Raw genomic sequence first — 57,671 nt, 5'->3', positions numbered from 1 at the left:
TCGTGCATCCGGCCCCAGCGGGAACGCTCGGCGGGCTGCGGGTGGCAGTGAAAGACAACTTCGACATTGCGGGCCATATCACCGGCGCCGGCAACCCCGAATACGCCCAAGACCAGACACCCGCGCTGGCCCACGCTGACGCGGTGGTTCGTCTACTGGAGGCGGGCGCCTCCATCGTGGGCAAAACCCACATGGACGAAATGGCCTACAGCTTGATGGGCGTCAACAGTCGGTATGGCACCCCGATCAACCCGGCGGCAGTCGACCGGGTGCCCGGGGGGTCGTCCTCGGGATCGGCGGCAGCCGTGGCGGCTGGCCGGGCCGATATCGGCCTGGGCAGCGACACCGGCGGTTCGGTGCGCCTGCCTGCATCCTTTTGCGGGCTGGTGGGCTGGCGGCCGAGCCATGGGCTGTTTTCGCCGCAAGGCATGCTGGGTCTGGCGCCCAGTTACGACGTCCCGGGTTTTTTCACCCGCGATTTGGCCACGTTGACGCGGCTGGCTAACGCGCTGTGCGAGCCAGTCGCTTCGGGGGCACCGGCTCGCTGGGTGGCGCCGACCGATTTATGGGCGCTGTGCAGTGCCCCGGTGCAGGCAGCCTTGCGGCCTTACCTGCCGCAAGGGTGTGAACAACGGGTGCTGTTCGACCCTGAAACACGCGACAGCTTGCTACCGACTTTTCGCACTCATCAAGGGTATGAAATCTGGCACTTGCTGGGTGAGTGGATTACTCGGCGAAAGCCTGCCTTTGGCCCGGGGATTAACGAGCGGTTCCAGGCGGCGAGCCAACTGAGCGAAGCGGCCTTCAATGGTGCGCGCAACCAGCGCACCGCCATCCGTGAAGGGCTGCAGCGAGTACTGGCAGACGGCACGGTACTGGTTTACCCCACCGCGCCGGGGCCCGCGCCGCTGCGCACCGCAGCACAATCGGGGCTTGAACAGTATCGCAACGCGGCGCTGACCTTGCTGTCGGTGGCGGGCCATGCCGGGTTGGTGCAAATCACCTTGCCATTGGGCAGCCTGGAAGGTGCGCCATTGGGGTTGTCGTTTGTCGCGCGAGCGGGCTCGGATCTCGAGCTGATTCGACGGCTAGCCAGTTCCTATCAAACATAAAATAAGTGATTGATTCTAAAGACCTTGTAGGAGCGAGCTTGCCTCGCGATCTTTTGATCTTGATCTAAGAGCCCCCTTACCCTAGCCCTCTCCCGAAGGAGAGGGAACCGATTGGGGGATGCTGAAAATATTCGGTGGCCTGTTAGCTGCGCGACAGCGCGACGTCGAAGACGGGACGGCCACTCTTATCAAACACAGAATAAGTTATTGATTCTAAAAACTTTGTAGGAGCGAGCTTGCTCGCGATCTGTTGATCTTGATCCGGCTTTTGATCTTGATCTAAGAGGCCCCGTTAAACCACGCTGGCCGAACGCAGGCTTTGCGCAGAGGGGTTGGGGCAAAAAGCGTTTGGTTACTTTGCGCTTTTTCAAAGTAACGCGGCGTAAGGCCGGAACCCTAAGTGGCCGTTGCCGCAACAATGGATATGTACCCAAGAATACCGAGGTGGATGGTTTTACGGCTGCACGCAGCCGATCGCAGCCGATCGCAGCCTTCGTACCTCGTCAGCGACTACAGTGGCCTGTTAGCTGCGCGACAGCGCGGCGTCGTAGACGGGGCGGCAACTCCTATCAAACAGAAAATAAGTGATTGATTCTAAAGACCCTGTAGGAGCGAGCTTGTCTCGCGATCTTTTGATCTTTGCGTGTATCCGCAGCATCGTGACGGATGGTTTTACGACTGCTGCGCAGCCGGACGTAGCCTCGCAAGGCTCGTCAACGGCTACAGGGTTGGCATGCACCGACCGTTCTGTAGGCGCTGGCGCCCCGGCGTCGAAAACCGGGCTCCTTTCACCCCGTTTCGGTGGTGCGCAAGAGCGCCACTTTGAGGCTTTCGGCAAACACGCTGGCCATGGCGGACATGCCTTTTTCTTTGCCCACCAGCATGAGGCTCTGGGGCTTTTGGGTGAACTCCTGCACGGGGATATACACCAGGCGCTTTTGCTGGCGCTCGGAGTCGATGTCGAACAGGGTCAGAAAGGTGATGAAGTGACCGGACATGGCCAGGCTGCGCATGGTTTCAATGGCGTTGGTTTCTACGCAGGTGGTCAACGATGGCGGCGCCTTGGACAACACGCGGTCCAGATAGGGCCGAATGGCGGTGGTGCCATCCGCCAGGATCAGCGGGTAGTCCATGCACTCGGCAATGCGCAGGGTCGAGCGCTCGGCCAGGGGGTGGTCCGGCGCCATCACCGCGCCCAGGCGGGCAATGGAGTGGCTCAAGTGGATCAACCCCGGCTGGTTGGCAAAGTCAAAACCCACGCCCAGGTCAGCCGCGCCGGAGGCGACCGCTTCGAGGATTTCCTCGCCGGTGGTCATCAATTGCAACTTGATGGTCACGCGCGGGTTTTTCTTCAAAAACAGCGATACGGCGCCGGGGATCAGGCTGGCCGCCAAACCGCTCATGAAACACAGGGTGACTTCCCCGCGCCGCAGGCCCTTCAGACTATCGATCAGGGCCTGGGTGCGCGCCATGTCTTTCAAGGTGTCGCGGATGTGCCGGATCAGCACTTCCCCGGCAGCGGTCAACACCAGGGTGCGGGCGGTACGGTTGAAGATCGGGGTGCCGAGGTCTTCTTCCAGGGCAATGATCTGGCGGCTGATGGCCGAGGCAGAGACGTGCAACCGCTCGGCAGCCTGACGGATGGAACCGGTGCGTACGACCTCGTCGAGGTAGTTGAGGATGCGGCTGTGCATGAGCATTTCCATGTGAACTTAAAGGCAACACCCTATCAAGAATTTGATGCTTTTAATGCAGCTTTCTCACGTTCATTATCGGCTTGACATCGACAGCAGCTACCCGCGAGTCCGGGCTGCCATCAGCAGAGGGAACCCTCATGAAAAGCTTTTCGTTTCAGCAGGCACAGGCCGCTGAAGTTTTCCGGATCAGTCCAACGGATACCAACTACTTTGCGGTGCTGTTCGACCCGGCGAAGGATCAGGTGGAGTCGATTTTCGTGATCGAGATTTTTAACCTCGGCGGCGCCACGCCGCCGAACTCCCACACCCTCGCCCACGAATTCTTCTTTGTGTTGTCGGGTGAAGGCGTGGCCGTGTCGGACGGTGAGCAACTGTCTATCCGCAAAGGCGACAGTTTGTTACTGCGCCCTGGCAGCGAACACGTGATTCGCAACACCGGCCCGAACAAGCTCTACACCCTCACCGTTATGACCCCCAACGAAGGGTTTGCCGAGCTGATTCGCTCCGGCACACGCGTTGAGCTGGACGCCGAAGACCTGCGGGTACTGCGTGGTGACCAGGCATGACGCAACGAGTTCGCGCTGCATCGCTGGTGCAACTGGGGGCCAGCCCGGCTGGCGCCTGGCAGGTGAGCGCTCAGAGGGTCGACATGGTGCGCAAGGGTGCAGAGCCCAGGCCGGTCAGTGTGACCGACAACCAGCGCGAGATCCGCTTTGACCTGACGAAAACCGCGCTGCTGGTCATCGACATGCAGAACGACTTTTGCCACCCCGAGGGCTGGCTGAGCTCCATCGGTGTCGACATTTCGCCAGCACGGCGCCCGATTCAGCCGCTACAGGCATTGCTGCCGGTGCTGCGGGCCCATCAGGTGCCGGTGGTGTGGGTCAATTGGGGCAATCGGCCCGACCGGCTCAACCTGCCGCCTGCGGTCTTGCATGTATACAACCCCGATGGTCGCGGTGTGGGCCTGGGTGATCCGCTGCCCGGCAACGGAGCGGCGGTCTTGCAGGCGGGCAGTTGGTCGGCACAGATTGTGGATGAGCTGACCGTCGAAGCAAGCGATGTTCAGGTCAACAAGTTCAGGATGTCAGGGTTCAAGGACACCGATCTGGACAGCATCCTGCGCAATCTGCAGGTCAACACTCTGCTGTTTGCCGGGGTCAATGCCGATCAGTGCGTGCTCTACACCCTGCAAGATGCCAACTCGGCGGGTTATGACTGCATCCTGCTCGAAGACTGCTGCGCTACCACCTCACCTGCGTATTGCATGGCGGCGGCGGTGTACAACACGCGCCAGTGCTTCGGGTTCGTGGCCCAGTCCACAGAGCTGATCAAAGGTCTTTCTGATACGAGGTGTGAGTGATGCAACAACTGACTATCGGCCCCTTCGCTGTCGATTCGGCGCAGGTGCTCAGCGAGGTAACGGCCCAGTGTGATCGTTATGAAACGGCCCTGATGGACAACGACCTGGAAACCCTAGACGGCTTGTTTTGCGATTCGCCGGTCACCCTGCGTTATGGCGTGGGCGAGAACTTGTACGGCATCGACGCCATTCGCGACTTTCGTAAAGGCCGCACGGGCGGCTCGCCCAAACGCGTGGTGACACGGCGTGAAATCACCTGCTTCGGCGACGCCGTGGCCATTTGCAACCTGGAATTCAAACGAGAAAACACCGCCGTGGTGGGTCGACAAAGCCAGACCTGGCTGCGCACTGACGCCGGTTGGCGAATTGTGTCTGCCCACGTGTCGCTGATGGCGGCAACGTCATAGCCCTTGAAGGAGTGAAACGCATGAAATTGAAATCGCATTGGTGGTGGGATCTGACGGCACTGGATTTCGCCCGCCTGGACATGCACAACATCGTGGCCGTGCTGCCGGTGGGCGCGGTGGAACAACATGGCCCGCACTTGCCGGTCAAAGTGGACAGCGCGATCAGCAACGGCATTATCGAAGAAGCCGTTCGCAACATGGCCGAGGACTTCCCGGTGCTGGTGCTGCCCACCTTGTCGATCGGCAAGTCCGATGAACACATCGACTACCCCGGCACTTTGACGATCTCTGCCGATACCCTGGCCCAGCTGTGGTTTGAAGTCGCGCAAAGCGCGTACCGGGCGGGTGTGCGCAAGATTGTCTTCGTCAACGCCCACGGCGGTCAGCCGCAGATCATGGAGGTCGTGTGCCGCCGTTTACGCATCGAGCTGGGGATGATGGCGGTCGGTTGCGCCTGGTACTCCGTGACCGAGATGGGCGACTTGTTCAACAAGCATGAACTCAAGCACGGCATCCATGCCGGGGAAGTCGAAACCAGCATGATGCTGTACCTGCACGGCGACCTGGTGGACATGGACCACGCCAAGCATTGGGAATCGCTATCGGTGGGGCTTGAGAAGAAAGGCGGCATGCTGTCCCCCGAAGGCGCCGTAGGCTTCGGCTGGCAAGCCCAGGACCTCCACCCCAGCGGCGCGTGTGGCAATGCGGCGGCGGCAGATACCGAACGCGGCGAAATACTGGTTAAACGTGCAGCCACTCGAATAGTGACGTTGCTGGAAGAAGTATCAGCGTTTTCCATGGAGCATTTTGCCAATAAGCCGGACTCCACGGCGCACTGATCCCTGTTGCATTTACATAATAAAAACGTCGCAGTCTGTAATGTCAGGTCGATGATCACGGTCATCGGCTGCATGACTGAATGAACGTAAAAGCTATTTATAACTTTGAGTGTTAAACGCAAAAACTGCCATTAAGACGCTGACTGGAACAGGCAGCGCGAACCTATTTAATTATTTGGAGCACTCTAATGGCGCCTCGCAGTTTTTCGGCTATCACTCACGTTATTGGTCTAGGCGGCTTTCTCATGTTGAGCGCAATAAGTAACGCGGCAATGGCTGATGCACCGGGCACATCCGCCGAGGCTGACGACCTGGCAGACATGTTGACCCAAGGCACAGTTTCTGGCGCGCTGCGCCTGCGTTACTACACGGACACCAACGCCTACTTCGTCAAACACTTGAATCAGGACACTGTGGGTTATGGCGGTTTTATCAAGTATGAAACAGCGGCACTGAACGGTTTCCGATTGGGCGCAAGTTTGATTGGTCAAACCACAATCAATCGCCCCGATGATAAAGCCAGTACCTTTCCCGATATTGGTACCGATGTGGCGAACGTGGGCGAGGCGTATATAAGTTGGGAACATGATGACTTTAAAATCACCGCCGGTAACCAGCGCGTCGATCTGCCCTTTATCAGTGATTACGACTGGCGAAATGTACCAATCCTGTTTCAAGGCCTGAACGTGCATTACGGTGACAAAGACAACTTCTTGTCGCTGGCCCGTTTTTATCGCTGGAAAGGCTGGGGCGACGACCGTTTCTCCAAGACCAACACCTATTCCACCACCGAAGAAACTGCAGGCGTGGCGGTGATCGGCGGCGGTCGTGCAGTGACCATCGGCGACCTGAAGTACAGCGGCCAGTTATGGCACGAGCATTACTATGACTACACCAACCTGAACTACGGCGAGGCTCACGTGGCCAAGGTGACGGGCGATTGGCGGCCTAATGCCGGGATTCAATACATGCGCGGAACAGGTGATGGGCGTGAACTGGCCGGCAAGGTCGACAGCACCACTCTCGGCGCGCAACTGGGCGTGGACTACAAGGCTTACAAAGTTGCCCTGGGCTATGACCATATCCAGGCAGCGCCCAACGCTTATAACAATGGCAGCCTGGTCACCCCGTATGCCCACAACACCGCCGGCGGCCCTTACTTTGCAGCGCCGTTTTTCACCAGCCCGCAGGATCTGGGCTCTGGTAACGCCTACTCGCTGGATGTGAGCACCAGCGCCACGCAAAACCTCTATGTGGGCACGCGCTACTCGTACATGGACCTGACGCCGACCGCCGGCACCAGCAGCATTAACCAGTCCGAATACCTGCTGTATGGCATTTATTCGTTTGACGGCGCCCTCAAGGGCTTGAGCGTGACTGATTGGGTGGGGGTACAAACCTCGCCGAAAAAGAGCGACTTCTTCCAGAACCGTCTGGAGCTTAACTACGCCTTCTAGGGCCGCCTGACGCCGCGCCCGGCAGTAGCGGCCGGGCGCGGTTTGCACGGGTTTTGTACTGGAGAAACACGATGTTTAATTCCGTCCGTGGTCGGCGCGGTATCGCGGTGGCGCCCCACGCCCTGGCTTCACAATCGGCCCTGGCGATTTTGCGCGAAGGCGGCAATGCCGTCGAAGCCATGGTCGCTGCGGCGGCCACCATTGCCGTGGCTTACCCGCATATGAACGGGATCGGTGGCGACAGCTTCTGGCTGATGTCTCTGGCCACGCCGACCGGCCCCACCCTCATCGGCGTGGAAGGCTGTGGCAAGGCCGCGGCAGGGATCAGCGCCAACCATTATCAGGGCCGCTCGGCCATCCCGTTTCGCGGGCCGGATGCGGCGCTGACCATGGCTGGCACGGTCAGCGCGTGGGAACGCAGCCTGGAGGTGGCCGCACGCGAGGTGGGCGCACACATCCCCCTGCCGCGCCTGCTGGAAGATGCGATTTTCTACGCCCGCCACGGCGTCCCGGTGACCGCCAGTCAGCACCGCAGCACCCTCGCCAAGGCGGGCGAGTTGCGGGATGTATCGGGGTTTGCCGAGACTTTTCTACACGCAGGTCAAGTGCCCGAGGTCGGCAGCCTGTTCCGGCAACCGCGCCTGGCGGCGACCTTCGATCAACTGGCACACGCCGGGCTGGCCGACTTTTACCGTGGCGACCTGGCGCAGCAGATGTCGGCAGCGCTTCAGACCGCAGGCAGTCCGCTGCGCCTGGCCGATTTCCAGCAACATCAAGCCATCGAGTGCCGTCCGCTGATGCTGGAGCACAGCCTGGGGCGGGTCTACAACATGCCGCCGCCCACCCAGGGGCTAGTGTCTCTATTGATTCTCGGGCTGATGGACCGCGTCACCGGTAGCACGTCCGACCCGTTCGGGCCTGATTACGTGCATGCCGCTGTCGAGGCGACCAAACAGGCGTTCAAGGTACGTGACGCGCACATCACCGACCCTTTGCACATGCAGGTCGACCCGGCGAGCTTTTTACAGCGCCCTGTTTTGGATGATCTGGCCCGGCGCATCAACCCGCATCAGGCGGCGGCATGGGGCGCTGGCAAGGGCCCCGCTGACACCGTGTGGATGGGCGTGATTGATCAGCACGGCAACGCCGTCTCCATGATCCAGAGCATTTATCACGAGTTCGGTTCGGGGATTGTCTTGGCGGACAGCGGCGTCAATTGGCAAAACCGTGGGGCGTCGTTCTCCCTTGATCCGGCTCACATCAATTGCCTGAAACCGGGCAAGAAGCCCTTTCATACCCTCAACCCGGCCTTGGCTCACCTAAACGATGGCCGCGTGATGGTGTACGGCAGCATGGGCGGTGACGGCCAACCGCAAAATCAGTGCGCCGTGTTTACCCGCGCCGTGGTGCATGGGCTCAACCCCCAGGCGGCAGTCAGTGCGCCGCGCTGGTTGCTGGGGCGAACTTGGGGGCAGTCATCCGACACGTTAAAGCTGGAAAACCGTTTCGCTGCGGACACGGTGCAACGCTTGCGCGAAATGGGCCACGAGATCGAACTGCTCGAAGACTTCGACGAAACCTGCGGGCATGCCGGGTGCGCGTTTAGATCCACCGATGGCAGTGTGGAAGGCGGAGCAGACCCAAGGTCTGACGGCGCAGTAGCGGCTTTTTAGCACGCCACCACGCAAAAGGGGCAGCCACAACGGCTGCCCCTGCTTATAGGTTAGAAGGTCGGCGGCGATACCGCGCTGACGACGATGCACACTTCATCAAACGGGTTGCGCATGCGATGCGGCAGACGGCTGTCAAAGTAGTAAGCATCCCCCGGCGACAACACGCGGATCTCATCACCTACGGTCATTTCCAAACGCCCTTCAATGACGATGCCGCCCTCTTCGGCGTCGTGGGAATACAGCTCTTCGCCTTCTTCACCGGTGTCTGCACCCGGTTCGTAACGTTCATGGAGGATCATCATCGAACTATTTTCGAGATTCGCTCCCACTTGCCTGTATGATAGCTTCTTGCCATCAGCGAGTTCGACCAGCTCATTGGCTTTGTAAAACACGGCGCGGTCAACCACCGCCGAGTCGGAAAAAAACACGCTGAGGGTGACGTTCAAGGGCCTGAGCAAACGCTTGAGGATGCTCACAGACGGGCTGGATTTATCCCGCTCGATAATCGAAAGCGTGGCATGCGGCACACCGGCCAGCTCTGCCAGGCCCCTGATCGAGAGACCTCGACTTTGTCGTAACGCCTTGAGCCTTGCGCCTACGGTGGCGGTCTCCAAAACCTCTGGTGGGCTTTCAGGGAGCTCTTCCCGGATATGCGGGCTTCGCCCTGTCGCCGATGTTTCTGTCACGGTGAATTCCTTAGCTAAACGGCACCCGAGCGGGCCAAAGTTTAATGTGGACCTTGAACTGCCGAATTTTCTTACACGGTAAAGGCAACTTAAACGCACCAGGCCGGGTAATCCCGTATCCTGTTGCACACTCCAGGCGCAGCAAAGTAGCACGGTTTCAAACAGGCTCATCCCTGAAGAAAACGTTTATTACTCTAGCTAAAAAAAACACCGACAGTTGGGTTTGTCAGTCTTTATTAAATTTTAGACGTGAGAAAACAAACGCTTACCGTTTATCGGGCGATTCAGGGTTTAAACCGTCAGCGAAAATAAAGCTTGCCTGGAGACACTACCAGTGGTAAAAATTTTTACCACTGAATCACAACATCTGCGTAGAGGCTAATAATGCATAAATCACGCCACGCTGTTGCAGCATATGGACTTGCCCTCATTGGTTTAGCAGCTTCCCAAGTTGCCACTGCCCGTGATCTAACGATTGTCTCCTGGGGAGGCAACTTTCAGGACGCACAGCGCGAGCTGTTTTTTGCACCTTTTGCCAAACAAACCGGCAAAAAAGTACTCGACCAGAGCTGGGATGGCGGAGTGGGCGTGCTCGACGCCAAAGTCAAAGCCGGCAACCCTAACTGGGACGTAGTCGAAGTAGAAGGCGAAGACCTTGTGCTGGGCTGCGAGTCCGGCCTCTATGAAAAAATTGACTGGGCCAAAATTGGCAACAAAGCTGATTTTATTCCCGAAGCCGTGAGCGAATGCGGTGTCGGCAACATCGTCTGGAACACCGGCCTGTCGTGGGACGGTGACAAGCTCAAGACCGAGCCAACCTCATGGGCCGACTTCTTTGACCTTGAAAAAATCCCCGGCAAACGCGGCCTGCGCAAAGGTCCTAAATACGCACTTGAGTTCGCGCTGATTGCTGACGGGGTCAAACCTGCCGACGTGTACACAGTGTTGCGCACCCCGGAAGGCGTCGATCGTGCTTTCAACAAACTGGGCACCATCAAGTCGGACATCGTGTGGTGGGAAGCCGCAGCACAACCGCTGCAAATGCTGTCTGCCGGTGACATCGTGATGAGCTCGTCGTACAACGGCCGCATCACCGGTTTTAACACCAACGAAGGCAAAAACTTCAAGTTCCTGTGGAACGGCAGCGTATCGGCCATCGACTCCTGGGCTGTGCTCAAAGGCAGCGAGAACAAAGCCGAAGCCATGGACTTCATCGCCTTCGCGAGCAAGCCAGAAGCACAGGCCAAGCTGCCCAAGTACATTGCTTACGGCCTGACCAACAAGAACGCCAACGAGTTCGTACCGGCAGACTTGAAGCACACCCTGCCAACCACCCCGGAAAACCTTGCGCAATCGATCCCTATCGATGTCGAGTTCTGGGTTGAGAACATCGAACCGCTGACCGAGCGTTTCAACGCTTGGGTCGCCCAGAAGTAAACCCCCGCCTCTTGGTCACCCTGCCACCGGTTCCCCGGTGGCAGGTCCACGACGTTATCTGCGCGCCGGTGCCTCTCATCATGATGAGCGTGCATGCCCTGGCGAAGATGCTGTGCGCCTGCTCTCAAGTGAGGATGGTTACGTGAAACACTTGGTCAGTTTTAAAAATATTCAGAAGACCTACGACGGCATACGCCCCGTGGTCAAGGATTTGAACCTCGATATTAAAGAAGGCGAATTTGTCACCCTGCTGGGCCCGTCCGGGTCGGGCAAAACCACCAGCCTGATGATGCTGGCCGGCTTCGAAACGCCGACCCATGGCGAGATTTACCTGAACGACAAGCCGCTGCATAACCTTGCGCCACACAAGCGCAACATCGGCATGGTGTTCCAGAACTACGCGCTCTTCCCGCACATGACCATTGAGCAAAACCTGGCTTTTCCGCTTTCTGTCCGCAAAATGAACAGCGTCGACAAAAAGCACAAAGTCAGCCGCGCCCTGGACATGGTGAAACTCACCGATTTCGCAAAACGCTACCCCGCGCAACTGTCGGGTGGCCAGCAGCAACGTGTCGCCCTGGCCCGTGCGCTCGTATTTGACCCCAAACTGGTGCTGATGGACGAACCGCTGGGCGCGCTCGACAAGCAATTGCGCGAGCACATGCAACTGGAAATCAAGCACCTGCACCAGCAGTTGGGCCTGACCGTGGTGTACGTGACCCACGACCAGAGCGAAGCCTTGACCATGTCGGACCGCGTGGCGGTGTTCAACGACGGCGTGATCCAGCAGATCGACACCCCGACCGCCATTTACGAGGCCCCGAACAAAAGCTTCGTGGCGCAATTTATCGGCGAGAACAACACCTTGCTCGGCACCTTTATGTATTGCGACGAGCAGTATGCCGTGGCGCGCCTGGATGACGGCAGCCTGATCCGCGCCGTGCCGGTGGCCGAGTGCCAGCCGGGCGACCAGGTGGCCCTGTGCATCCGCCCCGAGCGGGTGGTGGTCGGCCCGGCGGGCAGCACACCGCTGACCGCGCGCATTCAGGAATACATCTACCTGGGCGACCACGTGCGCATGATCACCGAAATTGCCGGGCAGCCGAACTTCATGGTCAAACTGCCGGCCTCGCACATGAACAACAGTTGGACGGTAGGCAGTTCGATTTCACTTTCCTGGTCACCAGAGCACATCCGCGCTCTGGACGTGACCAAGCACTGAGATGTCGATCATGAGTCAGTCCGCCGCCAGTCAATCCGGCCAGCCCCAGGAGCAAACGCCCACTCTCAGGGCCAAGCTCAGAAAGTCCGAACGTTCTTACACGTTCAAATCCCTGCTGCTGATCGCACCGCTGTTTCTGTTTGTGCTGGTGTGCTTTGCCTTCCCCATCGGCACCCTGCTCTCGCGCAGCGTCGACAACCCCGATGTGAACACCGCGTTGCCGACCACCGTTGAAGCGCTGGCTTTATGGAAAGGCAAATCGTTGCCCAACGAACACACCTTCGAAGCGCTGGTCATCGACTTGGCCAACGCCAAAGAGAACGGCCAGATCGGCGCTTTGGCCAAGCGTTTGAGCTATGAAATTCCGGCTTACCGGACCCTTATCACTAAAACCCTACGCAACCTGCCGGCCAGCGACGTGGCTTCCAAACGTGACGCGCTGATTGCCATCGACAGTTCGTGGGGCGAGCTTAATTACTGGAAGGCCTTGAAGCAGGCATCGGCGCCGCTGACACCTTACTTCTTGCTGGCCGCCCTTGACCAACGGATCGACTCTGCCACCGGCAACATCGTCAAGGCCGACCCGAACCAGTCGATCTACGTGGACATTTTTGCCCGCACCTTCGCCATCGGCGCCGTGGTCACCCTGCTCTGCCTGGTGCTGGGGTTCCCGGTGGCGTACTGGTTGGCCACCCTGCCCGAGGGCAAAAGCAACCTGCTGATGATCTGCGTGCTGCTGCCGTTCTGGACCTCGCTGATCGTGCGCACCGCCGCCTGGGTGGTGCTGTTGCAGTCCGATGGCTTGATCAACCGTTCGTTGATGTTTCTGGGCCTGATCGACGCGCCGGTGCAACTGGTGTTCAACCGCACCGGGGTGATCATCGCGATGACCCATGTACTGCTGCCGTTCATGATCTTGCCGCTGTACAGCGTGATGAAAAACATCCCCGGCAACTACGTGCGGGCCGCTATTTCGCTGGGCGCGCACCCGTTCGTGGCGTTCTGGCGGGTGTACGTGCCGCAGACCTTCGCGGGCTTGGCGGCCGGTGCACTGCTGACCTTCATCCTTGCCATTGGTTACTACGTAACCCCAGCCCTGGTAGGCGGTGCTGCGGACCAGATGGTCAGCTACTTCGTCGCGTTCTACACCAACAAAACCGTTAACTGGGGCATGGCGTCTGCACTCGGCAGCCTGCTGCTGATTGCCACCCTGTTGCTGTATGGGGTGTACGGCAAACTTACCCACCCTAACCAGGCGAGGTCATAACCATGCTGCCGCCTTATGCCTCCAAAGCCGAAAAACTGGCCCGCTTCGGTCTGGTGACGGTCTGCCTGTTGGTGCTGCTGTTTTTGATCATCCCGGTGCTGGTGATTATTCCGCTGTCGTTCAACTCGTCATCGTTCCTGACCTACCCGATGGACGGGTTTTCGTTGCGTTGGTACGAAGAACTGATGTCGTCCCAGGAGTGGCGTCAGGCCTTTAAAAACAGCTTTATCATCGCCCCCGCCGCCACGGCACTGGCCATGATCTTCGGCACCCTGGCGTCGGTGGGGCTGTGCCGGGGCAACTTCCGCTTTAAGGGCGTGATCATGGCGTTTCTAATTTCGCCCATGATCGTGCCGCTGGTGATCGTTGCGGTCGGTCTGTACTTCTTCTTTGCCAAGTTGCAATTGCTTAACAGCTACACCGGTCTGGTGCTGGCCCATGCCATGCTCGGCGTGCCGTTTGTGGTCATTACCGTTAATGCGACGTTGCAGGGTTTTGACAACAACCTCAGCCGGGCCGCCGCCAGCCTCGGTGCCCCGCCACTGACGGTGTTTTTCAAAGTGATCCTGCCGCTGATTGCCCCCGGCGTTATCTCGGGCGGGCTGTTTGCGTTTGCCACCTCGTTTGATGAAGTCGTGGTCACGCTGTTTCTGTCCAGCCCGTCACAGCGCACCTTGCCCTTGCAGATGTTCTCGGGCATTCGAGAAAACATCAGCCCCAACATTGCCGCGGTCGCCACCATCATGGTCATCCTGTCGGTATTAATGCTGCTGACCCTCGAAGTCCTGCGACGACGCAACGAAAAACTGAAAATCAAACAACAATAACCCATGCCGTACACCTGCCCGGGCCCAACAGCCCGGGGCGGGTAACTCTTGTCCAAATTCAGAGGTTTTTATGCCGAATCTAGTGGGTGATGTTTCCAGCGCAGCCCGCATCCTGCCTGATCTCAAGGGTGAAAAACTGTTTATCCGCAACGGCAAAGGCGCCTACCTGTGGGATGACCAGGGCCGCCAATACATCGACACCGCGCTGGGCTTTGGCGCGGTGTTGCTGGGCCATTCCAATGACGCCGTCAATGCGGCGGTCGTGCAGGCACTGAGCGACAGCGCGGCGCCGTCCTGGGCCCATGTGCGTGAGCATGGCGCGGCGACGGCACTGGCCAGCCACACCGGCGAACTGAGCAAAGTCATCTTCACCAACTCGGGCAGCGAAGCCGTGCACCTGGCCTGCCGCGCAGCGCGGGCCTACACCGGTCGCGGCAGAATCGCCAAAATGGCGGCGGGTTTTGATGGCTGGTTCGATGACATCAGCTACGGCAACGTCACTTCCAAAGAAGCGAGCTTTAGCGACGGCAAGCGCCCGTCTACAGAGCGCACCACCTTGCTGCGCTTTAACGACTTTGACGATGTTGAGCGCCTGTTTACCGAAGACAGCAATATTGCTGCGGTGATTCTGGAGCCGATGCTGGCCAATGCGGGCTGCATCATGGCCTTGCCGGGCTACCTCAAACACGTACAAGACGTGGCCCACCGCCACGGCGCACTGGTGATCAGCGACGAAGTGCTGATGGGCTTTCGCCTGTACCCGGGCCTCGCGGCCCTGCAAGAAGGCCTGGACCCGGACATCGCCAGCGTTGGCAAAGCCATTGGCAATGGCGTACCGGTGTCGGCGGTCGTCGCCAAACCGCACATTTTCGCGGGGTTTGAAGAAGGCCGGGTCATACGCGGCGGCACCTTCAGCGGCAACCCCATGGCCTGCGCGGCCGTGACCACCACCCTGGCGCAACTGGACAGCGTTGACTACCCGCAACTCATCGCCCGTGGCGACGCCTTGCGAGGCGCCATTGAAAGCATCTTTAAAAGTCACGGCATCACCGTGAGCACCAGCGGCTACGGCAACGTATTTGGCATCTGGTTAGGCGAAGTGGTCCCGAGCACCTACGAACAGGCTGCGCAAATCGCCAACCCGTCGTTCACCAAAGCCCTGCACCTGGCATTGCGCGAAGCGGGCGTACTGATCATGCCGTCGCCGTACGGCCGGTTGTACATCTCCTTCGACCACACGGACGAAGTGATCGAAGAAATCAAAACCGCGTTCGAACACGCGGCGATTGAATTGAGTGCTGTGTATAGCGGTTGATCTTTTGATCTTGGCTATTTTTACGGCCGCTGCGCGCCCGATCGCAGCCTCGTACCTCGTCAGCGGCTACAGGTGCGCAATTCAACTGTAGGAGCGAGCTTGCCTCGCGATCTTTTGATCTTTCGCAGCCTTCGTGCCTCGTCAGCGGCTACAGGCGTACGCGGTCAAAGCGTAGGAGCCGCCGAAGGCTGCGATCTTTTGATCTCGGTCTTTTTGCGGCCGCTGCGCGCCCGATCGCAGCCTCGTACCTCGTCAGCGGCTACAGGTGCGCGATACACCTGTAGGAGCGAGCTTGCTCGCGATCTTTTGATCTTGGCCTTTTTGCGGCCGCTGCGCGCCCGGACGTAGCCTCGCAAAGCTCGTCAACTGCTACAGGGGGGTGCGCGATACACCTGTAGGAGCGAGCTTGCTCGCGATCTTTTGATCTTGGCCTTTTTACGGCCGCTGCGCGCCCGGACGTAGCCTCGCAAGGCTCGTCAACTGCTACAGGGGTGCCACGTCTCACGTAAAACATCTCTGCTCGCGCAATAACGTCTCTAGCTCTTTTGTCGGCAATGGCCGGCTCAACAGGTAACCCTGGACTTGATCACAGCCGTTCTCGGTCAAAAACGCCAACTGCTCACAGTTTTCAACACCTTCTGCAATCACTTGCAAGTTGAGGCTGTGGGCCAGTTCGATGATGGTGCGGGTAATGGCCGCGTCTTGGGCGTTGTGCGGGACTTCGCGGATAAAAGCGATGTCGATTTTCAATTTATCAATCGGGAAACGACTCAGGTAAGCAAGGCTCGAATACCCCGTGCCAAAGTCGTCTATGGAGATCTTCAGCCCTAAATCTCGCAACGCCAGCAAACTGGCGATGGTCTCCGGGGTGTTGAACATCAAGGAGCTTTCAGTCAGTTCCAGCTCCAACCATTTAGCCTCGATTTGATGTTCATCCAGCGAACGCTGGATGTCTTGCACAAAATCCCCCTCGGCTATTTGCTGCGCCGAGACGTTGACCGCTACTTGCGACACGCCCAAACCGGAACGCTGCCAACAGGCAATTTGCCTGCAGACACTGGCAATCACCCACTGCCCCACCATGGAGATAAGCCCCATGTCTTCCAGAATCGGCACAAACACCGACGGCGCCACGCTCGGCAAACCCGGGCGATGCCAGCGCAACAGCGCTTCAACCCCGCACAGGGTGCCGTCGCGCAGGCTTATTTTCGGCTGGTAATACAGCTCAAACGCCTGCTTGCGTACCGCATCACGCAACGCCGTTTCGAGTTCTTGGCGGGCCTGCACTTCGACGTTCATTTGCGCGGTGTAAAACCGGTAGGTGTCCCTGCCCGCCTGTTTGGCGCGATTCATCGCGGTGCTGGCCTGTTTGATCAGCCGCTCGGCGTCGGCGCCATCATCGGGGTACAGGGCAATCCCGATGCTGGCCGTCAGGGTCACGTCTTGCTCCTGAACCCTGAACGGCTCACGCAGCACTTCTCGAATACGGTCCACGATCTGTTTGGGCCCCGTCTGGCCTTTACGGATCATCAAGATCAAGGCCAATTCGTGACCGTCCATACGGCCCAAGGTATCGGAGACGTTAAGGCAGTTGGACAACCGACGACAGAACTCAGCCAGCACCTGATCACCAATCAAATGCCCCCACACGTCGTTGAAGCTTTTAAAGTCATTCAGATCGACCGTGCACACCGCCAGTTGCCAGCCTCTAAGCTCGGCCTGGGTCAGGCCCATTTGCAAGGTGGTGTAGAAAAGGTTGCGGTTGGGCAAGCCAGTCAGCGGGTCGTAGTTGGCCATTTTCAACAGGCGCTCGTCGCTGCCCATGGCGGAACGAAACCGCTCAACGTCGATGGTGCGCTTTTGCAATTGCTGCTCGAGCATCAAGGTGTGTACCACCTGATGATCGCCAAAGGCCTTGAGCCTGAGCAGGTTGCGCACCTTGAGCCACAGCTCATCATTGACCACCGGCTTGCTGAGCACCTCTTCGGCGCCCGCCTCCAGCCCTGAAAGCCGCGCGCTTTGCTCGCTGAGGCCCGACAGCATGATGATCGGGATATTCGCGGTCGCCACGTTCGCCTTGATGTGGCGGGCCACCTGGTAGCCGTCCATGCCCGGCATCATGGCATCGAGCAAGATCAAGTCAGGCGGTTGCCTGGCCACCATGGCCAGGGCCATTTCACCCGAAGGGGCACTGAGCGTTTGATAGCCCTGATCCTCCAGCATGATCGCCAGCAGCTTACGAATGACTTCGTCATCATCAACAATTAAAAGTGTGGCCGGCGTTGTAGGCATGAAGAGTCCTTAATTCAGTGGGCCTGGGTTCCCAGCCTTGATCGGTCTTCGGTCGGTTTATCCACCGTGTTAAACCCCTTACCACCGGGGCTCTCGCTTTTAGTGGGTTGGAGTAAAGCACCGTTCTCAGGGTTTCTCCACGCGGGCGCTTTACAAAATCTGTGCCAGCCGCCACCGGGCCAAGGCTTGTTTCAAATAAAGCCAATATTCAATCGAAACCGTTACCGATTTAAGCAATGGCAAACAGCCACAAACTGCGATAACAAACGTCAGCAGCACTTAAAAATCAGCCGTTTCGTACGACAGTTCGCTTTCAATTGAGCGAAACTTCCGAGAAAATCCCGTTCGCTTGCGCCTGTCCAGTTCGAGGCATAGTCTCGGCCCATCGCTGTCCATCAGCGGTTGGGTTTAGTCGCCCGGCAAGTGATCAGGCGCAAGGCGCCACCTCCGTGAGGCGTTTTTTTTCGGCCCGCGTTTTATGGTGGCCGTGCGCAGGGCGCCTTCGGGCGCGCCGGGTTTCCTGATCACCGGTCGACTAACCTGCGTACGGCTGCCACCCACTCGTTTAGTCGCGACAGGTGACAGCTCCTTTAAGTGATTAGGAGATGCACCCATGAAAAAGATTGTCCCCGATCCACCCACCCTTCCCTTGCTCGATGCTGCCCAGTGCAACGATGTGCTGTTAGACCGTGCGGCCGCCGAACGCGCGCTGGACTTTTACCTGCTTGAACCCAAACCTCCACGACACGTGGATCTGGCCACGTACGTCATCCCGGACAGCGTCAATTTAGAAGCGGCTTTGGCCCAAGCGTCAGACTTGTTGCGCTGCGCGGGTGCCTCCGCGAGTGAGGCAGGAAATGGCATGAGCGGGCACGCGCGCAGTTTGGTGTTATCGACCGTGCACCTGGTGGAGCTGGCCAGGGCGTACGTCGATAAGTCGCTGGATGGCTTAACCACGCACTAAAGCAGCACGCGCCTGCTTGGCGACAGGCGCGACAGCCCAACATGTATTAATGCAAAACACTCAGCCCACCCGCCACAGTTGATCCAGCCGCGTGGTATAGCCCTGGCTCATCAAGTCACGGCGCATGGCCCACTCCGGATGGCTCGGCACACTGGCCGTACGCAACGTGCCACGCCCCCAGCGCCCGTTGATCTCGTCCAATACCGCCATCACCCGCGACGCCTCCGCAGGCTGGTTAATCGCAAACAGATCATCGGTAAACTCGCCCGGCTGGCGCAGGTCCAGCAACAACACCTCGGCCTTGCTGTATTTAAACCCCGGCCGAAACACCAGCTCCACCGCATCAACCGCGGCCTTGGTGAGCAAGCGTACGTCGTCGGTCGGGTACGGCAACGTCACCACCACACCGTTGGCGTATTTGGCCTCATCGGGGTTGAACATCCCCGTACGAATACTCACCCGCACCTTGCGGCAATAAGAACGCTGGGCCCGAAGCTTCTCGGACGCGCGCATCATATAAGTCGCGACCGCTTCTTTAATGGGCGCCATGGCGGTCAGGCGCTTGCCGAACATGCGGCTACAGCAGATCTCTTGCTTGGGCGGGTCTGGCTCGTCCAGCTCCAGGCACGACGTACCGGCCAACTCGCGGGCGGTTTTCTCCATCACCACGCTAAACTTTTTACGCAGCATCCATGGCTCAGCACTGGCCAGATCCATGGCCGTCATAATGCCCATGCCTTGCAAATGCAGCGTCATGCGCCGGCCCACACCCCACACTTCAGCCACCGGCGTATTACGCAGCACCCAACTGCGCTCACGCTCGCCACACAAATTAACCACCCCGCCAGTGCGCGCCTGCAGCCGCTTGGCCGTGTAGTTGGCCAACTTGGCCAGGGTTTTGGTCGGGGCAATGCCCACCCCTACCGGGATCCCTGTGCACTGCACAATTTTGCTGCGCAACTGGCGCCCCACCTCGCTGGGGTCGGTGATCCCGGTCAAGTCAGCAAAACACTCATCAATGCTGTACACCTCGACGGCGGGCAACTGAGACTCGATCAGGCTCATCACCCGCTCACTCATATCGCCGTACAGCGCATAGTTGGACGAGAATGCAACAATCCCCAACGCCTCCAGCCGATCCTTGATCTGAAAATACGGCTCACCCATTTTTATGTGCGGCTTGGCGTCATAACTGCGCGCAATCACGCAGCCATCATTGTTGCTCAGCACCACAATCGGCACCTTGGCTAGGTCCGGGCGAAACACCCGCTCACAACTGGCATAAAAACTATTGCAGTCAATCAGCGCAAACACCGCAGGCAACTTAGTGGCCATGGCTGCGCACGCTATACGTAATCACACCCCAAATAGACAAATCATCGCCCTCCAGCACATGGTGGTCGGGGTACTTGGGGTTTTCGGAGCACAGCACCACCCGCTTGCCCCGAATACACAGCCGCTTACAGATCGGCTCGTTATTAAGCAGAGCCACCACCACATCCCCGTCTGCCGCCTCAATAGAACGATCAACCACCGCCAGGTCACCCGAAAAAATCCCCACCCCCTGCATGCTGTCGCCATCAATCGTCACCAGATACACATGCGGGGCACGCAGGCTTAACACCTCATCCAGCGAGATGGGCTGCTCCATATGGTCCGTCGCCGGCGACGGAAACCCCGCCGGGATCTTGAACGTACACAGCGGCAAGCGAACGCTGCCTTCAACAAGAGGACCCAAGAGAGAGAAACCCATGACACGCGCCTTTCCATAAACTGTACATGCATACAGTAGACTGCGACGTAAGAGCCCGGTCAATTTTTATGTCAGAAATTTCGACAGGTGGAGCCAGCCGCATCCTAAATTGGCAAAACGCATACCCGACCTAAATACTCTGCTTTATCGCTGTGCGATATCTGGAGCAATTGCACTAACTTGAAGCGAACATCAGATTCGCCTTAACACATTTAGCGCGCATTAGTAGTGTCAAACTCTGCAATAAGGCGTAATGCAACGCTATTTACCGCCTATCGCTTAATTTGATGTTTTGATATCAACATCAATATCACAGTGCCACCAACACTAAATTTAGGTGAATAGTCATGCAACTTCTGAAGAGCCAAGCCGCAGTTAGCGCCGGATATAAGTAAACAGTTCTACCGCGAGATCGCCCGTGGCCCCTGCACCGGCACCCGTACAGTCAGGGCGATGAGCGGGCAGCACCCCGCACCAGAACAGTGCGCACGTTGCCATTTAAAAGGATGGACATCCGCCGATGCACACCCAAGTGGGTGAGCACAAACCCAGGCCCGCATAACGTGCCCTGCAAGCCGCATAAATGCTCATCTGCACCGTAGAAAACAGCGCACCAGGCTTACCTGCCAAAGCAGCGTAACAGCACCTAAGGGGTTGATTTGAGCGAGAAAAAAGCCCGTAAAATGTTATTTTTTGTCAAGCTAAAATCGTTGAAAAAGGCTATATATAGCCCCCTGTGTTACATCTTGTACATAAAGGTTGCTCTTAGAGACCCTTCGCCGTTAAAATTTTCGGCACCTCCAACTTCACACCGGCCTTATCTGTAATTAAAACAGAGGGAACTGTTGCCTTGTGAAGGCCATGTCCACATAGCAATTGCTGCACATAGGCTTTTATAGACAGGTACAACCATTGCCCAAACGCGGGCATGGTGGTCGTGACGATTAGTTGAATGCTCTCGCCGGCTGAGCATATTTGGCACAAAGGAAGCTGCCTTGTTTAAACGAATCTTGATTGTCTGCGTCGGCAACATCTGCCGCAGTCCTACCGCAGAACATATGCTGCGGGTCGCCCTCGCCCCCTCCGGCATCGCCGTGAGCTCTGCGGGCTTGGGCGCCTTGGAAAACCACGCCATCGAAAAAAACGCTCGTGCTGTCCTTGAGAGCAAAGGTCATGTCCTGGGCGACCACAGCGGTACCCAATTGAACTCTTCTCTGATAAATGACTCGGATCTCATCCTTGTCATGGAGAAGAAACACATAGACGGTGTACTGAAAATCGCACCGGAAGCACGCGGCAAAGTCTTGTTGTTAGGCAAATGGCAAAACAACCGTGAAATCGACGACCCCTATCGCCAGGGGAAAGCCGCCTTCGACCATGCGTACGCGCTGATTGAAGAAGCTGTAAACGCATGGGCACAGCGCCTCAAGCGCTGAGCTAATTCTTGAATACTGTGAAGAAAAAGAATCGAATTATGCAGCAAGCTCCCGTGACAAAGTCCCATGAACACGAAGATGACAACGACGAAATCGACCTTATGGGGTTGCTGGGCACGCTGATCGACCACAAATGGCTGATCGCAGGCGTGACCGGCGTATTTATGGCTGCGGGCGTGGCGTATGCGCTCTTGGCGACACCGGTGTACCAAGCGAATGCGCTAGTTCAGGTTGAGCCGAAGAAGGGCGATCCTTTGGGGTTTTCTGATATAGGCAGCATGCTGGGTAAGGAATCACCATCAACAACAGAAATTGAGTTGATAAAATCGCGCAAAAATATCGGAGCAACGGTTGATAATCTGAAGCTGGATATCACTGTTGAACCCAACCGATTCCCACTGATTGGGGAATTTGTTGCGCGTCGCTTTAAGCCAGAAGCCGATGGCGATGTTGCCAGCCCAGTACTAGGAATGAACAGTTATGCCTGGGGTGGTGAACAGCTCAAACTTGCCAAATTGGAATTACCCCAAGAACTACTCGGAAAGAAACTGAGTCTGGTGAGTGGAGTTTCAGGAACGTTCACTCTTCTTGATGATGACGACAACCTTTTAACTAAGGGTAAAGTCGGCCAATATATCAGTGAACATGGCATAAACCTACAAGTAGAAACTCTCAACGCTAATGCTGGAACTATATTTACTGTTGTCCGAAATTCTCGTTTCAACACCATCATGGACCTCCAAAAATCACTGGACGTGGCTGAGCGCGGAAAAGACTCTGGCATGTTGGGTTTGGCCCTTGAAGATAAAAATCCAGCAGTCGCAATCCAGACATTGAATGAAATTGCGCGATTATATGTGCAGCAGAACGTTGACCGTACTTCTGCTGAGACCGCCCAAAGTCTTGGTTTTCTGAAAGATCAACTGCCGCAAGTACGCAAAGATCTTGAAAAGTCTGAAAACGCCCTTAATGCGTTTCAGATCCGTAGTAAATCAATTGATATAAGTCTCGAAGCAAAAGCCATTCTTGATCAGATCGTAGCGCTAGATACCAGTATCTCTGCTTTAAAATTGCAACAGGCAGAGATGGATCGCAAATTCACCCCACAACACCCTGCTTATCGGGCGCTGATGGGACAACTTGCTGAACTGATCGCAAAACAGAATCGCTTGGCAAAGCAAGTTGCTGGCCTGCCAACCACTCAACAAGAGCTATTGAGCCTGACTCGCGACGTGAAAGTCAGCACCGAAATTTACACCCAGTTGCTTAACAAATCTCAAGAACTTGATGTCATGCGTGCCGGCGCTGTTGGCAACGTGCGCTTGATCGACACTGCAGATGTAGACCTGCTTAGTCCGGTTAAACCTAAGAAGTCGTTGATCGTAGTTATCGCCACCTTGCTAGGTGCATTTTTGGGTATAGGCTATGTATTGTTCCGCAAGGCGCTTAACCGTGGTGTAGAAAACCCAGACGATATCGAGAAACTCGGTTTACCTGTTTATGCTTCGATTCCTTTTAGCTCGTTGCAAAAGGTAGAGGACGATAAAAGCACTAAAGGGCGTGGCACTCGCGTAACTCCGCTTCTGGCCAGCAGTCACCCTACGGACTTGGCAGTTGAGGGTTTACGCAGCCTGCGCACAAGCCTGCACTTTGCAATGCTGGAAGCCGACAATAACCGCCTAATGATTTCCGGCCCAAGCCCTAAGGTCGGTAAATCCTTTGTTTCCTCTAACTTAGCAGCCGTTATTGCACAATCAGGTCAACGTGTGTTGCTGGTCGACGTAGATATGCGCAAAGGCTATATCCATAAAATGTTCGGCTTCGAAGTCGAAAATGGTTTATCAGATCTTCTTGCCAAACGTTGCGACTTAAATACAGCTACTCACCAAACGGACGTGGAAAATCTTTATGTAATTACCCGCGGTCAAGTGCCTCCAAATCCGTCGGAGCTGCTGATGCACAAGAACTTCACCGAGTTCCTTGAACAAGTCAGTGCTAATTATGATCTTGTCATTCTCGACACACCACCATTCTTGGCCGTTACTGATGCTGCTATTGTTGGACGCCAATCCGGCACCAACATGATTGTCACCCGCTTTGAGCTCAATCCAGCCCGCGAGGTTGAACTTACCATGCGGCGCTTTGCACAAAATGGTATTGATCTAAAAGGTGCCATCTTCAACGGTGTCGAAAAACGCGCATCAGCCAAATACGGCTATGGTGCTTATGGTTACTACAACTACGAATACAAGTCTGACAGCGTCTAATACCGTAAATTTACACCCGTTAACGAGCGTCTTTGACATTCAAAGACGCTCTTTCAGCACATTAGCAACAAGCAATATCGTTATTACAAAATGATTTAATCGCTTTCAGGGACTGGCGAATAATCCTGGGGCGGTAGCGTGCCTAAACCTATATAACTCGCCTTGCTTATCACTAATAAAATCTTTACACCAAGACAATTAGTCTAAATTTTATATATTTTCACCACCCGCTTTACGTTTAAAGGGAATCGACATGAAAGTCACAGTATTTGGCATTGGATACGTCGGTCTGGTTCAAGGCGCAGTACTGGCCGAAGTAGGCCACGACGTTGTATGTATTGATATCGATGCCAACAAGGTCGAACGCCTTAAGCAAGGTCATATCCCTATCTACGAACCAGGCCTCGAAGCCTTGGTTAAAGAAAACTACGCTACCGGTCGGCTGAACTTCACCACCGATGCTGCTGCCGGGGTCAAGCATGGCGAAGTGCAATTTATCGCCGTAGGCACCCCGCCCGACGAAGATGGCTCAGCCGACCTTAAATATGTTCTGGCTGTGGCGGAAACCATTGCTCAGCATATGGAACGCCCGCAAATCGTCATCGATAAATCGACTGTCCCCGTCGGCACCGCTGACAAAGTTCGTGCGCGCATCTCTCAGGTGCTGGCTCAGCGTCAACGTGAAGAATTGGCCTTTGACGTCGTATCCAACCCCGAATTTTTAAAAGAAGGCTCTGCTGTAACAGACTGCATGCGCCCCGATCGCATCGTAATCGGCACCAGCTGCACAGCCACCGAAGATGTGATTCGCGAGCTATACGCGCCATTCAATCGCAACCACGAAAAAATCATCGTCATGGATGTACGAAGCGCCGAACTGACCAAGTACGCCGCTAACTGCATGCTCGCTACAAAAATCAGTTTTATGAACGAAATGGCTAATTTGGCAGAAATGCTGGGTGCAGACATTGAGATGGTGCGCCAGGGGATTGGTTCTGATCCACGCATCGGCTATCAGTTTTTGTATGCCGGAGTGGGTTACGGCGGCTCCTGCTTCCCCAAAGATGTGCAGGCATTAATACGTACAGCCGATAGCATCGACTTCGACGCTAAAGTGCTCAAAGCTGTAGAAAGCCGTAATGATGAACAGAAGTCTGTTCTGTACACAAAGATATCTAAACACTTCAATGGCGACCTGAACGGCAAGACCTTCGCGCTCTGGGGCCTTAGCTTTAAGCCCAACACCGATGATATGCGCGAAGCACCTAGCCGAGTATTGATGGAAGCTCTGTGGAAAGCTGGTGCAAAAGTCCAGGCTTTTGACCCAGAAGCTATGGAAGAAACCCAGCGTATCTATGGCAGCCGAGATGATCTGAATTTATGCGGCACCAAAGAAGCGGCCCTCAAAGGAGCTGATGCGCTTGTAATTGTTACAGAATGGCAAGCGTTTAAAGCGCCAGATTTCGATTTTATCAAACATCAACTGAAGCATTCATTGATATTTGATGGCCGGAACCTATTTGAACCTAAACGCATGACGTCCAAAGGTTTTATTTATAAATCCATTGGTCGATAAATAATATTTATTTTTAGCGACTCTGGAAGCATTATTCGTAAAAACAAAATATCTTACTAAAATCCGTGAAACGCCTTTCGCGCCGAGCAATGGTTTGAATGGAATCCAAATGAAAAACCTACTACCTGACTGGATCTACTTTCAGTTGGTTTACGTTAAAAACTACAAGCGACTTGGAAATTTCTCTCAACCCCAAAAATTTTCGGAAAAACTATTCGCAAGAATCCAGAACCCTTTGCCTGCCTTCAGTATGCTAGCTGATAAAGTGAAAGTTCGCGAATACGTGTCAAAAACTGTAGGTGATCAGTATTTAATACCTTGCTATGGTACTTATGAGAGGTTAACTCCAGAAGACTTTAAAAACCTACCAGAAAGTTTTGTCCTCAAAGCTAATCATGGTGCGGGGCAAGTGCTCGTTGTAAAAGACAAATCCACACTATCACCTGAATCAGTATGCAATCAGGCAAACAAGTGGCTGAAAGACAACTATGGTGACGAATCAAGAGAAAAACACTACTTAAATATTCCCCGGCGATTACTGGCTGAGAAAGCATTATTGCAAGAAGGTAATTCTCCAGACGACTACAAAGTCCATGTATTTAACCCTCGGGACGGTCGAGCACCACACTGTTTCATTCAGTTAATGAAAGGTCGCAACGCTATATTAAGTCAAGCAATATATCTAAGCGACTGGACTAAAGCTCCATTTTGGCGTGCTGGTTATAGTGCAGTACAACAGAAAGACAACTCCCTGCGTCCAATATGCCTTGAAGAAATGCTAGAGGTTGCTATTAAGTTGACTGGCACCCTTGGATATGCCCGAGTAGATTTCTACGTTCATGATGATCGTTTATATTTTGGCGAGGTGACACTAACACCTGCTGGGGGACGCGTACGATTCGAACCCGCCGGATTAGATGCTCATTTAGGGAAGCTTTTTTCTTGGCCGGATAGAATGTCGGACTAAGCGGAGAACATTGATGAGTTCTTTACGCAAAAAAATATTCCGTAATCTGTCAGGATACGGTTATTCACAAGGGGCGACAATTGTTGCCCAAATCGTTGTCGTTCCTTTTTTTCTGGCCGCCTGGGGAGTCAGACAATATGGTGAATGGCTGGTGCTCACCAGTATCCCCATGTTTCTCTCACTCATGGAGCTGGGCGTCGCACAAGCCTCGGCTACTAGAGCCTCCTTGGCTTCGGGCTCTCAAGATCTACCAGCTATCAGGCGTATATTAGATACAGCCATGGCATTCAGCTTAGGAACAGCCGGTAGTGTTGCGTTGTTGGGAACGTTTTTAGCGATAACTGTTCCTTGGAGCAGTACACTAAAGTTATTAGAAATAGACTCCGAAACTGCGCGCTCTATTTTTATTTATATGTCCCTTTATCTTGCAGGAAATTTTTTAGCAGGTCCTATAAGTGCTTGGATGAAAGCAATGGATCGTACAGCTCTTTCAGCTGTATGGATGGCTAATCGTCGAGTCGCCGAAGTAATTGTTACAACTGTGGCGCTCTTGCTAGGCGCTAAACCGATAGATCTTGCAGCATCTCTCATGATTACATCATATGTAACAGTACTCATTTGCTACATAGTTGCACTGAGTCAATCTTCATTTGGAGCGATGACTATAAAACATGCTAGCAAGATGGAACTTCGTATTGTTTTATGGCCGGCAATATCATTTATGGCCATGCCCTTGGCACAAGTTGTTACGTTGCAAGGGGGGCTGCAATTGCTGAATGCTCTTTCTGGCGGCACTACGGTAGCAGCGTTCTCGATGGCAAGGACATTGGTACGCCTACTAATGCAAGTCGGGATCGTACTAAATAATGCTCTACGCCCAGAAGTCTCAAGACTGCTAGGTCAGAAGCAAAAGAAAAAAGCAATAAGCGTAGTAAGAAATGGCTCGTACGCAGCTGCTGTTCTCATGCTTTTCGGGATTGGAGGAGTTGCTTTAATCGGCTCACAAATACTAGATATTTGGTCTGGCGGAAAAGTTCAGCTACCTGAAACATTCTTAGTTCTACTATCTCTTCACGCAGCAATTAATGTACTCTGGTACGTACCATCAACTTATCTTTTTGCTCAAAACAAACACGGCAACATATCATGGCTTTATATGGGCTTCTCAATAATATCGCTATTTTTATGGTGGATTTTTTCTTCAAAAATTACTGCATTAACTGGAGTAGCATTAATGATGATGCTTCCCGAGCTACTAATGACTGGAATAGTATTAGTATCGATTTTTCAGTTAAAAAACCTAAGCCTTAGAAAGGCACAACAAAATAGTTAGATGAATAATTACTTTATAATCCAAAACCACAGCAATATTGACGAAAAACTTGAAAGTACGACTCCACTCAAAATAATCGAAGTGTTTTTTTGTTGCGTTACCGAAACGTAGATGCAGTTCTAGTTCTTGCTGCATTGTGTAAACAAGTATGTGTTTGGCGAAGAAGGTTAGGCCGTGCGAACCAACTTCCCAAGCCTCCTCACAGAAAAATTACCTAATCGAATGCCGTTTGGCCAAGTAGCGCCAAAAAGCACGAAAAAAGTTTATTGAGTCGACTGTACCACAAGATCAAATATGTGGGAGCAAAGATTACCGACAGGTTTGAGCATAATTTCCATTTGGCAACACCTTATCGCAATCTGCAAATGCGTTTTTTTATAAATCGCGAAGAAATTATTTTGTCTAGTTGAAACTACGAATAAATCTACAAATCTTGAAAAACATTCTAGTAGGCGCGCATGCAATATATATTTCTCAACCGCGCGAAGCGCTACAATTGAAAATTGTCAAAAATTAACCGTGCAAATTCTTAGATTACTAGACCACACACAATACTTATAACTCTAGGCCGCAATTACATTGATCATCGAGCTATTCATAGCATACCTAAGCAATAAGCCTGGAAACTTTAACCATAACATTCAGATTCTATAAAATTATGCCCTCCTCTAATTTAAAAGCAATAACACCTAATTTTCCACACGCAAAAATAGCTTTTTGCTATCATTTTTTTCCTCACTACAGAAAAGGAATAATCGAGGAAATATTAAAAGAGTTACCAGCGGATTTCGTAGGAGATGATAGAGGTGTAGAAGGCATAAAAACATTTGATTTCCCTGATAGTAAATCTTTCTCCGTAGCAAAATGCACTTACTTCGGAAAAATAATGTTCCAGCCTAAAATCTTATGGATTGCATTAACTGGAAACTATTCAACGTATATATTCTTGGCAAACCCTAACCACATAACAACATGGATAGGAGCTGCAATTTGTCGCATCAGGAACAAGCGAGTTATATTTTGGGGACATGGTTTCAAATCGCAAAACCAAACAAAAAGTAACAAAATCAGGAAGGCATTTTTCTCCCTTGCGAATGCGTTTTATACGTACGGGTATAATGCAAAAAAAAATGCTTTGAGCATGGGCTTCAATGAGAAAGAGATACACGTTGGTTTCAACTCATTAGACTATTCCTCTCAAATCTCAGTTAGAAATTACCTACAATCCAAGCCTTTAAAAAGCACCTCATTACCTGACACCTTAAATATTTCATGTATTTCTCGCTTAACATATACGTGCCGATATGACTTACTATTTGATGCAATCGCACTTGCCCAAAAAAACTCTTCTGTAAATTACAAAGTAACCATAATAGGTGATGGACCAGAGCGTTTAGCATTAGAAAACAAGGCCAAGAAGTTGGGAATAAATAGCGTTTTCCTTGGACCTATTTATGAAGAACAAAAAATAGCTGAAACTCTTTATAACTCGGATGTAACTATATCACCAGGAAAGATCGGACTTACAGCCATGCATAGCCTTATGTATGGAACGCCAGTAATAAGCCATGACGACATTATTAGTCAAATGCCAGAAGTAGAAGCCATTGTCCCAGGTCGCACTGGAGAACTTTTCCGCCACAACGATTTAGATAGTTTAACTGAAACTCTTATATCTTTTCCCACGCGCTTTCGGGACAGAAGTAAAACTCGTAACGACTGCTTCGCAATGATGGATCGTATATACAATCCAAAAAAACAGCTTAATGTTTTAAAAATGGCAATAGATAACATCCCAGCGACAAAAGGTGATGATGCATTTAGTCTTTTCAATGATGAGATCCATAAATGACTTTACGCGAGATAATTCGTTCGCTTCGACGCGTATACTGCCATCGCCGATTACGCTTACGCTCTGTACATTCTACATTCCTTGCTTGTACAAACTCATCTATATCAAAGGACCTTAAAGCTGGAGCATATAGTTACATCGGCCCTAACTGCGAAATCAGCCCCGGTGTTTCGATAGGAGCTTATACAATGCTTGGCCCATCTGTGAAAATTATTGGAAACGATCACATTTTTGACATCCCAGGAACCCCTATAATTTTTAGCGGCCGCCCAGACTTTAAACCCACTAACATAGGTCGAGATGTTTGGATTGGCGCTAATGCCGTCATAATATCTGGAACTACAATTGGGGATGGCGCGGTGGTAGCAGCCGGAGCCGTTGTGACAAAGGATATAGAACCATTTAGTGTAGTGGCAGGGATACCAGCTCGTGTTATCAAAAAAAGGTTCCAAACGTCAGAAGAAGAGTCTATTCATTTGAGTGCCTTAAACAGCGATATACAGCATGGCAATTACGGCAATAAAATCGGAAAATAAAACCATCAAGAATTAGATCCTACTCCATGATTATCAAAGATAACGACCCATATACATCAGCATCTTTTTCTTTTGCTCACCGCTTGAAACGCCAGTTATGGAATACTACTTATCTGTTGCTTTTTAAATTTAGTCCTCGACCTCTTCATATCTGGCGATCGATGCTATTGCGTTTATTTGGTGCAAAACTAGGTAAAGGCGTACATATTTATCCCGGCGCTAAAATTTGGGCCCCATGGAATTTAAATGTCGGAAATTATGTTGGCATCGCAGACGGTGCAAACATATATAATATGGATCTTATTAAGATTGGTAGCTATAGTGTCATTTCTCAAGGAGCGCATCTCTGCGGAGGATCTCATGACTACAATAGCTCAAATTTCCAGCTTTTTGCCAAGCCTATAATACTTGGCGAGCATGTTTGGGTCTGTGCTGAAGCATTCGTATCTCTCGGGGTGACAGTGCCAGATGGCGTGGTTATCGGAGCTAGATCGTTAGTAACAAAAACCATAACAGAACCATGGAGCGTATATGCAGGACATCCTGCAAAACGAATAGGCGCGCGCACAAGGAATTAGTTGTGAAGATAAATTCTGGCAAAAAAAATAATATCGGTCTGTCCGCTATCATTCTTACGTACAATGAAGAGCTCCATCTAGAACGCGCCCTAGCATCGATCAGTGAATTCGTCAGTGAGATTTTCATTATTGACTCTTACTCAACTGATCGCACATTAGAAATTGCACACGCATTCGGGGCTACTGTATTACAAAATAAATTCATCAACCAAGCGAAGCAGTTCCAGTGGGCGATGGATAATACGCAAATTATAGGGGATTGGATTTTAAGGCTGGATGCCGACGAGATAATTGAACCCGACCTCGCTAATGAAATAGTTCACAAACTCCCAACACTTTCATCCGAAATTGTCGGCATAAACCTCAAACGTAAACACATTTTCATGAACCGCTGGGTGAAGCACGGTGGTCGCTATCCATTAATAATGCTTAGGATCTGGCGCAAGGGGTATGGTCATATTGAGAATCGCTGGATGGATGAACACATTGTAATTTCAGGAGGAAAAACCGTAACTTTCAACGGCGGCTTCTCCGACCACAACCTTAAAGATTTAACTTTTTTTAATGACAAGCACAACAAGTATGCGACCCGTGAAGCAATAGAGATTCTTAATCAGCGCCTGAATCTATTTCCACGTGACCACTCTGTCACAACAGGCACTACTTCACTACAAACCGCTGCTAAATTTTTTATAAAAGAACATATATATAACCATATCCCTTTTACAGTAAGCTCAACACTTTACTTTATATGGCGCTACTTCTTTCAACTAGGCTTTCTTGACGGCCGCTCCGGCTTGGTTTATCACTTTTTACAGGGCTTTTGGTATCGTTTCCTTGTAGGTGCGAAAGTAATGGAATTAGAGCAGAGCATTTCACATCTCAAGGATAAAAACCTTATTATAGATGAGCTTTCTCGAATAACTGGTCACTCTTTGAGGCCAGAAGCAAATAACTAAAATAAAGATAAACGTAGTCAATCCCCGCAATCACTACACTAAGAATTATATAGGATATAAACAATGAAGAAGCGCGCGCTCATCACCGGCATTACTGGCCAAGACGGATCTTATCTAGCAGAATTGCTGCTGGAAAAAGGCTACGAGGTACATGGTATTAAACGCCGCGCGTCCTCGTTCAATACTCAGCGCGTCGATCACATCTACCAAGATCCGCATGTTGATAACCGTAATTTCGTACTGCATTACGGCGACCTAAGCGACTCTTCTAACCTCACCCGTATCATCCAAGAAGTACAACCGGATGAGGTGTACAACCTGGGCGCTCAGTCTCATGTCGCGGTGAGTTTCGAGTCCCCTGAGTACACGGCCGATGTAGATGCCATGGGCACTCTGCGTATCCTCGAGGCCATTCGCCTACTGGGTCTGGAAAAGAAGACTCGCTTCTATCAAGCGTCAACTTCCGAGCTATACGGCTTGGTTCAGGAAATCCCGCAGAAGGAGACTACTCCCTTCTATCCACGCTCGCCGTATGCCGTGGCCAAAATGTATGCCTACTGGATCACGGTTAACTACCGTGAGGCGTATGGCATGTATGCATGCAACGGTATTCTGTTCAACCACGAATCACCGCGCCGTGGTGAAACGTTTGTCACCCGTAAAATCACTCGCGCACTGGCAAATATCAGCCAAGGTCTGGAGCAATGCCTGTTCCTAGGGAATATGGATGCGCTGCGTGACTGGGGCCATGCCAAAGACTACGTGCGCATGCAATGGATGATGCTGCAGCAAGATGTGGCTGAAGACTTTGTGATTGCCACTGGCGTGCAATATTCGGTGCGCGAGTTCGTAAGCTGGTCTGCCGCCGAGCTGGGTATCACCCTGCAATTCGAAGGTGAAGGCGTTGATGAGCAAGCCATTGTAGTGAAAATCGAAGGCGACAACGCCCCTGCTCTTAAAGTCGGGGATGTCATTGTTAAGGTTGACCCTCGCTACTTCCGCCCTGCCGAAGTGGAAACCCTGCTGGGCGACCCAACTAAAGCCAAGCAGAAACTGGGTTGGGTCCCTGAGATCACCGTTCAGGAAATGTGTGCAGAGATGGTTCGCGAAGACCTTAAAGTCGCGCAGCGCCACGCCTTGCTCAAAGAACACGGTCACGATTTGCCGGTTGCTGTGGAGAACTGAGCATGACGCGTGATCTGAATCAAAACATCTTCGTTGCTGGCCATCGTGGCATGGTCGGGTCCGCGATTGTTCGTCGATTGCAAGCGCTGGGGTACAGCCGGATTATCACGGCTGGCCGGGATACGTTGAACCTGCTTGACCAGCACGCAGTACACGCTTTTTTCAAAGAGCACCAGATCGATCAGGTCTATCTGGCAGCGGCAAAAGTGGGCGGTATTCAGGCTAACAATACTTACCCGGCAGACTTTATCTACGACAACTTGATGATTCAGGCCAACATTATTCAGGCCGCGCATCAACACAATGTTCAGAAGTTGCTGTTCTTGGGTTCGTCTTGCATCTACCCGAAACATGCTCAACAGCCAATGCGTGAAGAGGCATTGCTAACGGGTGTGCTAGAGCCAACCAACGAGCCTTACGCAATTGCCAAGATTGCGGGGATTAAATTGTGCGAAAGCTATAATCGCCAACATGGTCGTGACTACCGCAGTGTCATGCCGACCAACTTGTATGGGCCGCATGACAACTATCACCCAGAGAACAGCCATGTGATACCTGCCCTGCTGCGCCGCTTTCATGAGGCCGTGCAGCGCGGCGACGATGAAATGGTTATCTGGGGAACCGGCACGCCGATGCGCGAGTTCCTGCATGTCGATGACATGGCCGCTGCCAGCGTGCATGTGATGGAACTGGATGACGCTACTTATCAGGCCAATACCCAGCCAATACTGTCTCATATCAACGTAGGCACAGGTGTTGACTGCACGATCGGTGAGTTGGCAAAGACCATTGCGAGCGTGACAGGGTTTTCTGGCAAGTTGACCTTCGACACCAGTAAACCTGACGGCGCGCCACGCAAGCTGATGGACGTTTCACGCCTCAAATCTTTGGGTTGGCAAGCGAGTATCGGCCTGGAGGATGGTTTGAAGGACGCCTATGACTGGTATGTCACCAACGTGCAACAGGCGCGGACCCACTGATGAAAATACTGCTCTACGGCATTAACTACAGCCCCGAACTGACCGGTATTGGTAAGTACAGCGGTGAAATGGCAGCCTGGTTTGCTGCACAGGGGCATGAGGTACGAGTGATTACCGCCCCACCTTATTACCCGGACTGGAAAGTCTGGACAGGCTTTAGCACCTGGCGTTTTAGCAAACGCCAGGAGGCTGGCGTCACCGTTATCCGTTGCCCGCTGTATGTGCCGGCTCGACCAACAGCCGTTAAACGCTTGCTGCATTTGGCCAGTTTTTCGCTGTCATCAGCCTTAGCGGTAATGGGCCAACTGCGCTGGAAGCCAGATCGGGTGATTTTGGTGGTACCCACGCTGTTTTGCGCACCGCAGGCTTTGGCCTTGGCCAAGCTGACCGGGGCAACCTCGGTATTGCATGTTCAGGATTACGAAGTCGATGCGTTGTTCGGCCTCTCCATTGCCAAGGGCGATAGGCTTAAGCGTTGGGCGTTTGCTGTTGAACGGGCACTGTTACGCAGCTTCGATCGGGTTTCTACTATCTCCAGTGGTATGCTGCGGCGCGCCCAAGACAAGGGGGTAGCCAAAGAGCAGTTACGCTTCTTCCCAAACTGGTCAGAAACAGCCCGATTCCAGAATGTACAGCGTAATACCGATTTGTTACGCAGGCTGGGAGTGAATCCAGAAAAAAAGGTTTTGCTTTATTCGGGCAATATTGGTGAAAAACAGGGACTTGAATGCGTTATCGAAGCTGCTGAGCGTTTGGCTAATCGTGCGGATCTTGTGTTCTTGGTGGTCGGTGAAGGCGCGGGCAAGGCTCGCTTGCAGGAGCTGAGCCAGCAACGCAACCTGAGCAATGTGGTGTTTGCACCGTTGCAACCTTATGACGATTTGCCTGCCCTGTTGGCCTCGGCAGATTGTCATTTGGTCATCCAGAAGCGTGGGGCCGCCGATGCGGTGTTGCCCTCCAAGCTCACCAATATCCTTGCGGTCGGAGGTAACGCCCTGATTACTGCCGACCCTGAGACCAGCTTGGGTGTGCTTTGTACTGAGTACCCCGGGATTGCCGCGCTGGTAGAACCAGAGTCAGTTGAGGCGTTGGTCAACGGTATTGAAACCGTACTGGCTATGCCGGTGCCTAATGCCATTGCCACCGACTACGCCTGTGAATTCCTGGACAAAGAGCAAATATTGACGCGTTTTCTGGCTGAGATTTGAAGTATGTGGCTCAGTAATGATGTGTTTCGCAGTGTTGTGGCTTCCACACCTTTGGTTTCAATTGATTTGGTTGTTCAGAACGCTCGAGGCGAATGCTTGCTGGGACAACGACTCAATCGACCCGCCAAAGGCAGTTGGTTTGTACCGGGCGGGCGCATTTTAAAAAACGAAACATTGGACGCTGCCTTCAGTCGCCTAACCCAGGAAGAACTGGGGCGAGCGTACCAGCGCAGCGACGCTAGGTTGCTGGAGGTCTATGAACATTTTTATGCCGACAGCGTATTTGGTGATAACGGGCAAGCACCAGACACCCACTACGTAGTGCTGGCCTATCAGTTGGTTCTGCCCGAGGGTGCAACATTGACATTGCCCCACGCACAACATGGGGCTTACCGCTGGTGGCCCTTGATCGAGATGCAGACACACGAACTGGTGCACGCCAATACCCGTGCCTACCTCGCTGCACTGCGCTAATTGTCGACGCATACACACAGGATGTTGAACATGCTCTTTCCGATCATTATGGCCGGAGGCTCTGGCTCTCGTTTGTGGCCGCTGTCACGGCAACTCAATCCCAAGCAGTTTCTGCCATTGGCGGATGCCGATGTTTCAATGCTGCAAGCGACTTTGCAGCGGCTTGATGGGCTGGGGGCCGCGTTGCCGAGACTAATCTGCAACGAGCAACACCGCTTTCTTGCGGCAGAGCAATTACGCCTGCTAGGGCTTGAAAATGCCAATATTTTGCTTGAACCGGTAGGCCGTAATACCGCACCGGCAATTGCTTTAGCCGCGTTAACGGCGTTAGAAAGCTGCACTGAAACGCAAGACCCGATTCTACTGGTATTGGCTGCTGATCATTTGATCAAAGATGTGGTCGCATTCCAAGCCAGCATTCACACAGCCCTGCCCTTGGCCCAAGACGGCAAGCTGGTGACCTTCGGTATTGTTCCAACCCATGCTGAAACCGGTTATGGCTATATCGAACAAGGCAGCGATGTGGGCATTGGTGGGTTCAAGGTAAGCCGTTTTGTAGAGAAACCTGATCTGGTGACAGCTCAGGAGTATCTGGCCAGCGGCAGTTATTTCTGGAACAGCGGCATGTTTATGTTCCGTGCCAGTCGCTATTTGCAAGAGCTCGAGAACTTCCGCCCGGATATTCTAGCGGCCTGCCGTAAAGCTTTGGCTGGCGGCACGCAAGACATGCACTTCACTCGCGTAGATGAAGCGGCTTTTGCGGCCTGCCCTGACGATTCGGTGGACTATGCCGTGATGGAAAAGACGGCCGATGCAGTCATGGTGCCGCTGGATGCGGGGTGGAGCGATATCGGCTCGTGGACAGCCTTATGGGAGGTCAGCGACAAAGACGAGCAAGGTAATGTGTTTAAGGGTGACGTGCTTAATCAGCAGTCACGTAACACCTTTGTGCACGCCGACAATCGTCTGGTGGCAACGGTTGGTGTCGATAACCTGGTTATCGTCGAAACCAAGGATGCGGTATTGGTCGCTCACAAGGACCATGTGCAGGATGTGAAGAAAATCGTAGAGCAATTGAAAGATGGCTCGCGTAGCGAGCACATCAACCATCGCGAGGTGTACCGCCCGTGGGGGGTATACGATTCCGTCGACAATGGCCACCGCTATCAGGTCAAGCGCATTACCGTAAAGCCGGGTGCCAAGCTCTCGGTGCAAATGCACCACCACCGGGCTGAGCATTGGATCGTGGTCAGCGGAACAGCCAAAGTAACTAATGGCGAGCGCACCTATCTGGTGTGCGAGAACGAATCGACCTATATACCCATTGGGCAGATTCATGCACTCGAGAATCCGGGCGTTATACCGCTGGAACTGATTGAGGTGCAGTCGGGCTCCTATCTGGGTGAAGACGATATTGTCCGCTTCGAAGACAAATACGGACGAGCGTGATCTACCTCAATCTCTTAATCACCTAATGCATAACAGCACGTTAATTTGATTTTGCTCTGTGGCCAATAAACAGACTTGAGGTAATATGCCGGCACCGCTGGTCATGATTTATTGTGTCCCAGAGCTAATCGTTATAAAAAGTCAACAACCACGACAGCCCAGCACGGGTATTCTATAAGCGTTTTGCACAATAAAATGCCTGTAAAGAACCACTTGAGCTTGGTGCCGCGCCATGATGCATTAGCAAGGCACGCAGCTTCCCCGGGCTTTATCGCCCAAGCAGCACTCGTATCAATACAGACGCTTTATCAAAAGGATTTTTCAATGAACAAATTTCTCGTTTCTGCACTTGCACTGGCTTTGAGCACTTCGGCACTGGCTGCTGAAGCACCTGCATCCACCTCTACACCCGGTGATGCAACCTCTTCCTCTGCAGAAGCAGGGGCTGCTGGTTCTACCTCTGGCACATCCTTGGCTACTAGCACTGGCGTTCTGGGCGGCGTAAGTACCGCTACCGCCGTAGGTGTGGGTGTTGCGGTTGCAGCAGGCGCAGCAGCCATTTCTTCTGGCGGCGGCGGCGGTGGCGGCAGCAACGGCGGCACTACCGGTACCACAGGCACTACAGGAACCACTGGCACCACCGGTACTACTCGTTAAGTACCCGCTAGGCTGATCGAACTAAACCACCTGGCTCACGCCAGGTTTTTGATTTTGATGTGTTTCTTTTACAAGTGTCCCCAATGATGATTCGTAGTTTGTCGCTCGCGGTACTTGCAGGGCTCGCCCTGCAAGGTTGTATGTTTTCGCCCGGTCAATACCTGGATACCAGTGAGATCGGCACAGAAGGCTCACCAGAAAGCAGTCGGGTTGAGTTGATTCCCATCACCCCCAAGCTGATTGCTCAAAACGCAGCGACCTACGTTTCTAGCTCGGTGCCAGCAGAATTGCTGGCATTCAAGCCTCAGGCCTACAAGATCGGCCCCAACGATGTGCTCTACATCACAGTATGGGACCACCCCGAATTAACTGCTCCGTCTGGCCCACAACAACAGATTGACGCTAACGGTCGGCTGGTACGGCCAGATGGAAGCATCTTTTATCCTTACATTGGCAAAGTTGATGCTGCGGGCAAAAGCATTGAAGAACTGCGTGCGATTATTGCTCAACGACTGGCGCAATACGTCGATAGTCCGCAGGTAGATTTGAGTGTTTTGCGTTTTGCTAGCCAAAAGGCCACATTGTCTGGCGCAGTTGTAAAAGCAGGCCCAATGCCCATTACAACAACCCCTGTCAGCGTAGTTGAAGCGCTGGGAGCAGCCGAAGTTGACCCCTTAAATGCAGACCTTTCCGGTCTTACGCTGACCCGTGATGGTCACGAATATATCCTTGACATGGATGCGCTCAATACAGCGAATGGTTCGCAACTGCATAACGTCTATTTAAAAGATGGAGATCAGTTATACCTGCCGTATAACGATCGTAAAAAGATTTATGTCATGGGCGAAGTTCTCATACCTCAAGCGCTGAAGTTCAAGACTAAAGGTATGACCCTTGCGGATGTTGTCGGCTCTGTGGGTGGGCTAAACCAAACCACCGCCAATGGCAATGCTTTGTATGTAATACGTGGTGCGGCTAACCTGGAAACAGAACCGGCCAAGGTTTACCAGTTGGATGCCCAGTCCCCTGTGGCTCTGGCCATTGCCACTCACTTCGAACTGAAGTCACAAGACATCGTCTATGTGGGCCCCGCACAAGTTACACGCTGGAACCGTTTGATAAGCCAACTCGTTCCGTCGGCAACTATCGTAGGTACTGGAGCAACCGCTCAACATAACCTGCGCGATTAAGGCTGAGCCGTTTTGAAAACTCTTCGTAATCGATCCTGGCTATTGGCGGGCTTGTTGTTGTGTGGCTGTAGCCCACTGATGAAAGGCTCCGTCGATACCTTTAAGGCTGCTGTTCAAGGCATTCAACCTCTTCAAATAACAGAGAAAGACGTTGCAGCAGTCCCTTATGCGCAAATCAAGGTCACTACCCACTCCAGTGAAGGGGTTATGGCCAGGCTGCGTCAAGAGGGCGACCTGCAGTACTGGGTTGCCTCCGGCAAGCAAGTCTTGATGACTCGCAACGGCCTTGTGGAACGCACTGTGGGCCTGCCGCCCGACCTAGAGAGCACCCGTTTTGACGGCCCCTCCCCGTTCAAGCAAGGCCTGCAGCACATCACTGATGGCGCCACCAGTACTCGACAGATTGATATTTATGACGGTCAGCGTGTGGGTGTAACGGTACATAGCCGTTTTCGCCGTAAAGGCCTAGAAACGGTCAAGATCCTTGATAAACCATATGCGCTGCAACGAATTGACGAAGAGATCGATATGCCGGCATTGGGGTTCAGTGGAACCAACCGTTACTGGGTGAGGCCGGATGACGGCGTGATTTTGCAGAGCGAACAATATGCAACGCCAGAGATTTTATTGCAGATCGTTCACCTGCGACCAGACTGGGAGCCTGCAAGGTGAGTGAGTTAAAAAAACTGACCGCTGGACTGTTGTTAGGCGCATCTATATTTGGCTTCATTCAGCATAGCCAAGCAGCCGTGACTGTTAGCGGAGAGGTACGTAACCCGGTGAGTGTTGCCTACACACCGGGCATGCGCCTGCTGGATGTCATCAGCCAAGCCCAACCCAACCATAATGATTATTGGCTAGCGGCTGGGTGGCTGCATCAACCTCTGATTGAACAGCAAACGCGCTTGAAAGTTGGTGTACTGTTCGATTTGAAAATGCTGCAACGCGGGTCTTTGCTCAATGACAATGTCGCCCTGGCCTCTCTCGCTGAACGCTTGCATGAATATGTGAGCAATTTGCCTGTGACCGGGCGTAAAGTTGCCAACCTGGACCCAGTCGCATTGGAAGTCAACTTTAGCCATAACTATATGGTCAGCGATGGTGATCAGGTGATCTATCCGCCTCGAATCAACCGAGTAATGGTTGTCGGGGCGGTGGCTGAACCTTGCAGCTTGACCTATCAGACCATGCAAGAGGCACGCGACTACCTCAACAACTGCCCACCACTGAAAGAGGCAGATGCCGACTTTTTGTGGTTGATATACCCAGACGGCACCTATAAGCAGGTACCCATTGCAGCATGGAACCGCAAGGACGGTATTTATGCGGTAGCCGGGAGCACAATCCTCGCACCTGTACGCAATACCAACCCGGATTTACCCACGCCTGATTTAAATGAGCAGTTGGCGCAGTTTCTCGCCACTCAATTGTTGGCTGAGGTTGCACCTTGAAGTTACGTTTTATTATTGTGGCCTTTTTGCCCTATAGCCTGGCACATGCAGAGCCACGCTATACCCAAAGTGATTTTGGTGGCGTCGGATTACTACAAACTCCTACAGCTCGCATGGCGCCTGCGGGCGAGTTGAGTTTCAATGCGAATCGCACAGATCCAAACTCGCGCTACAGTCTATCTTTGCAACCACTTGACTGGCTGGAAGGTACTTTTAGATACACTTCCGTGACAAACCGAGCCTACGGTCCAAAAGAACTTAGCGGAAGCCAAAGTAACAAAGACAAAGCCGTCGATTTCAAAGTTAGGCTATGGCAAGAGAGTCACTGGGCGCCTGAAGTTGCGCTCGGCTTTAGAGATGTGGGTGGTACAGGACTTTTCTCAAGCGAATACTTTGTAGCTGATAAACGTTATAAAAACTTAGACTTTAGCTTGGGGATTGCATGGGGCTATATCGGTAATCGAGGTGATTTCAGAAACCCATTAAGCTCTCTTGGAGATAGCTTTAACAACAGGCGTGATCCTACAACTGCAGGTGACGTAAACACCGGAATGTACTTTAGAGGCCCTCCATCATTATTTGGGGGCGTCTCTTATCAAACACAATGGGCGCCATTGAGCCTTAAGATTGAGTACGAGGGAAACGACTACAAGCATGAGCCACAGGATAACAACCAGGTTCAAGATTCACCGATAAACATTGGCGCCGTCTACAAACTTAATGACTCGGTGGACTTAAGCGTTGGTTGGGAGCGTGGTAATACCGCCCTCTTTGGTATCACGCTGCATACTAACTTTGTAAGCCGCAAAGCTCCGGCTAAAACCTTTGATCCGCCTGCTCAGCCGTTACCGGCTAAAGAACCGGTCACACCTTTACATGAGGTCGACTGGGCAGAGGTTTCCAAACAACTGGAGAAAAATGCTGGCTATACCGTTGAACGCATATCACAACGTGACTCTGAACTCACGGTGTACGGGGAGCAAACCAAGTACTTCTATGCAGCCAAAGGTGTGGGCCGTGCCAGCCGAATTCTGGATAATAGCGCCAACAGCGATATTCAGTGGTTCAACCTGGTTAACAAGCGCTACAACATGCCTATTGAAGAGACCAGCGTACCGCGCTCAACGTTCCGAGACGTAGTCAATAACGAACAAGATCTGGTTAATCTGCATCGGACGACGGAAGTCAATCGCGCAACACCGCGCCTAGAGACTACCCTCTATCAACATAAACCTGATCCTTTCACTTACGGCTTTGGCCTAGGCTATCAACAAAATATCGGCGGCCCTGATGGCTTCTTGCTGTACCAAGTCAGCGCCTTTGCCGAAGGACAATACCGCTTCACACCTGGAACCTGGGCCAGCGGAGGCATTAGTGCAAACTTGTTTAACAACTACGACAAGTTCAAATATGACGCACCGAGTGGTTTGCCACGCGTGCGTACCGATGTGCGTAAATATGTAACGACTTCCGATATAACCATGCCTGCATTGCAACTTAACCGTGCCAGTCAAATGGATCAGGACTTATACGGCATGTTGTACGGTGGCTATCTGGAGCCTATGTATGCCGGTGTTGGTGGTGAAATACTGTACCGCCCTATGGGTGAACGCTGGTCGATCGGGGCAGATTTGAATTATGTGCGGCAGCGTGACTTTGAACAGGATTTTGGCCTGAGAGACTATCGGACAATCACTGGTCATATTACCGGGTATACAAAGTTGCCGTTTGATTTAGACGCAGCAGTCAGTGTAGGCCGCTATTTGGCACGCGATTGGGGAACCACAATTGACATATCAAGAGAGTTCACTAACGGCGTTAAATTTGGCGGCTGGGTCACTCGAACTACAGCTTCAGCAGCTGAATATGGCGAAGGTAGTTTCGACAAAGGGATTTATATCTCGATTCCGTTTGACGAAATGATGAGCGTCTCGACCATGAGTCGCGCCAATATTGCTTGGGCTCCGTTGACACGAGACGGTGGTGCCATGCTGCATCGTCAGTACTCGTTACACACCATGACGGATGGACGCAATCGCGATGCGTTCTATGAAAACTTTGGCAAGATTACGGAGTGATTAAATGGGTTAGCACGTGATTGATTAGCCTCAAATCACCCACTAACCCTATGCCCTTAGCAATCGTTTGCGAGCCATGTACAGGACTGCACTTACAGCTCATGGAAAGGCTCACATCAAGATGATTCATACTGCTAAGAGCAACTGTCAACGATCCCGCAGGCCGTGAAATGATCGTTTTTTTCAACACAGCTCGAAGTCATAAAATCCACATTTAGCAAGAAAGGAACGACAGATCGTTATAAAATGTCGGCTTTCATCAAAGCAGGTATGGCAAAATCGAGCCGCCTCTACGTACTTGGGTTAGGTAATATGCTTCTCGCAGGATGCAAAACCGACGTGCTGAGTTATTCAGTGTTCAATTTTGCACACACGCCCGTGCTGATTGACGATATCAATACATTGCTCTCATCAGAGATTTTGCAGCTTGACGCCTCTAATCCAGCTACCTACCAGCCTCTGAGCTTCGCTCAAGTTGAAGCTGTATTTTTTGAAGTTAATACCCCAGACGCTATCAATAACAGTGTTGAGCTTATAAAAAGAATACGCCAGGCCAATCAGGCAGCGTGTATTTTTGTTTTGGTCAACCACAACAAATCTTTTTCTAGCGCTCACTTTTATTTATCAGGCGCTGACCATTGTTTAAAATTGCCCAGTGATGCGCAGGAGAGACTGGATCTTCTTTCACGCACATTAGACGATTCACATTGGCAATCCCCTGCCCAACTCTACCTTGACCGCACACGACTCTTGCTTTGCAGTGCGACCCAAAAACTTGAAATTTCATACACTGAAATGACGATTATCGATGCACTGATTCAGGCACCCGAGCACGTCATGAGTCAGGACAGTATTGCCCGAGCACTCGATCCGAACATTGTTTTTTATGATCCTAGGGCATTAGAAAAAACCATCAGCCGTCTAAGAACCAAAATTAAAAAAACTTATAACCTGGACATCATCCTCAGTGTTCGGGCCTATGGTTACCGTTTGCGCCGAAGAAGTATCTCTGGGTAAAACATTATCAGCATCACATGATTTCTTATTAACCCATCAACTGCCGCAGCAATCAAAACACTTAGCGCAACTCTCCATGGAGGAACTCAAACATGAAAGCATTGCTCAGCGCTTTTAATAAAAAACCACCGGCAGGTGAAATTATGTCTGCACAAAATAACTGTGCGCCTTTAAATATTATCCCTCAGTGTCAGCCTTATACTTCAGCCACTCTCATCTCAACTGAAAGTGAGTGCCCTGCATCAAAAAGCATGCAGAAAACGCTTAAATCTGAAATTACCTCGCCTCTTTCGAAGCCTATTGCACCCCAAACTCTGGACAATACGTCGACTACTTACGTGCCCACTTCCCTAAATCCGATCCACTCATCGCCGCCTCAGACCTGGTTCTTCAATTTGGCTTCACGAGAATTGGGCAACGACACCGCTCGTATTCACCTCACAACGACTGAATCGCTGCTTATCAATACGCTGGTACTCAGCTCTGAGCGGATCTGCAGTAAACATGAGTTGATTGAAGGGATAAACAAAGACACGCATTCGTACAGCGGTCTTGAAATGTGCCTGAGCCGACTGCAGAGCAAATTCAGAGCAACCTATAACGAACGCTTATTTCGCTCGGTGCGCAACCGTGGCTATTGCCTTGTGCAAGACGTAAAAATCGCTCGCTAAAACCCACACAGTCAGTTGTTATTAAATTGAGTCGCCTCGACTGAAAAAGCAACACGCCGAAGGCGCTAAATTGTTATAAAACGTCGAACCCACAAGATAAAGATTCCTTATTATAAAAGATTAGCTCAACACCGACCGCTTTACCCTTATGCATCCCATACATAAGAAGTGCGCTTTAATTTAAAATTTCCACCTTTAGCCACTTTTTTATAATCAGATACTTTTACAAGGCTGATACCTTGATACATACACGCATAGATCGAAAATCCGTCGCCAGAGGGCTAACGTTTTGGGGACAGTGGTTCATTTCTATGAGCCTTGTCATTTCAGCACTATTAATTTTGGTGTACACCAAAAATGAAAGCATCGATTTTCACTATCGAATTGCTGGCATTTTAACACTATTGATCTCAGTCCCGGCCTACTCTGCAACCAATGCTTATTACAGACGACATGGCTATTTAAATGGTTTGTTGCGCTTATTTCTTGCCTGGACATTTACGCTCACGTGCTTAAGCACCATTGGGTTTATTACCAAATCCAGCGAGCTTTTTTCACGTGAAGTTATTATCTCCTGGGCGCTGATTGGCTATGCCATCCAAGTGCCACCCTACTTACTGCTGCATTATCTATCGCGTCATTACCATGAGCGTAACAGCCATCATTACAATAGCCTTATTATTGGCTCTGATGGGCTTGCACTCAAGTTGGCCGACAGTTTTATCCAGCAAAACCAATTCCCGTTAGTGGGCGTTGTAAGCGCTTCTCCGTTTGAAGACGGTGAAAATTCGCCGCTGATCGTTGGCGAACTAACCCAGCTGCGTGCCTTGATAACTGAGCACAATATTCGCCGCCTCTATTTAGCCTTGTCGCTAAAAGATGCACAGCGAATTGAAGCGCTTTATATTGACCTGCTCGATTTGAACGTCGATGTTGTCTGGATTCCTGATTTCGACAGTATGCTCTTGCTAAACCACTCCGTGAGCGAAGTGGGTGGGCGCCCTGCCATTCATTTAAACGAAAGCCCTCTGACCAGCTACCCGACTGCAGCGTTCAGTAAAGCGTTGATGGACCGTTCCTTGGCATTGATTGCCATCATTGTGTTGAGTCCTTTTCTGATTCTTATTGCACTGGCAGTCAAGTTGTCCTCACCAGGGCCTGTCCTTTTCAGGCAGCAGCGGCACGGCTGGAACGGCAAAGTCATACAGGTTTTAAAGTTCCGCTCAATGAAGGTGCATGACGACAAACACGTAAAGCAAGCCAGCCGGAATGACTCTCGTGTAACCGCAGTCGGACGCTTTATTCGACGCACTTCACTGGACGAACTGCCTCAATTGTTCAACGTGCTACACGGTGATATGGCATTGGTGGGGCCACGCCCCCATGCGGTCGCACACAATGATTACTACACAGACAAGATTCACGCCTACATGGCTCGTCACCGCATCAAACCCGGTATCACCGGTTTGGCACAGATCAGCGGTTGCCGTGGTGAAACTGACACGATTGAAAAAATGCAAAAACGTGTGGAAATTGACCTCGACTACATCAACAACTGGTCATTATGGCTGGACATTAAAATCATTATAAAAACCCCGTTCACACTGATTTCCAAAGATATTTACTGAGGGTCAGAAACATTATTAGGGTGCTGATATTGAAGGATTCCCTGAGAGACAATTAACTCAAGAACCTCGAGCAAGCTGGAGATTCTTCAAAAATTTGATTTCGCGTATGAGCAGCCACTACAGGTAGTCATTGAATATAAAACCTGTAGTCGCTGCCGACGAAAAAAAAATCTATCCATGCACGAATGCACGAACCCGTTTAATGATCAGCTTATATGGTTCTTTTTTCCCATGTGTTTGCGCGCTCATAATCACATAATAGTTAAGATTTGAGCCAACAGCTGGAGCATGTGCTTCATTATTAGGCTCGCCATCAATCCACCATTTAACAGTAGCATTAACAGGATTATAGTAAGCTGAAAAAGTATGAAATTTGGTTCTTTCTAGCTTTTCAGGCGCTACATGCGAGTTTTGTATACTTTGATAATGAGGGAAGTTCCCACGCCACTCATGGACTGTACCTAGCATGCCATCCTGAAAACCACCTTCATCTACATCGAGTTCCATCCAATGCTGCTCAAGCCTACGGTTAGAAAAAGCCCTATCATCCTCTTTCGCATTATGCTCAATAGGGTTAAGCCATAAAGCCGGAAAATGATCTTTAGAGGCATCATCAATTCGAGCCAAAAACTCAATATAAAAACCATGCTCACCAGGTAGTAATGGCAAACTACCTTGCTTGGAATTCATATTTATTGTAGCAACAGAACCACCTAGAGAAATATTAAGACCTTCTGATGTTTGCGAATAGAGATCAGGAGTGGGCTTTCGTTTGAAATACCACTGCCCAGAATAAAGCTTATGCACAGAATCGCCATCCATAGAAATATCTTCTACTTTCGGACAGAAAGAAAATAACAATTTAAGCTGGCCGTTATCAGATGCATTTTGAGGTGGTTTTGCATCCGAACAGAAACTTATAGCATCATTAGCAGAAGCAGAAGCACATCCCAAAACGCCTGCAGCCACAAGAATCGTAGAAAAAGAAAAAAAATTCAGCATCTCAATATCAACTCCAACATATGGTTTTAATGAGTTTAAATATCAGCCCTACAAATCCCTGCCCAAAGCAAGGTACACCCTTACACATTCATGCAGTCCATTCAAGATAGAATTATCTATGAATTGCTCAGTACTGATATATAAACTAGCAGCTCCAATAACATCAATCTGCATTTATGATAAGCTGCACTCAAAACGACCAGCCACTTCGCCTAGCGCCAAAAGTCAACTAAAGATATTAAAAAATCCAGCATCCCACATTCGGACTAACCCTAGCCAACAAACCGAGCTCATTCCAACACTTATAATGCTTATTACTACTGCGCGAAGAAATTCTAATCCGCCGCTCACGTTGACCTATATCCATCCCCAGCTTGTATCCCAAGGTATTTTGGGCTTATGAATGACTGATTAGATTCGACCCGGATCACATCTGAAACTACCCCGGACTTTCTGGTGTTTTGGATTGCAGGCTAAGCCGAGCGTTAGAGATAAAGATAGGGAGCCTCACAACCGCAAGATAATTCAGCCAAATCAGAGTATTGGGCCAATATTAGGGTGTACTTCACCGGAGCATTTGAGAGAATGGCCTAGGTTGGAGGACAGGTTGGTAGAGCAGCAATTAAGGGAATGCACCGGTTGCTTCATTGCGATGCCGCCTCCAAAAGTCTGTCAAACCAGCGCTCCTAGCGGCTCGACGTCCGCGGAGGTAGAGAGACGAAAAACGCTGATTAGTGGAGTAGCAACAATGGGTGTCAGCACGCTTCGCAAGAGAATAAATAATTTTTCTTGCCAAAAATGTATCGAATTCCTTACGCAACATGCATTTGTTGCCGGATTAACTGCCAACCTGAGTCTACGAGCACCTCACGTCAAAGCAATCCCGCTCAAAAATGGCACATATCAAGACAAATAAGTTATATTGAAATTCAGAATATTAATATTAACCCAGAGTAGCAAATGACAACCTCAGACCAACTAAATGCTTCATCAGAGAGCCATAATATAAGTATCTATTTAGTTATGCTGGTGGCGCTATCTTCATGTTATGGACAGCTTAATACTTTCACGCAAGCTACCCAGTTCATCCCTTCATTAGGGGCTGTATTATTAGCTACATCTCTTATAATAACCGGAAAAGTACGCAACTTCCAAAAGTTTTCAAAGCAATCAACCATATGCGGAATAACAATAACACTATCAGCCTTGTTAGGTGCAACGATATCACAAGATGCTCAGAGCGCTCTATATGCACTAGTGTTTATTTTTACATGGCTCTCTATAGTAGTAATACTTCAGCAATATACAATGACTGGCATACTAAGAAGCTTCGCCTATGGCGGTGTTTTATCCGTACTTATTTATATTACAATTTCAGGTTTTAAAATTGAAGGGGCGCTTGCAATCTCTGGAAATGAATTCACTACGAGTGATAGGGCTACAGGTCCATTTAACTCACACCCAAATCTAATAGCTCACAACATGGCAATGTTTACAATTTTGACCATCGTGCTCGCGCCCGCTGAAAAAATAACCGGGAAAATAATATTCTACGTAACTGCGATCTTTGCAACCCTAATTCTGCTTTCTACAGCATCACGCGGCGGACTGGTTGCATTAGCAGCAGCGCTTATTATCGCCACTATGATAACGCATAGAAAAAACGCTAAATACTTGATTCTTATATTGGGCTCACTTTTACTTGCATGCATTCTAGTAGCTATATTCAAGGGCGAATACATCGACCGACTTGTACTTATAATGGACTTAAACAGCTCCCAAAGAGGTCTAAGTAGCGGCTTTTCAGGTCGTCAAGAGTTATGGAGCATGATCTTCTCTCAGTTTTTCACCAGTAACATCCCTTTTTTTTGGGGCGGAGGCTTTCGAAATGAATGGCTTACCAACTTTATTTCCGCAGTTGATAACGGTTACATAGTCATAATTGCTGAAACAGGCTTTATATCACTTCTAATTATTCTTTTCAGACTAGCATTTGTTTTCTTGCGATCCGCAAAAAGAGTTACAACCTCACCAAATACTATGGATGCTGCAATTGTGGGTCTCGTTGCATTTATTCTTATTGAGTCGATTGTTGCAAGGTATTTCTTGGCTATAGGAAACCCCACATCTTTTCTAATTTTGTTTTTAATCGTCTCAGGGGCGAAAGGCTATCTTATCGAAAAAAAGAGATATGTGAATACCTGACAAGCCTCACCAACAAGCCTCACCAACAAGCCCGCCATTCAAGCGGGCCTTCTGCTGCTTGACTCTCCTAGTCGATCAACAACACCTCCATTGGACACAAATTTTGCACTCGCTCAACGGGTTGAAATCCGACCCAAGAAAGTGCATTTGTAACACTCTCACCTAGCACTAGTACAAAAAGTGTTTTCCTACACAAACACAAGCTGATTTTTAACTCCCCGTCATTGGATGTTTCTACCAGAAAGTCGATCTCGCCACCTCCCCCCTCACCCCCACACAATCCTGTTCTTGCCCGTCTTTTTGGCCTCATACAGCGCCCGATCTGCGCGTTTGAGTGTGTCTTCATGGGTGGTGTCTTCCGGTACCATGCTGGTGATGCCAATGCTCGCGGTGACGACAATATTGTCCACTGAAAAATGATCCAGCTCTTGTTTGAAGTAGCCGTGCAAGCGTTCGGCAAACTGCATGGCCTGCTCTCGCGCGGTATTGGGCAGGGCAATCACAAACTCGTCTCCGCCAAATCGGCACGCGGTGTCATTTTTGCGTAGCGCCGTGCGGCAGATGTTGGCGGCGGCCTGGATCATCTGGTCGCCGACGTGGTGGCCTTGGGTGTCGTTGATTATTTTGAGGTTGTCGAGGTCGAACATGCAGACCGACGTTGGTACGGCATATCGGGTTAATGCCTGGTGGTGCAGTGTGAGGTCATGCTCAAGCCTTCTTCGGTTGTAGAGGCCGGTCAGTTGGTCGGTGTCGCTCAGTTCCCTGAGTTTGACTTCGAGGTGGTGGCGCTCTGAGATGTTGCTGGCGACCCACAGCACGACGTCGTTTTCGTCCACTTTAAAACTCAGGGCCTGGATGCGGCCTTCAAACCATATGGGGTCTGCAGGGCCTTCATCGAGCAGGCCTTTTACATCCCGGTTGCTGAGCTCGTATTCCACAACCATGAGCTTTTGCGTGTCCAGTGCCTTGGCTATCTGCTCCAGAAACCAATTGGCCTTTTCGGGTTTGATCAGGTCCTGGATGTACAACCCGATCAAGCCGGTGCCGTCGTGGTAATAGCGCGTATCGCGCCCGCCAAACACTGCAACGTATTTGCCGCTGCGCGTAAAGATAAAAACCGGGTCTGGCAGCGCTTCGAGAATTAAAGCCAACTGTTTAGAGTCAATCATGACGCGTGTCTTCTCAGCCGCTTGATGTGTGGCAGCGTGTCGTTTGAAAGCAGCAAACTTTTGTTATTTTCAGCGCTATGGGCTGCGGCGTTTCACGGCATCTTCTGGCTGCCAACACGGTGCCTGGCTGCAATGCAGTGCCGCCGCTCTAGTGGTCACTCGACTCCCATCGCCGCCTCATGCTCCGGCAACGACTGCAGGTGCTTGCAACGCTCTAGCATTATCAGGCCAGCGCAATCCCGGCCGATGATACTATTGCGCCATTATCTGTTGGATGAATGTTTTTTATACATTGGCCGCGCAGGCTTATTCAGTACCTGGCTGACAGGCTTTGCGCCATGTGTACTGCAGTTGCAAGATCGCCGCTTTGGCCATGTCTTGTTCCGCCAACCTCGAGGGTTGCTCGAGAGCCCCGAGCAGTGCCTGGCTGGGTGCATCCATAAGCGTAAGGCTTTGCTCGCTTGGCCCGCCTTGCTTAAAGGCACTCGCCAGGCAACGTAAATAGCCATCACGTGCAAGCGCCAGGGCTCCTTGGCTGTTTGCAAGGCAAGCGCGCAGTTCGAGCAACTCATCGCCAAGGTCCAAGCCTTGCAGGCCGCGCGACCAGTGGCCGGTGCCGGTTGTAAACGCTGCGGTGTAGCGTGACAGCCGGATCAAGCGGTCTGCCATCCGCCCGCCAAACCAGCTTTCGGCTTGTTCCAGCGGGCGTACGGTCAGTTGAGCAAGGTCGAACAGCAGGGCTTTGTACATGCGTCGATAATGCCGCTCGCCGGGGTTGAGTTGTATAAGGCGAAACACCAACACGGCGATGCCGCTGCCCATCAGGGTGGCTACGGCGCTGTTGAGGAAGGCAGCGAAGTCGTAGGTCATCAGGTTGCTGGGCCCGATGTTGTTGACAAAGAAGATGCAGAACGCCGAAGCGGTGGCCGCCAATGCTGGCCGGCTCATGCACAACGAGGCCAGAAACAACGGTATGCCCAGGCACAGGCCAAGCATGGCGAAGCTGTCAAACGCGGGCAGCAGGCCAAAATGCACCACCCCGGCCACCGGAATTGACAGGGCAATGCCTTTTAAGAAGTTAAGGCTGGATTCAGAAGGATTTTCTCTGGCGGCAAACAGGCTTAACACCACGCCGCAGATTGATATCGCGCCCAGGCCCGACGGCCAGGCCGTGTACATCCAGAACGCCGCCACAGCCAAAAACGCCAGGGCGCAGCGCAACCCGGCGAGCACGCCCTGTTCAATGTCTTTGTGCCACGACATGGCGCCCGGCGCACCTGGCGGCACTCTCCCCTGCTCCAGTGCCTGAAGTGTCAGCGCGCTCTGCTCTATCAAGCGCAACAACTGCGCCAGCGCCATCAGGCAATACTGCGCCTCTTGGCCCAAGGTCTGATCCTCGAGCGCCAGCCTGATGTGTTGGGCCAGCGTGGGTAGGTCCTTTAGGTGCGCTTGCTGCAATGCTGCTGCGACTTGCTCAATCAACGGCATGACACGCGCAGCCTCATCGAGCATCAACCGTTGGCGAGCCACTGCTCTGGCTACACGCAACACACTGAGCAGGTCTCGACTGAGCACACGCAATGCTTGAGAGCGGCGCCGCCCTGCCGGGCCTTCAAAGCGGGCGCTGGCATGTTGATTATCGACCGCTACCAGTCGCCCCAAGGCATCCAGCATACCTTTGCGTTGATCCGTGCCCTGCAGTTCTGCCGCCGCGGCTGCAAGCCCGGCCAGCCAGGCCGCTCGCCCTTGAGCCGACAGCGCTAGCGCGGCGTGACGGGGCCACAAAACGGTACTCGCCACGGACGCACAAATAATCCCCAGGCTGATCTCTATGCACCGCGCAGTCGCATGATCGAACACCGCCAGCGGGTCCGAGACCGCTGGCAGTGCAATGATCGCGGTGGTATAGCCCGCCAATACAAACCCATAGGCGGCATGGCTGCGTAACAAAGAGGCGCCAGTGGTGCACAGCGCCAACCACGTTGCCATGGCCAATAGAAACAACAAGGGCGACTGGCCAAACACGGCAATCAGCGCAACCGAAGCCACGCCCCCTACCAGCGTACCGACCAAGCGGTATGCGCCCTTGCCCAACACCATCCCGCTGGTGAACTGACCCACGATGAACACCGTCGTCAGCGCCCATTGCGGTTGTTCCAGATCGAAGATCAACGCCAGGTACAGCGCCACCCCGCCGGCGATGATATTGCGCAGGGCGAACAGTAAATCGTTGCGCGAGGGTGCAAGGATGGCCTGCCAAAAATCTGATAACGGGATGGAGGGTGGCTTCATGGCTATGCAATAGGTAGCAGGCTAATCGTTAGGATAGTATCTATCTCCATTGAAAAATCCAATTCTGATCTTGGGCCACGTGCTGCCTGCGACTTAGCCATGACAGCTTAGCCAAGGCCTAAGCAGCCCGTTTTTGCCTGGCTAAGGTTTTAAGCCGGGGCAAAACGGCCCTCAACCAGGGCCCTACCGCAGCGATCATCCACAGTTGGAATGGGCAGAAATCGCAGTGGATCCAAAAAGACAACGGTTTTGAAAATCGCAGCTAGACTACAGCCGCTCATTTTTAGTTATGCAGTCAACATGAGCCTTCAGACATACCACACGTTGGGGTTGACTATGAAAGCAGCTGTTGTCGCAAAAAATAAGACCGTCGTCATTGAAGACAAGAAATTACGCCCTTTGGAATACGGAGAAGCCTTATTAAAAATGGAATGCTGCGGTGTATGCCACACCGACCTGCATGTAAAAAATGCGGATTTCGGTGATGTATCCGGCATCACACTTGGGCATGAAGGCATCGGTGTTGTGACTGAAGTAGCAGAAGGTGTTACATCACTTAAAGTTGGCGATCGCGCCAGTGTCGCGTGGTTTTTCCGCGGCTGTGGCAACTGCGAATACTGTAACAGCGGCAAAGAAACTTTCTGCCGCACAGCCAAGAATGCGGGTTATACCGTCGACGGCGGGATGGCTGAAGAATGCATTGTCAGTGCTGATTACGCGGTCAAAGTTCCTGACGGTCTCGATTCAGCAGAAGCCAGTAGTATTACTTGCGCTGGCGTGACTACTTATAAGGCCATTAAAGTTTCAGGTATAAAACCAGGCCAATGGCTGGCGATTTACGGCCTGGGCGGGTTGGGAAATCTGGCCCTGCAATATGCCAAGAATGTATTCAATGCCAAAGTGATCGCTATTGATGTCAATGACAAACAACTGGCATTGGCAAAAGAGATGGGGGCAGATTTAACCCTTAATCCGAAGACGTGCAATGTCGATGAGATCATTCAGAAAGAGTTGGGCGGCGCCCATGCGGCCGTTGTGACAGCCGTCGCCAAATCAGCCTTTAACTCTGCCGTCGCCAGCGTCCGCGCTGCAGGGCGTGTTGTGGCAGTTGGCCTGCCAGTTGAAACGATGGACCTGAGCATTCCGCGCCTGGTCCTGGACGGTATTGAGGTCGTGGGCTCACTGGTGGGGACTCGCGAAGACCTGAAAGAGGCTTTCCGTTTCGGCGCCGAAGGTAAAGTCGTACCAAAAGTGCAGATGCGCCCACTCGAAGATATCAATACGATTTTTGAAGAAATGGAACAGGGTAAATTTACCGGCCGCATGGTTATTGATTTCACCAAGAAGCATTAACCTGATGATCTTGCCCTTTTGGATTTCGTAGCAGACTGCTTGATCCAGGATGTAAAAGGGCAAGATTTTTTTTATTTGGATATCTACGTTAAGTTGATAACACACAGCACATAGCTCAGTGTCTGTAACTGCAAAAAACTCTCACCCCTTTAAGTGGCGAAGTTTGCCTCGCGATTTGGCAAGGCATCCCCCAATCGGTCCCCTCTCCCTCGGGCATCGTTATTTTCAGGCGATTGTAGTCGCTGACGAGGAACGAAGGCTGCGATCGGCTGCGTGGTTTAACGGGACCTCTTGGATCAAGATCAAAAGATCGCGAGCAAGCTCGCTCCTACAGGGTCTAACTTATGTTTGGGAGGCGCTGCCGCGGTCATTTATCAGTGAGGTGTTGTCTGCGACGATGCGAAAAGTGGGATTCAAAAAATAATCCAAGTTAGAAAATCCCCACACAAATACAGAATCAAGGAAGGTTCAAAAAAAGCCCAAACAGGCTAGTTTCGCCGCTCGCCTCAACAGGATGCAGATCGGTTGATGGAGATCTTCATGGTCGAGGCTATGGGGGTCGTTCTGGTGCTGGTTTTCGTGGAACGCAACCAGGATGGTCGAGCTATCTCATTGCGCCGCGCTCAAACCAGGCGAGAAAACACTGTGCAAACCCGCACATGGCGGGCCAGTTGACGGTGTATGTATTGATCGATTTATCGCCTGTATGCAGGCAACCCCGATGGTCGGTGGGTCATTCTTATGTATGCAGGTGTAGTATGTTGTATTACACATCACTACACCGAGGTCACCATGTCCATTATGTCTCTGCGCCTGCCTGACGATATGGCAGACATGCTCGCCCATTTGGCCAAGGCAACCGGCCGCAGCAAGTCCTTTTTAGCCATCGATGCACTGCGCGATTATTTGGCGCGTGAAGCCTGGCAGATAGCCGAGATCCAAAAAGCCATTGAAGAAGCCGATGCGGGTGATTTTGCCTCTGAGAATGAAGTCGCCGCGACACTGAACAAATGGTCTGCCAATGAGGGTTGAGTGGCTAAGGACAGCACTCAAGAATCTGGATGATGAGGCTACCTACATCGCCGTGGAAAACCCTCAGGCCGCTATCGAGTTCGTTAAAACCATCAGGGCGAGTGTTGAACAATTGTCACAGTTCCCCTCTATAGGCCGAGAAGGCAGGTTACCGGGCACGCGTGAATGGCCACTGCCGAACTGGCCTTATGTGATCCCTTACCGAATCAGGCTGGGTAAGTTGCAAGTCCTGCGAATTTTCCATTCACGTCGCCTTCCACCCAGCAGTCGGTAGTAAAAGGCAAAACGTCCGCATTGCGGGCAGGATTTTGAGACGGCCTTGCTGTTCGAGCCTGATGATTAGCACACAACAAAAAAGCCCCGTAGACGTTAATCTACGGGGCTTTGAATGTGGAGGCCGAAGCCGGAATCGAACCGGCGTGGGCGGATTTGCAATCCGCTGCATAACCATTTTGCTATTCGGCCATTGCGCTTGAAGCTTCTGTTTAGAAGTATCAAAAGCAAGGAAATTTGCGACTTGATCGCTACAACTCTTTGATTCTTCAGCTATTCAGGTAGTTGCCCTGAGCTGATGGCGCGCATTATGTACTAGAAGATCGAAGCTGGCAACCCCCTGAATTCTAATAATTTTTAGTGTCGGATCTCATTGCAGGAAATTATTGGGGGCTCCCTCTTGCCCCTCCGCGTGCATCCTCCCAAGCTACGCTCTACATGACTAGAGACCGCAAGGGTGTGAGGAGTATGAACATGCGCATTTTAGTCACCGGCGGTGCCGGTTTCATTGGTTCGGCTCTGATCCGCCACTTGATTAAAGACACGTCCCACGAAGTGCTTAACGTCGACAAGTTGACCTACGCCGGTAATCTGGAATCGCTGCAAAGCATCGCTACAGACACCCGTTACGAGTTCGTTCAGGCTGACATCGTTGATCAGGCGGCGATGAGCGCAGTTATTGAGCGCTTCCAGCCGCAGGCGATCATGCACTTGGCGGCCGAGTCGCACGTTGATCGCTCCATCGATGGCCCGTCGGACTTTATCCAGACCAACATTGTCGGCACTTACAGCCTGCTTGAGGCCACTCGTGATTATTGGTCGACGCTTGCAGAACCTGCAAAAAGTGCCTTCCGTTTCCACCATATTTCGACCGACGAAGTGTATGGCGACTTGCATGGCGTTGATGATCTGTTCTCTGAAACCACGCCGTACGCGCCAAGCTCGCCGTATTCGGCCAGCAAGGCGGCGTCTGACCACTTGGTACGCGCCTGGAACCGCACTTACGGTTTGCCGGTGCTGGTGACTAACTGCTCGAACAACTATGGGCCGTTCCATTTCCCGGAAAAACTCATCCCGTTGGTCATTCTCAATGCGTTGGCCGGTAAACCGCTGCCGGTGTACGGCAATGGCCTGCAAGTGCGCGACTGGCTGTTTGTAGAGGACCACGCCCGCGCCCTGCTCAAGGTGGTGACGGACGGTGTGGTCGGCGAAACGTACAACATAGGCGGGCATAACGAGCAAAAGAATATCGACGTGGTGCGCGGCATCTGTGCCTTGCTCGAAGAGTTGGCACCTGAGCGCCCTGCCGGTGTCGCGCAGTTCGCAGACTTGATTACCTTTGTTCAGGACCGTCCTGGCCATGACCAGCGTTATGCCATCGACGCCAGCAAAATCGAACGCGAGCTGGGCTGGGTGCCCGCAGAAACCTTTGAAACCGGCCTGCGCAAAACCGTGCAGTGGTACCTGGACAACCTGGAGTGGTGCAAACGCGTTCAGGATGGCAGCTACCAAGGCCAGCGCCTGGGCTTCACTGACGCCAAGGACCTGATTGCATGAGCCGCACCGCCACGCCTTTAAAAATCCTCATCAGCGGCAAGACCGGCCAGGTGGCCGTTCAGCTGCAAAAGCAGCTTGGCGATGTGGCCGAGTTGATTGTGCTGGGCCGTGATGAGCTGGATTTGAGCCAGCCCGAGCAGATCCGCGCACAGGTTCGCGCCCATCGCCCGGATTTGATCATTAACGCCGGTGCACACACGGCGGTGGATCTGGCAGAAAGCGAGCCGGACTTGGCGTTTGCCATCAATGGCACCGCGCCGGGCGTTTTTGCTGAAGAAGCCAAGGCGCTGGGTATCCCACTGATCCACTACTCCACCGACTACGTGTTCGATGGCAGCAAGCCCGGGCCTTATACCGAAGACGATCCAACCGGCCCACTGGGCGTCTACGGCAAAAGCAAATTGGCGGGCGAGCAAGCGATCACTGCAGTGGGCGGGCAGCATTTGATCCTGCGCACCAGTTGGGTGTACTCCACCCACGGTAAGAACTTCCTGCTGACCATGCAGCGTTTACTCCCGGAAAAAACCGAGCTGCGCGTGGTGGCTGACCAGATTGGCGCACCGACCTGGGCGGGCACCATTGCCAGGAGCACGCGCGCGTTAATCGAACGCTGGCAGGCGGGCCAAGCAGGTGCATGGGGTGTGTACCACCTGACAGCAGCCGGTGAAACCTCCTGGTTTGGTTTTACCCAAGCCATTGCCGAGCACCTGACGGCCCAAGGCAAAACGTGCGCCACCCTTGAGCCGATTCCGGCCAGCGCCTACCCGACCCCCGCGGCCCGCCCGCAAAACTCGCGTCTGGATTGCAGCCGCCTGGCCCGTGAATGGCAGGTCAGCCAGCCAGACTGGCGCACCGCGCTCGATGAGTGCGTGACCGAACAGCGCTAAAACGGGTTCAGGCTATTTCAGCATGCCGTGGGAGCGGGCTTGCTCGCGATTGCATCGACAGGGTGAAACATCCATACCGAGTCGTCTGTATCGCGAGC

The 57,671-nt window shown here is 52.3% G+C and carries 49 protein-coding genes and 1 tRNA gene (1 of these 50 running past the window's edge); 41 read left to right on the top strand and 9 right to left on the bottom strand.

All coding sequences use genetic code 11. The features are described 5' to 3' along the window. Positions 1-1,112: the 3' portion of an amidase gene (locus QMX84_RS07495; protein ID WP_282363506.1), read on the top strand. It extends 46 nt beyond the left edge of the window; the window shows 1,112 of its 1,158 coding nt (coding positions 47-1,158); its start codon lies off the left edge, out of view; its stop codon occupies positions 1,110-1,112. Positions 1,113-1,900: 788 nt separating this feature from the next. Here QMX84_RS07495 and QMX84_RS07490 read toward each other — a convergent pair. After that, complete coding sequence (locus QMX84_RS07490; protein WP_218581088.1) at positions 1,901-2,806, bottom strand: LysR family transcriptional regulator; 906 nt, start codon at positions 2,804-2,806, stop codon at positions 1,901-1,903. A 140-nt stretch (positions 2,807-2,946) separates the two neighbouring features. On the opposite strand from QMX84_RS07490, the gene QMX84_RS07485 reads away from it, so the two are divergent. The 6 genes from QMX84_RS07485 to QMX84_RS07460 all read left to right on the top strand — a co-directional run bounded on the left by QMX84_RS07485 (position 2,947) and on the right by QMX84_RS07460 (position 8,548). Then, positions 2,947-3,375, top strand: coding sequence for a cupin domain-containing protein (locus tag QMX84_RS07485; RefSeq protein ID WP_153393201.1), 429 nt, complete (start codon positions 2,947-2,949; stop codon positions 3,373-3,375). Then, complete coding sequence (locus tag QMX84_RS07480; RefSeq protein ID WP_282363505.1) at positions 3,372-4,172, top strand: isochorismatase family cysteine hydrolase; 801 nt, start codon at positions 3,372-3,374, stop codon at positions 4,170-4,172. Before QMX84_RS07485 ends, QMX84_RS07480 begins: the two co-directional genes overlap by 4 nt. Further along, positions 4,172-4,579: an oxalurate catabolism protein HpxZ gene (hpxZ, locus tag QMX84_RS07475; RefSeq protein ID WP_282363504.1), complete on the top strand. Its 408-nt coding sequence runs from the start codon at positions 4,172-4,174 to the stop codon at positions 4,577-4,579. The genes QMX84_RS07480 and hpxZ overlap by 1 nt, the downstream gene beginning before the upstream one ends. 20 nt (positions 4,580-4,599) lie before the next feature. Continuing rightward, the gene (locus QMX84_RS07470; RefSeq protein ID WP_282363503.1) at positions 4,600-5,418 is read left to right on the top strand and encodes a creatininase family protein; all 819 of its coding nucleotides are present in this window, start codon (positions 4,600-4,602) and stop codon (positions 5,416-5,418) included. A 245-nt stretch (positions 5,419-5,663) separates the two neighbouring features. After that, on the top strand, positions 5,664-6,875 hold the full coding sequence (locus tag QMX84_RS07465) for an OprD family outer membrane porin (protein ID WP_178110229.1): 1,212 nt from the start codon (positions 5,664-5,666) through the stop codon (positions 6,873-6,875). A 71-nt stretch (positions 6,876-6,946) separates the two neighbouring features. Then, entirely contained in the window at positions 6,947-8,548 is a 1,602-nt protein-coding gene (locus QMX84_RS07460) for a gamma-glutamyltransferase (protein WP_282363502.1), read from the top strand. A gap of 50 nt (positions 8,549-8,598) precedes the next feature. On the opposite strand, the gene QMX84_RS07455 is transcribed toward QMX84_RS07460, so the two are convergent. After that, positions 8,599-9,405: a cupin domain-containing protein gene (locus QMX84_RS07455; protein WP_227024728.1), complete on the bottom strand. Its 807-nt coding sequence runs from the start codon at positions 9,403-9,405 to the stop codon at positions 8,599-8,601. 213 nt (positions 9,406-9,618) lie between these two features. On the opposite strand from QMX84_RS07455, the gene QMX84_RS07450 reads away from it, so the two are divergent. From QMX84_RS07450 to QMX84_RS07430, 5 genes are all read left to right on the top strand, one after another. Next, positions 9,619-10,671 (top strand): ABC transporter substrate-binding protein, encoded by a 1,053-nt coding sequence (locus QMX84_RS07450; RefSeq protein WP_282363501.1) that lies wholly within the window; start codon positions 9,619-9,621, stop codon positions 10,669-10,671. A 118-nt stretch (positions 10,672-10,789) separates the two neighbouring features. Then, positions 10,790-11,893, top strand: coding sequence for an ABC transporter ATP-binding protein (locus QMX84_RS07445; RefSeq protein WP_262125464.1), 1,104 nt, complete (start codon positions 10,790-10,792; stop codon positions 11,891-11,893). A 10-nt stretch (positions 11,894-11,903) separates the two neighbouring features. After that, complete coding sequence (locus QMX84_RS07440) at positions 11,904-13,160, top strand: ABC transporter permease (protein ID WP_282363500.1); 1,257 nt, start codon at positions 11,904-11,906, stop codon at positions 13,158-13,160. Positions 13,161-13,162: 2 nt separating this feature from the next. Continuing rightward, positions 13,163-13,987 carry an ABC transporter permease gene (locus QMX84_RS07435; protein ID WP_153336760.1) on the top strand — a complete coding sequence of 275 codons (825 nt, stop codon included), beginning with the start codon at positions 13,163-13,165 and terminating at the stop codon, positions 13,985-13,987. A gap of 70 nt (positions 13,988-14,057) precedes the next feature. Continuing rightward, positions 14,058-15,302: an aminotransferase class III-fold pyridoxal phosphate-dependent enzyme gene (locus tag QMX84_RS07430; protein WP_282363499.1), complete on the top strand. Its 1,245-nt coding sequence runs from the start codon at positions 14,058-14,060 to the stop codon at positions 15,300-15,302. Positions 15,303-15,803: 501 nt separating this feature from the next. Here QMX84_RS07430 and QMX84_RS07425 read toward each other — a convergent pair. Continuing rightward, a complete protein-coding gene (locus tag QMX84_RS07425; RefSeq protein WP_282363498.1) occupies positions 15,804-17,594 on the bottom strand; it encodes an EAL domain-containing protein in 1,791 nt (596 codons plus the stop codon). Positions 17,595-18,207: 613 nt separating this feature from the next. Between QMX84_RS07425 and QMX84_RS07420 the strand changes: the two genes are divergently transcribed. Further along, positions 18,208-18,558, top strand: coding sequence for a hypothetical protein (locus QMX84_RS07420; RefSeq protein ID WP_048369073.1), 351 nt, complete (start codon positions 18,208-18,210; stop codon positions 18,556-18,558). A gap of 60 nt (positions 18,559-18,618) precedes the next feature. Here QMX84_RS07420 and umuC read toward each other — a convergent pair whose 3' ends face one another. Then, on the bottom strand, positions 18,619-19,893 hold the full coding sequence (umuC, locus tag QMX84_RS07415; RefSeq protein ID WP_278938701.1) for a translesion error-prone DNA polymerase V subunit UmuC: 1,275 nt from the start codon (positions 19,891-19,893) through the stop codon (positions 18,619-18,621). Further along, complete coding sequence (locus QMX84_RS07410; protein ID WP_153426001.1) at positions 19,883-20,311, bottom strand: S24 family peptidase; 429 nt, start codon at positions 20,309-20,311, stop codon at positions 19,883-19,885. The genes umuC and QMX84_RS07410 overlap by 11 nt, the downstream gene beginning before the upstream one ends. Positions 20,312-21,306: 995 nt before the next feature. Between QMX84_RS07410 and QMX84_RS07405 the strand changes: the two genes are divergently transcribed. The 22 genes from QMX84_RS07405 (at position 21,307) to QMX84_RS07300 (ending at position 45,803) form a co-directional block, all read left to right on the top strand. Then, complete coding sequence (locus tag QMX84_RS07405; RefSeq protein ID WP_048388784.1) at positions 21,307-21,747, top strand: low molecular weight protein-tyrosine-phosphatase; 441 nt, start codon at positions 21,307-21,309, stop codon at positions 21,745-21,747. Between the two features lie 38 nt (positions 21,748-21,785). Beyond that, entirely contained in the window at positions 21,786-24,014 is a 2,229-nt protein-coding gene (locus QMX84_RS07400) for a polysaccharide biosynthesis tyrosine autokinase (RefSeq protein ID WP_282363517.1), read from the top strand. Positions 24,015-24,267: 253 nt separating this feature from the next. Continuing rightward, complete coding sequence (locus QMX84_RS07395; RefSeq protein ID WP_282363497.1) at positions 24,268-25,590, top strand: UDP-glucose/GDP-mannose dehydrogenase family protein; 1,323 nt, start codon at positions 24,268-24,270, stop codon at positions 25,588-25,590. A 109-nt stretch (positions 25,591-25,699) separates the two neighbouring features. Beyond that, positions 25,700-26,557, top strand: coding sequence for an ATP-grasp fold amidoligase family protein (locus QMX84_RS07390; protein WP_282363496.1), 858 nt, complete (start codon positions 25,700-25,702; stop codon positions 26,555-26,557). Positions 26,558-26,570: 13 nt separating this feature from the next. Then, complete coding sequence (locus QMX84_RS07385; protein WP_282363495.1) at positions 26,571-27,890, top strand: hypothetical protein; 1,320 nt, start codon at positions 26,571-26,573, stop codon at positions 27,888-27,890. Positions 27,891-28,548: 658 nt separating this feature from the next. After that, positions 28,549-29,742: a glycosyltransferase gene (locus QMX84_RS07380; RefSeq protein ID WP_282363494.1), complete on the top strand. Its 1,194-nt coding sequence runs from the start codon at positions 28,549-28,551 to the stop codon at positions 29,740-29,742. Between the two features lie 188 nt (positions 29,743-29,930). After that, complete coding sequence (locus tag QMX84_RS26485; RefSeq protein WP_348775188.1) at positions 29,931-30,278, top strand: DapH/DapD/GlmU-related protein; 348 nt, start codon at positions 29,931-29,933, stop codon at positions 30,276-30,278. Between the two features lie 26 nt (positions 30,279-30,304). After that, a complete protein-coding gene (locus tag QMX84_RS07370) occupies positions 30,305-30,856 on the top strand; it encodes a putative colanic acid biosynthesis acetyltransferase (RefSeq protein WP_282363492.1) in 552 nt (183 codons plus the stop codon). Between the two features lie 2 nt (positions 30,857-30,858). Further along, positions 30,859-31,815: a glycosyltransferase family 2 protein gene (locus tag QMX84_RS07365; protein WP_282363491.1), complete on the top strand. Its 957-nt coding sequence runs from the start codon at positions 30,859-30,861 to the stop codon at positions 31,813-31,815. A 63-nt stretch (positions 31,816-31,878) separates the two neighbouring features. After that, a complete protein-coding gene (gene gmd / locus QMX84_RS07360; RefSeq protein WP_282363490.1) occupies positions 31,879-33,000 on the top strand; it encodes a GDP-mannose 4,6-dehydratase in 1,122 nt (373 codons plus the stop codon). Positions 33,001-33,002: 2 nt separating this feature from the next. After that, the gene (locus tag QMX84_RS07355) at positions 33,003-33,980 is read left to right on the top strand and encodes a GDP-L-fucose synthase (RefSeq protein ID WP_282363489.1); all 978 of its coding nucleotides are present in this window, start codon (positions 33,003-33,005) and stop codon (positions 33,978-33,980) included. Next, positions 33,980-35,188 (top strand): glycosyltransferase WbuB, encoded by a 1,209-nt coding sequence (locus QMX84_RS07350; protein ID WP_282363488.1) that lies wholly within the window; start codon positions 33,980-33,982, stop codon positions 35,186-35,188. The genes QMX84_RS07355 and QMX84_RS07350 overlap by 1 nt, the downstream gene beginning before the upstream one ends. 3 nt (positions 35,189-35,191) lie before the next feature. Next, positions 35,192-35,662, top strand: a complete 471-nt coding sequence (locus tag QMX84_RS07345; protein WP_282363487.1) for a GDP-mannose mannosyl hydrolase — start codon at positions 35,192-35,194, stop codon at positions 35,660-35,662. 30 nt (positions 35,663-35,692) lie between these two features. After that, positions 35,693-37,111, top strand: a complete 1,419-nt coding sequence (locus tag QMX84_RS07340) for a mannose-1-phosphate guanylyltransferase/mannose-6-phosphate isomerase (protein ID WP_282363486.1) — start codon at positions 35,693-35,695, stop codon at positions 37,109-37,111. Positions 37,112-37,435: 324 nt separating this feature from the next. Then, entirely contained in the window at positions 37,436-37,768 is a 333-nt protein-coding gene (locus QMX84_RS07335) for a hypothetical protein (RefSeq protein ID WP_153350985.1), read from the top strand. A gap of 86 nt (positions 37,769-37,854) precedes the next feature. After that, a complete protein-coding gene (locus QMX84_RS07330) occupies positions 37,855-38,958 on the top strand; it encodes a polysaccharide biosynthesis/export family protein (protein WP_282363516.1) in 1,104 nt (367 codons plus the stop codon). 78 nt (positions 38,959-39,036) lie between these two features. After that, positions 39,037-39,630, top strand: coding sequence for a YjbF family lipoprotein (locus tag QMX84_RS07325; RefSeq protein WP_282363485.1), 594 nt, complete (start codon positions 39,037-39,039; stop codon positions 39,628-39,630). A 14-nt stretch (positions 39,631-39,644) separates the two neighbouring features. Continuing rightward, positions 39,645-40,409, top strand: coding sequence for a capsule biosynthesis GfcC family protein (locus tag QMX84_RS07320; protein ID WP_348775189.1), 765 nt, complete (start codon positions 39,645-39,647; stop codon positions 40,407-40,409). Further along, entirely contained in the window at positions 40,406-42,487 is a 2,082-nt protein-coding gene (locus tag QMX84_RS07315) for a YjbH domain-containing protein (RefSeq protein ID WP_282363484.1), read from the top strand. The genes QMX84_RS07320 and QMX84_RS07315 overlap by 4 nt, the downstream gene beginning before the upstream one ends. Before the next feature lie 246 nt (positions 42,488-42,733). Then, a complete protein-coding gene (locus QMX84_RS07310; RefSeq protein ID WP_282363483.1) occupies positions 42,734-43,504 on the top strand; it encodes a winged helix-turn-helix domain-containing protein in 771 nt (256 codons plus the stop codon). A 92-nt stretch (positions 43,505-43,596) separates the two neighbouring features. Next, positions 43,597-44,175: a winged helix-turn-helix domain-containing protein gene (locus QMX84_RS07305; protein ID WP_282363482.1), complete on the top strand. Its 579-nt coding sequence runs from the start codon at positions 43,597-43,599 to the stop codon at positions 44,173-44,175. A gap of 311 nt (positions 44,176-44,486) precedes the next feature. Beyond that, on the top strand, positions 44,487-45,803 hold the full coding sequence (locus QMX84_RS07300; protein WP_282363481.1) for an undecaprenyl-phosphate glucose phosphotransferase: 1,317 nt from the start codon (positions 44,487-44,489) through the stop codon (positions 45,801-45,803). Between the two features lie 171 nt (positions 45,804-45,974). Here the strand turns inward: QMX84_RS07300 and QMX84_RS07295 are convergent, their stop codons facing one another. Further along, positions 45,975-46,805, bottom strand: a complete 831-nt coding sequence (locus tag QMX84_RS07295) for a hypothetical protein (protein WP_282363480.1) — start codon at positions 46,803-46,805, stop codon at positions 45,975-45,977. 960 nt (positions 46,806-47,765) lie between these two features. Between QMX84_RS07295 and QMX84_RS07290 the strand changes: the two genes are divergently transcribed. Further along, on the top strand, positions 47,766-49,010 hold the full coding sequence (locus QMX84_RS07290) for an O-antigen ligase family protein (RefSeq protein ID WP_282363479.1): 1,245 nt from the start codon (positions 47,766-47,768) through the stop codon (positions 49,008-49,010). 266 nt (positions 49,011-49,276) lie between these two features. Here the strand turns inward: QMX84_RS07290 and QMX84_RS07285 are convergent, their stop codons facing one another. Continuing rightward, a complete protein-coding gene (locus QMX84_RS07285; protein ID WP_282363478.1) occupies positions 49,277-50,179 on the bottom strand; it encodes a diguanylate cyclase in 903 nt (300 codons plus the stop codon). A 306-nt stretch (positions 50,180-50,485) separates the two neighbouring features. Further along, positions 50,486-52,471, bottom strand: coding sequence for an FUSC family protein (locus QMX84_RS07280; protein ID WP_282363477.1), 1,986 nt, complete (start codon positions 52,469-52,471; stop codon positions 50,486-50,488). A gap of 336 nt (positions 52,472-52,807) precedes the next feature. On the opposite strand from QMX84_RS07280, the gene adhP reads away from it, so the two are divergent. From adhP to QMX84_RS07265, 3 genes are all read left to right on the top strand, one after another. Beyond that, positions 52,808-53,824 carry an alcohol dehydrogenase AdhP gene (gene adhP, locus QMX84_RS07275; RefSeq protein WP_282363476.1) on the top strand — a complete coding sequence of 339 codons (1,017 nt, stop codon included), beginning with the start codon at positions 52,808-52,810 and terminating at the stop codon, positions 53,822-53,824. Positions 53,825-54,616: 792 nt separating this feature from the next. Further along, complete coding sequence (locus QMX84_RS07270; RefSeq protein ID WP_282363475.1) at positions 54,617-54,856, top strand: ribbon-helix-helix protein, CopG family; 240 nt, start codon at positions 54,617-54,619, stop codon at positions 54,854-54,856. After that, on the top strand, positions 54,846-55,130 hold the full coding sequence (locus QMX84_RS07265; RefSeq protein WP_282363474.1) for a type II toxin-antitoxin system RelE/ParE family toxin: 285 nt from the start codon (positions 54,846-54,848) through the stop codon (positions 55,128-55,130). The genes QMX84_RS07270 and QMX84_RS07265 overlap by 11 nt, the downstream gene beginning before the upstream one ends. A gap of 117 nt (positions 55,131-55,247) precedes the next feature. Here the strand turns inward: QMX84_RS07265 and QMX84_RS07260 are convergent. Further along, positions 55,248-55,321, bottom strand: a tRNA-Cys gene (locus QMX84_RS07260). A 282-nt stretch (positions 55,322-55,603) separates the two neighbouring features. Between QMX84_RS07260 and rfbB the strand changes: the two genes are divergently transcribed. Together rfbB and rfbD are read left to right on the top strand one after the other, a co-directional pair. Continuing rightward, positions 55,604-56,686, top strand: a complete 1,083-nt coding sequence (gene rfbB / locus QMX84_RS07255; RefSeq protein WP_282363473.1) for a dTDP-glucose 4,6-dehydratase — start codon at positions 55,604-55,606, stop codon at positions 56,684-56,686. Then, complete coding sequence (rfbD, locus tag QMX84_RS07250) at positions 56,683-57,573, top strand: dTDP-4-dehydrorhamnose reductase (protein ID WP_282363472.1); 891 nt, start codon at positions 56,683-56,685, stop codon at positions 57,571-57,573. Before rfbB ends, rfbD begins: the two co-directional genes overlap by 4 nt. The last annotated feature ends 98 nt before the right edge of the window (positions 57,574-57,671 follow it).

Origin of the sequence: Pseudomonas sp. PS01297 (genome assembly GCF_029959305.1) — a bacterium.
Taxonomy (GTDB): Bacteria; Pseudomonadota; Gammaproteobacteria; order Pseudomonadales; family Pseudomonadaceae; genus Aquipseudomonas; species Aquipseudomonas helleri.
The sequence above is the reverse complement of the archived record's forward strand: the minus strand, read 5'-3'. Positions and strand labels throughout refer to the sequence as shown.

Bases quoted from the DNA above. Each gene is read 5' to 3' on its own strand.
- QMX84_RS07490 (WP_218581088.1), bottom strand. From the start codon at position 2,806: ATGCACAGCCGCATCCTCAACTACCTCGACGAGGTCGTACGCACCGGT.
- QMX84_RS07485 (WP_153393201.1), top strand. From the start codon at position 2,947: ATGAAAAGCTTTTCGTTTCAGCAGGCACAGGCCGCTGAAGTTTTCCGG.
- QMX84_RS07480 (WP_282363505.1), top strand. From the start codon at position 3,372: ATGACGCAACGAGTTCGCGCTGCATCGCTGGTGCAACTGGGGGCCAGC.
- hpxZ (WP_282363504.1), top strand. From the start codon at position 4,172: ATGCAACAACTGACTATCGGCCCCTTCGCTGTCGATTCGGCGCAGGTG.
- QMX84_RS07470 (WP_282363503.1), top strand. From the start codon at position 4,600: ATGAAATTGAAATCGCATTGGTGGTGGGATCTGACGGCACTGGATTTC.
- QMX84_RS07465 (WP_178110229.1), top strand. From the start codon at position 5,664: ATGTTGAGCGCAATAAGTAACGCGGCAATGGCTGATGCACCGGGCACA.
- QMX84_RS07460 (WP_282363502.1), top strand. From the start codon at position 6,947: ATGTTTAATTCCGTCCGTGGTCGGCGCGGTATCGCGGTGGCGCCCCAC.
- QMX84_RS07455 (WP_227024728.1), bottom strand. From the start codon at position 9,405: ATGAGCCTGTTTGAAACCGTGCTACTTTGCTGCGCCTGGAGTGTGCAA.
- QMX84_RS07450 (WP_282363501.1), top strand. From the start codon at position 9,619: ATGCATAAATCACGCCACGCTGTTGCAGCATATGGACTTGCCCTCATT.
- QMX84_RS07440 (WP_282363500.1), top strand. From the start codon at position 11,904: ATGAGTCAGTCCGCCGCCAGTCAATCCGGCCAGCCCCAGGAGCAAACG.
- QMX84_RS07435 (WP_153336760.1), top strand. From the start codon at position 13,163: ATGCTGCCGCCTTATGCCTCCAAAGCCGAAAAACTGGCCCGCTTCGGT.
- QMX84_RS07430 (WP_282363499.1), top strand. From the start codon at position 14,058: ATGCCGAATCTAGTGGGTGATGTTTCCAGCGCAGCCCGCATCCTGCCT.
- QMX84_RS07425 (WP_282363498.1), bottom strand. From the start codon at position 17,594: ATGCCTACAACGCCGGCCACACTTTTAATTGTTGATGATGACGAAGTC.
- QMX84_RS07420 (WP_048369073.1), top strand. From the start codon at position 18,208: ATGAAAAAGATTGTCCCCGATCCACCCACCCTTCCCTTGCTCGATGCT.
- umuC (WP_278938701.1), bottom strand. From the start codon at position 19,893: ATGGCCACTAAGTTGCCTGCGGTGTTTGCGCTGATTGACTGCAATAGT.
- QMX84_RS07410 (WP_153426001.1), bottom strand. From the start codon at position 20,311: ATGGGTTTCTCTCTCTTGGGTCCTCTTGTTGAAGGCAGCGTTCGCTTG.
- QMX84_RS07400 (WP_282363517.1), top strand. From the start codon at position 21,786: ATGCAGCAAGCTCCCGTGACAAAGTCCCATGAACACGAAGATGACAAC.
- QMX84_RS07395 (WP_282363497.1), top strand. From the start codon at position 24,268: ATGAAAGTCACAGTATTTGGCATTGGATACGTCGGTCTGGTTCAAGGC.
- QMX84_RS07390 (WP_282363496.1), top strand. From the start codon at position 25,700: ATGAAAAACCTACTACCTGACTGGATCTACTTTCAGTTGGTTTACGTT.
- QMX84_RS07385 (WP_282363495.1), top strand. From the start codon at position 26,571: ATGAGTTCTTTACGCAAAAAAATATTCCGTAATCTGTCAGGATACGGT.
- QMX84_RS07380 (WP_282363494.1), top strand. From the start codon at position 28,549: ATGCCCTCCTCTAATTTAAAAGCAATAACACCTAATTTTCCACACGCA.
- QMX84_RS26485 (WP_348775188.1), top strand. From the start codon at position 29,931: ATGCTTGGCCCATCTGTGAAAATTATTGGAAACGATCACATTTTTGAC.
- QMX84_RS07370 (WP_282363492.1), top strand. From the start codon at position 30,305: ATGATTATCAAAGATAACGACCCATATACATCAGCATCTTTTTCTTTT.
- gmd (WP_282363490.1), top strand. From the start codon at position 31,879: ATGAAGAAGCGCGCGCTCATCACCGGCATTACTGGCCAAGACGGATCT.
- QMX84_RS07355 (WP_282363489.1), top strand. From the start codon at position 33,003: ATGACGCGTGATCTGAATCAAAACATCTTCGTTGCTGGCCATCGTGGC.
- QMX84_RS07350 (WP_282363488.1), top strand. From the start codon at position 33,980: ATGAAAATACTGCTCTACGGCATTAACTACAGCCCCGAACTGACCGGT.
- QMX84_RS07345 (WP_282363487.1), top strand. From the start codon at position 35,192: ATGTGGCTCAGTAATGATGTGTTTCGCAGTGTTGTGGCTTCCACACCT.
- QMX84_RS07340 (WP_282363486.1), top strand. From the start codon at position 35,693: ATGCTCTTTCCGATCATTATGGCCGGAGGCTCTGGCTCTCGTTTGTGG.
- QMX84_RS07335 (WP_153350985.1), top strand. From the start codon at position 37,436: ATGAACAAATTTCTCGTTTCTGCACTTGCACTGGCTTTGAGCACTTCG.
- QMX84_RS07330 (WP_282363516.1), top strand. From the start codon at position 37,855: ATGATTCGTAGTTTGTCGCTCGCGGTACTTGCAGGGCTCGCCCTGCAA.
- QMX84_RS07325 (WP_282363485.1), top strand. From the start codon at position 39,037: ATGAAAGGCTCCGTCGATACCTTTAAGGCTGCTGTTCAAGGCATTCAA.
- QMX84_RS07310 (WP_282363483.1), top strand. From the start codon at position 42,734: ATGTCGGCTTTCATCAAAGCAGGTATGGCAAAATCGAGCCGCCTCTAC.
- QMX84_RS07305 (WP_282363482.1), top strand. From the start codon at position 43,597: ATGAAAGCATTGCTCAGCGCTTTTAATAAAAAACCACCGGCAGGTGAA.
- QMX84_RS07300 (WP_282363481.1), top strand. From the start codon at position 44,487: ATGAGCCTTGTCATTTCAGCACTATTAATTTTGGTGTACACCAAAAAT.
- QMX84_RS07295 (WP_282363480.1), bottom strand. From the start codon at position 46,805: ATGCTGAATTTTTTTTCTTTTTCTACGATTCTTGTGGCTGCAGGCGTT.
- QMX84_RS07290 (WP_282363479.1), top strand. From the start codon at position 47,766: ATGACAACCTCAGACCAACTAAATGCTTCATCAGAGAGCCATAATATA.
- QMX84_RS07285 (WP_282363478.1), bottom strand. From the start codon at position 50,179: ATGATTGACTCTAAACAGTTGGCTTTAATTCTCGAAGCGCTGCCAGAC.
- QMX84_RS07280 (WP_282363477.1), bottom strand. From the start codon at position 52,471: ATGAAGCCACCCTCCATCCCGTTATCAGATTTTTGGCAGGCCATCCTT.
- adhP (WP_282363476.1), top strand. From the start codon at position 52,808: ATGAAAGCAGCTGTTGTCGCAAAAAATAAGACCGTCGTCATTGAAGAC.
- QMX84_RS07270 (WP_282363475.1), top strand. From the start codon at position 54,617: ATGTCCATTATGTCTCTGCGCCTGCCTGACGATATGGCAGACATGCTC.
- QMX84_RS07265 (WP_282363474.1), top strand. From the start codon at position 54,846: ATGAGGGTTGAGTGGCTAAGGACAGCACTCAAGAATCTGGATGATGAG.
- rfbB (WP_282363473.1), top strand. From the start codon at position 55,604: ATGCGCATTTTAGTCACCGGCGGTGCCGGTTTCATTGGTTCGGCTCTG.
- rfbD (WP_282363472.1), top strand. From the start codon at position 56,683: ATGAGCCGCACCGCCACGCCTTTAAAAATCCTCATCAGCGGCAAGACC.